Genomic DNA, 57,671 nt, shown 5'->3' with positions numbered 1-57,671 from the left:
ATTCTAGAATTTTAACACTAAAAAATGATCAGAATGACCTTACTCTTGTTGCATTCATGGTCAGCAATGATAGCAATCCAAAATTAAGCTATTCTAAACGTATAAAAAGCATCCTTTTAAATCATATTCATATAAAAAAATAATTCCTCTCAATTTCATGTGAAGCTCATCACAGGAACATCTCATCCGAAATAAATAGCCATTAAATTAAATGCTTAAATTTACTGGAATTTTACGCTTTATAAATTGGCAGGTCTGCTTTTATCGACATAGGATAAGAATGTTTAATTATTGGCGAATTCACATATTTAAAAGGTGCTTTTTTTAATTTAATCTACGCAGTTAAGAGCCTTTTGCTCACTTAATAGTTCATACTTTAAGGATATCTATGGATTTCACTCTTAATCCAACATATACGCTCATGCTAGCGGTGTTGGTCCTCTATGTAGGACGCATTTTAAACAAGCACATCCCTTTTTTAACAAAATATAATATCCCAGAACCCGTTGCTGGCGGCCTAGTAGGCGCAATCATTTTTTATTTAATTCATCAATTTGCGGGTTATACAATTTCTGTAAATAAACCGATGCAAGACACTTTTATGTTGATGTTTTTCGCATCGATTGGTTTAAGTGCAAATTTTGCCAAACTTAAAGAAGGTGGCAAACCATTAATCATCTTCTTAATTGCAATTTCCTTCTTTGTCATCATTCAAAATGGCGTCGGTATGGCAATTGCGTCTGCGGTGGGTCTTGATCCATTAATGGGTGTGGTTGCAGGTTCAATTGCCCTCGTAGGCGGTCTAGGCACTGCGGGTGCTTGGGGTCCTATTTTTGAGACTAAATATGCTGTTGAAGGTGCATTGCCAATGGGTATTGCCAGTGCAACTTTTGGTATGGTTGTTGGCGGCTTAATGGGTGGACCATTAGCACGCTATTTAATTCGTAAGCACAATTTAGCGTCTCCCCTAAAAGCAGAAGTACGCGAAGAGAATAAAGATTCTCCGCTGACAGACAGTGAATATACCTTTGAAGCACCGCAAAAAGTTCGCTTGATCACTGCTGATAACGCCATTGTGACCTTAGGTATGTTTGCATTTGCTTTAGCATTTGCAGAAACCATGAAAAACCTGACGATTGGTACTGCAATTGAATTGCCTACCTTTGTATGGGCACTGGGTGGCGGTATTCTCTTACGTAATGTGTTAGAAACAGGCTTAAAACAAGAAATCTTTGATCGTTCAATTGATGTATTTGGTAACACTGCCCTCGCACTTTTCCTCGCCATGGCACTGGTATCATTAAAACTTTGGCAGTTGGCAGATCTTGCAATTCCAATGATTATCTTGTTGATTGCTCAGTCTATTGCGATGTGGGTATTTGCGGTTTATGTGTCTTTCCGTGTCATGGGAAAAAACTACGATTCGGCAGTATTAGCATCGGGTCTATGCGGTTTTGGTATGGGTGCAACACCAAACGCGATTGCAAATATGCAAGCGATTACCAATATGTATGGTCCTTCGCATAAAGCATTCTTGATTGTTCCACTTGTCGGAGCATTCTTTATCGATCTTGTGAACGTGGTTGTTATTCAAAGTATCTTACAAATCTTTGGTTAATACCTAAATCTTGAATTGACGCTTGATTGAATTTATTAAAGCCATATCTTCAAAGGATGTGGCTTTTTTATGTCTGGTTTTTAAACCTCAATCAAGCAAAAACTGCGATGTTTTATCCTTAAAATCGATTGAAAACTTATTTTTGTCCTATAAGCACATGGTGAACAATTTTACTCAATGCTAAAAATTACTTATTCAAATTCATTCGTAATTTTATATTGGGTGACAGGTATGATCACAGAAAATCATCAGCTAAAAGCAAGAAAGGTATATTTCGATTTTTCCGACTCTTCTGTTTGTTGGATGCCAAATGATCCTCTATGTTCCCACATTGCCAATGGTATCAATATGTTGTTACCTGCTGGTGAATTTTGGTTCTGCCGAGTTTTTAATAAAGCCGTCCCTTATGTCACTGATGAAACATTAAAACAAGAAGTGATCGGATTTGTGCGCCAAGAAGCAGCTCATGCGCGTGCACATGAAAAAGCACAAGATTTTCTAAGAGAAAATGGCTACGACATACAAGACCCATTAAATCGCGCTCACTTTATTTTCAATATTCTATTAGGCGATAAGCCATTGGGTCTGCCATTTTTAAAAGGCGAAAAGCTCAATGCGTATTGGTTACTGTTTCGTGTTGGCGTGATTGCTGCAATTGAGCATTTTACTGGTACGATTGGACAGTGGACACTGGATAGCAAGTCTTGGGACAAAGCAGATCCTGCGATGACCGATTTATTCCGCTGGCATCTTGCCGAGGAAGTTGAGCATCGTTGTGTGGCTTATGATTTATTTGAGCACTTACTCACCAACAAACTTGGTTTTTATGTCTCTCGACAAGTGATTATGATGGGTGTTTTCCCTTTATTTATTTTCTTCCTTGCTGATTTTGCACGAAGCCTTGGACAACAAGATCTGGAACATAAAGATATTCAAAAATTGATGCGCCGTGGATTCTTTAGCTTTATCCGTGAATTTGAAAAGACGGCAACTCAAACCGATAATCTGCCAACAATCAAATATTTGTGGAAAGCAACATTGCGCTGGACTTCTCCGAAATTTAATCCAATTGATGAAGGAGATACTGAGCAGGCATTGGCTTATATGGCTCGTTCACCAGCAGTACAATATTTTGAACAAATGACGCAAAACTCTGCAAAAGCAACTATATTAAGCTAGTCTTCAACTTTCAGTAGCAACTTGCTAGATGACTGAACACATACTGTAGCTCACATCCTTAACACGTTTAAGGATGTGTTACGTTATAGACACTCTTGAGTCTAAAAAGCTTGGTATAAATCAAAACGTCTCGAAAACCTGCCCAATCTACTGTCAATCAACATGAAAACTGGGTTTTCTTTAACTCATTTTTCAGCGCAAGATAATGTTCTTGGGCTGTATTTTGATTAAGCTTAAATTCATTTTTTGTCTGGATAATTTCATCAGTGTCTTGCATATAACGCTGATAAGCTGAATAACGATCAATAATGAGTTGATGCAAATTCATTTTGCTCTTTTCAACCAAGCACTCTTTTTGTTTTGCCTCTAATTGCTCAAGATTGGATTTTTCCTTCCCTTTCAAGCCATATTCGAATTGAATTTGATCATCTAGAGATTTGAAATAAGCATCAGACAAATTGACGTAATTTTCTCTAAAATTATTAATATTTCCTGCATGACTTATACTTAAAAAAAGCATAAATATAGCTGTAACTATTATTCTCATCACCGTTTCAATATATATTAATTTTCATCTATTATATCATCATCACGGATAAAATCCGACCCACACTTTATTTAAGATTTAAAACACAAAATATTAAGATATTCTAAATAAAATAAGATCATCTCGATATTTTCATTTCAAATTTTAAAATTCTATTCAACAGTAAGATTAAGCTACTTTATACATATTCCTTTAATTCAATTTATTTTAAATCTATTACTTCATTATTATGAATACTCCAAAAACCTTAGCTCTGCTCTAAATTAAAACACTCTTTCTACAATACTCTTGATACGCATCATTTGCTTTCTTTTGCCGTTTCTCATCTTATTTTCTGTTATCCTACAAAGGTGAGCTGAATCGTAAGACATAATCAGAGGAAATGCGGCATGCTGCAATGGTTTGAAAAATTAGTTGATCCCTATCCAACGAAAGACTTAAACAAACCATTACCGACTACTTTTTTTGCTTTCGTTTGGCAAGCAACTAAAGGTATCCGACCTTATCTATTTATCTTGATTGCATGCACCGCAGCCGCTGCAAGCTTTGAAGCATTATTTTTCTCTTATATTGGTAAATTGGTCGATTGGCTGACACAAAGTCACCCCAGTACATTTTTAGAAAATAATCAACAAAACCTCACCATCCTGATTAGCATCCTGTTTGCCAATATTTTCTTTGTCAGCCTGCAATCTGTGGTCAAACACCAAGTTTTGTTTAGTAATTTCCCAATGCGCATGCGTTGGCGCTTTCATAACTTGTTATTACAACAAAGCCTAGACTTCTTCCATACTGACTTCGCAGGGCGTCTTTCTGCCAAGGTCATGCAAACCGCTTTGGCTGTACGCGAATTCTGGATGATTTTAGGCGACATGCTGGTCTATGTACTGATCTACTTCATTACGATTAGTGTAGTATTAGGCTCTATTTCTCCTATCCTGATTATTCCTTTAATGTTGTGGCTGGTTTTTTTCATTGTGATTGCCAGCTATTTTATCCCCCGTTTAGGTAAAATCTCCAAAAAACAAGCAGATTCACGTGCGGTCATGACAGGTCGCATTACCGATGCTTATACCAATATCCAAACCGTAAAACTCTTTGCTCATGCAGGCCGTGAAAGCCAATATGCCAAAGAATCTATGCAAGAATTTATGGTGACGGTATATAAACAAATGCGTTTAGGGGTCAAATACGAAATCAGCATTCGTTTACTCAGTGCATTTCTATACATTGGTGTCATTGGTACTTCAGTTTGGTTATGGACACAAGGGCAAGCTGCTATTGGGGTGATTGCAGCTACCACGGCGATGGTATTGAAGCTTGATAGTATGGCTGAGTTTTTAATGTGGCATGTCACCATGCTATTTGAAAATGTCGGTACCATTCAGGATGGCATGACCACCTTAGGTAAACAGATCCAAATTCAAGACAAGCAAGATGCGACTACATTAAAAGTTCAGCATGGTGAAATCCGATTTGAGGACGTTAGCTTTGCTTATAACAAAAAAAATGTCATTGAACATTTTAACTTAACCATCAAACCTGGTGAAAAAATTGGCGTTGTTGGGCGTTCTGGTGCGGGTAAATCGACACTGATCCAATTACTGCTGCATTTTTACGATATCAACCAAGGTCGTATTTTGATTGATGGCCAAAATATTCATGATGTTACTCAAGATAGCTTACGCGCCAATATTGCTTTAGTAACGCAAGATACCTCTTTATTACACCGAACTGTTGCTGAAAATATTAAATATGGTCGCCCAAATGCGACTGAAGCCGAAGTCCAGCTTGCGGTTAAAAAAGCAAGAGCAGAAGAGTTTATTCCACAACTCACAGACCAAAAAGGTCGTGTTGGTTATGATGCCTATGTCGGTGAACGCGGTGTAAAACTTTCTGGTGGACAGCGTCAACGTATTGCGATATCACGTGTTTTCCTAAAAGACGCTCCAATTCTGATTCTGGATGAAGCAACCAGTGCACTTGATTCGGAAGTCGAAGCCGCGATCCAAAGTAGTTTAAATGACTTGATGGTTGGCAAAACGGTCATTGCAATTGCACACCGTTTATCTACTATTGCTCAAATGGATCGCCTTATTGTCCTTGATCAAGGTCGAATTGCTGAGCAAGGAACACATGAGGAATTGATTGCCAATGATGGCTTGTATGCACAATTATGGAAACGCCAAACTGGTGGTTTTCTAGTTGAACAGCGAGTGACTCAGGACACAGAATAATGTTGTATTTAGAAGACTTAAATGTTGGTGATCGCTTTAGTAGCCGTGAATATGAAATGACACTTGAAGAAGTGAAACAATTTGCCGGCCAATATGATCCCCAACCTTTTCATTTAGATGAACAAGCTGCGGCACAACACCCCATTTTTCAAGGTTTAGCAGCAAGTGGCTGGCATACCTCAGCTGTCACCATGCGTCTATGGACAGAATGCTTTCCAGTAGCCGGTGGGCTGTTAGGTACAGAGTCAAGTTTGCGCTGGCCACGCCCAACCCGTGCTGGCGATAAAATTCATGTTGAAGTTGAAATTACTGCAATTGTGCCATCTAAAACAAAAAATGATCGTGGTATCGTCAGCTACGTGACACAAGCTTTGAACCAACATGGTGATGTGCTATTAATATCTACAACCAAAATTCTAGTCTTTAGAAAAGCAATTTAATTGTTGAACATTCGGTGACTCTTTTGTCCAACAATTTTTATGATTGATAATTTTATTTCATGTAAAGATGTTTAAGACTTAAATGTTTAAAAGATATTGGCAAAATTGATGAGCGCCACGGAAAGCACATGAAAACAACCTCAACTCGTCAAGATCAAGGAATACCAGGCGTCTATGGCTTATTGCTATTAGATGTTGTTTCTCGCTGGGGATATAGCGATGAAACATTGTTTGCTCCATTTCATTTAACGAGTGAACAGCTGGCTGATCCAAACTATCGAATTCCAACACCGATTGCGAATGAATTGGTGAAACACGCTTTGCGTTTGACTGGTGAAAGTACACTTGGCTTTCATCTAGGTACGCAAATGCGTATTTCCATTCATGGCTTTATCGGCTATGCCATTATGACGGCGCATGACATCACGGATGCGATTGCATTGGCAAGTCGTTTCATTCAGTTACGCCTTCCCTTTTTACAGCTCTATTTTTCCACCTTCGGCCCAAAAGCCACCTTACAGCTCCAATGTGATATTGAAGTTGAGCCCTTACGCACCGAAATCATTTTAGGTTTAACCATTGGTATCATGACCATGGCCAAAGCCCTCACTGGAATTGATGATTTAAAAGGTGAAGTTGACTTAGATTTTGCTGAACCAGCAGGCTTTGACAAATACAAAGACCGTTTAACCAGTACAGTCCGCTTTAATCAGCCACATTTGATTTCCAGCTTTGATAAAAAATATCTTGGCTTAAAGATGGTCAATGCAGATGCGATTGCCAGTCAGATTGCAATTAATCAATGTGAAACTGAATTATCAGCACTGGGCGAACGTCGTCGTCTAGCCATGCGAGTCCGTGATATTCTGACCAATTCAGAACAGCATTATTTAAGTATTGAGAATGTGGCTGAACGTCTGCATATGTCAGATCGAACCTTGAAACGTCAATTGGCAGCAGAAGGAACCTCCTTCTCAACCTTAGTCGATGAAGTTCGTTACCGTCATGCAACGTCTTTACTGTCTCGAACAGATTATAGTCTAGAGCAAATTGCAGATGAGCTCGGCTATTCAGATGTTGCGAATTTTAGCCGGGCATTTAAGCGTTGGAGTGGTCGTAGTCCAAGTAACTGGCGCAAAGACCCTTATTTATAAGATTGTAAAATGTTGTGGGTTTATGCAAAGCTAAACCCTTCATTACCAAAACTTTTGTTTTGATTAAAAAACCTGTATAAAGCCAATAAAATGATGCGACAGATTGTTAAGGAGTTGTCATGAATCATCCAGCGGAATTGAAATATGCACGTACGCATGAATGGGTAAGAATTGAGGGTGACCTAGTTGTTACGGGAATTACTGACCACGCACAAGATGAGTTGGGTGATTTAGTTTATGTGGAAACGCCTGAAGTTGGCAGCCATGTAACCGCAGCTGAACAAGCCGGTATTGTTGAGTCGGTAAAAACAGCATCGGACATCCATGCACCTGTGTCAGGCACCGTAGTTGAAGTCAATACTGATCTTGAAGATGACCCTGACTTTGTCAATGATGAACCTTATGGCAAAGGCTGGATTTATAAGATCAAACCAGACAATATGGCAGATGTTGAAAAGTTACTTTCAAACAGTGACTATGAATCAGGTTTATAATTTTTAAATCTTGAATATTCAAAAAACCGAGTGATCTATTCACTCGGTTTTTTATTGCTACACCAACTATTATTTTACGAGAATCCACGCATCCTGCCAGTTCGAACCAGTGGCAGGAACATATTGATGCGCTTGGATGGTACACCAACCACTATAAGGAAATGGCTTACACTGATAAATACGTCCATCACTGCCTAATACCTTAGTCCCTGCCTTGTATGTACTGATATTCTTCGGATAAACAAAATCATAAGAACCACCACCACTGATCGGTGCACGCTCAATTTTGATTTCGACACGTTGGATGCCACTATTTAAACTACTATAAACATCATTTCTCCCACTGACTGGTACAATCTCACTATTTGTGTTTTTAACGCCTGCCCGTAACGCGCTATGTTCTCGATTAATCGCTTCTGCTAATAAGCGTGGCCAAATATTTCGACTGCCATTGGCCGTACTTGTAATCAGTAATTCTGTTTTTAAATTTGAATTTTCACCATTACGATCAAACACACGCGTCGATACCCGATCATTTTGCAATAAGTCATCAAGCGGATTGATATCGCCAATATCATTCCAACTTTGAACAGGTTTCGGGGCCTCTGGATCGACTGGTGTGGTCGGATTTCCTGATCCAACATTTACATCAATGACATTATAAAAAGCATTACTGGTATCACCGATATCCCAAATGGCTAAAATGACATGATATCCGCTCCGATCTGCTGGCACATTACAACGATGTGTGACCACACTTGCAGGTTTTTGATATTTCCCGTCCACGCTACAAAAAGGATTGAGATCAAAAGCACTACGTGCCAATGCTACGGAAGGATTCCACCCTTGCTTCGTGATAAAATAACGCCAGCCTTGGCTCACATGTTGTGCCGTAAATTGCCAAGTAAAATCATTGGGGCCAGTGGGTAAATTTGTTTTTACCCATCGTGTTGGTGATTGCGCATTCAGTTCTGAAAATTGACTCAGATTCGCATTGGCAATCTGTCCATCTGGTGGTCCAGACTGCGGAAAACCTTTAGGTGCTTCTAAGCTTTGCGGTTCCCAGACAATGCTTCCACATTGTGCATTTTTATTAAGCTTACAGGCGTAAGCACGAGATTCAGGTTTAAGTACATAACCATGCGCAAAAACCAAAGATGGCACAGCAGGTAATACCAATATTCCAAACGAGATTAAACTGCGTTTAATTAAATGTCGCATCATCATTATTCTACCTTCATTATTTCACTTATTTATTGTTGTTAAGCATTGGTGTTCTTAAGACACCTCTTAGACCATAGGTTACCCGCTTAGGTAAGACAACCACCTACTCTGTAATGATCTGTAATATGTCAGATGACTTGATCACAGGAATAAAGCGTTGTGTTGACCCGATCAAATTATTTCACAAAACCATTATTTTTCAGTGCAAGTAAAAAAGCCCAATTCGGTTTGAACTGGGCTTTAATAAAAAATTATTCGCTTAGGATTTAAGCAACATAATCGACTTGGATACCATCAACTTCAGAAACTAAGTTTTCAAAAGAGAAAATCTCATCAAGTTGAGTTTGTGTCAGTAAACCGCGCTCTAAAACAACCTCTTGAATGGTTTTGTTCTCAGCAATACATTGCTTACCAATCTCATCGCAGAGCGTATGGCCTAATAATGGATCAAGCAACGTAATAATCCCGACACTACGCATCACTGCATCATGGCAAGCCTGTTCATGTGCCTTGATACCACGTACACATTTTTCATCCAAGCTCTGAATCGCATGAGTAAGCAATTCGATTGATTCATTCAGTGAAATCGCAATCACGGGTTCCATCACATTGAGCTGTAACTGACCAGCTTCTGCCGCAAAAGTAATGGTTAAATCATTGCCAATCACTTTAAAAGCAATCTGATTGACCACTTCAGGAATGACAGGGTTTACTTTCGCAGGCATGATCGAAGAACCAGCTTGCAATTCAGGTAATTGAATTTCACCTAAACCTGTACGTGGTCCTGAACTAAGCAAACGCAAGTCATTGCTAATTTTTGAAAGTTTGCATGCAAGACGTTTCAATGTACTGGATAGGATAATAAATACACCGCAGTCACTGGTTGCTTCAACATAATCTTCGGCACCGACCAGATTCAAACCTGTAATGTCTTTTAAACATGAAACGGCTTGGACGGCATAACCTTTTGGTGTATTTACACCTGTACCGATGGCTGTCGCACCCAGATTCACTTCAAGTAACATTTCTCGAGTACGCTTAATCAAGCGCACATCTTCTTTTAATAAGGTCGCAAAAGCATGAAATTCTTGTCCGAGTGTCATCGGCACAGCATCTTGCAATTGGGTACGTCCCATTTTTAATACATAACGGAACTCAATCGCTTTATTTTCAAATGAAGTAATCAACTTATCCATTTGCGTGAATAAAACATCTAAAGAACAATAGGTTGATAAACGAATCGCGGTTGGATAAACATCATTGGTTGATTGTGACTTATTGACGTGATCATTTGGATGAATCACATCATATTGACCTTTTTGATAGCCTAATGATTCAAGTGCAATATTTGCAATGACTTCATTGGTATTCATATTAATTGAAGTGCCTGCACCGCCCTGATAAATATCAATCGGGAACGCATCTTGCCATTTTTCAGTTTCAGTCATTAAAGCATCACAAGCATGCTGAATCGCCAAACTTTGTTCTTCTGTTAATTTACCAAAACTTAAGTTCGCTTGAGCCGAAGCTTTCTTTACTTGAGCTAATGCACGAATAAAGTAGCCATTTTGTCCAACTTTTTGCGAAGAAATTTTAAAATTTTCAATTGCACGCAGTGTATGAATTCCATAATAACAATCTGCTGGAACTTCTTTTGCGCCGAGCAAATCATGCTCTATTCTTATCGTTGCCGCTTGAACCGTTTCCACTTGCATTTCTCTCAGACAATGCACCCTTATGGTGCAATAAACTAATATGAAATATTCCAACTGATTTTTCATTAGCAAAACTGCTTAACATTATATTTTTTTATAGTGAAATTTCTCTGGATTGTTGCCTTTGTAACAGTATGTGTCATAGTTTTTGTTTGATTTTTAGCTCAACAAATTTAATCTACACATGTACATTTGATGAATTGTAACTTTTAAATACATTGTGATTTATTTTTAAACAGCAAAATCTGTTTTTTTGGCGAAAAAAAATCCTATTTTTTGAATTAAAAAATTAAGATTCATACACTTAATTTAAATTACACAAAACACACAAATAATATACATAAACATAACAGTGTTTTAAAAATCATTTGTGCTTGAATCTGTGACCTTATCAATCCCAAGAATAGTAAATCATTTTTTTAGCTATTCAGGTGTGATTGCAAATTATGGATATGTAAGGACAGGCATCCATTATGAATTTTTCTAACCCCACTGTTGTTGTATTCGTGGTATATATCGCCGCCATGCTTGGCATCGGTTTATACGCCTATTTTTCTACTAAAAACCTTGACGATTATATTCTCGGAGGCCGAAGTCTAGGCAGTTTTGTAACCGCTTTATCTGCGGGTGCATCAGACATGAGTGGTTGGTTACTCATGGGCTTACCTGGCGCTATTTACTTAACTGGCTTGTCAGAATCATGGATTGCCATCGGCTTGATTATTGGCGCATGGTTAAACTGGTACTTGGTTGCAGGTCGTTTACGTGTACATACTGAAGTACAAAATAACGCTTTGACCTTGCCAGATTATTTTACCGGTCGTTTTGATGACCAGAAGAAAATCCTACGCGTCACATCTGCATTGATTATTCTTGTATTCTTTGCGATTTATTGTGCTTCTGGCATGGTCGCTGGTGCACGTTTATTTGAAACATTGTTCCATTTGCCATACTCAACAGCGTTATGGCTGGGTGCATTCGCGACAATTGGTTATGTTTGTATTGGTGGTTTCTTAGCAATTAGCTGGACAGATACTTTCCAAGCAGGCTTGATGATTTTCGCATTGTTACTGCTTCCTATCGTAACTTACATGTCTTTAGGCATTGGTATGGAAGAGTTTACTGCAGTCGTTGAATCTGTACGCCCTCATGCTTTTGATTTTGCAACCAATTTAAGTCTTGTTGCGATTCTTTCAGCTGCAGCTTGGGGTCTAGGTTATTTTGGTCAACCACATATCCTTGTCCGTTTCATGGCAGCTGATTCAGTGAAATCAATTCCAGCTGCACGCCGTATTGGTATGACATGGATGGTTCTATGCTTAGCGGGTGCAGTAGGTTCAGGCTTTATCGGTATTGCTTACTTCCAAATGCATCCTGAATTCGCTGCAGCAGTAACGGCTAACCCTGAAACTGTGTTTATGGAACTCACCAAAATTTTATTCAACCCTTGGGTTGTTGGTGTGATCCTTGCAGCCATTCTGTCTGCAGTCATGAGTACGCTAAGCTGTCAGCTTCTGGTTTGTTCTAGTGCTTTGACCGAAGATTTGTACAAAGGCTTTATCCGCAAAAATGCATCTCAAAAAGAACTGGTGTGGATTGGACGTGCGATGGTACTTGCTGTTGCAATGCTTGCCCTCTCTCTCGCTCAAAATCCAGAGAGTAAAGTTCTTGGCTTAGTTGCTTATGCATGGGCTGGTTTCGGTGCTGCTTTTGGTCCGTTGATTATTCTTTCATTGTTCTGGAAACGTATGACCTTAAACGGCGCATTGGTGGGCATGATCGTTGGTGCATTGACTGTAATCTTGTGGAAAAACTTCTTTGGCCATACTGGTGTATACGAAATTATTCCAGGCTTCGTTTTTGCTTTGATCAGTATCGTGGTGGTGAGCTTACTGGGTAAAACACCAAATGCAGCGGTAACCAGTCGTTTTGAACAAGCTGATGAAATCTATACACGTGAAATGAAATAATTCTTGAATGAAAATTTAAGGGGCTCTAGAGCCCCTTTTCTTTTGCTTAAAATTTTGTTTTTGATTTAATTTTTATTTTTGAACTGTCTTTCACGACCTGCATCACTGGGTAACTTCGAGTTTCCTTCACACCCGGTAATTGCCATAATATCTGGCCCGCAATACGACGAAACTCTTCCATCCCTGCGCTGCGCAGTTTAATCAGAAAATCAAAACCGCCACTGACCATATGGCATTCCACAATTTCTGGATATTGCGTTACTGCATCAATAAAATCATCCAAAACATGTGGGGTGGTTTTATCCAGCAGTACTTCAACAAAGACCAAAAAGCTCGCATTCAGCTTATTGGGATTGAGTTTTGCCTCATATCCCAAGATGAATTCATCCTTGGTCAGCTTCTGGACACGCGCCATCACCGCAGTCGGTGATAGGTTCACGAGTTCTGCTAATTTACTATTAGAAATTCTCCCATCTGCTTGAAGAATATCCAGAATTTTTAGATCAGTTCGATCTAACGCATAAATAGGGCCATTCAACTGAATTTTCCTCTAAAAAATAAGTAAATTATAGTGAGTTACTCGGGTTTCATTCTGTAATCATAAATTATCTAAACCTCTCTACTCAATATGTTCTAGAGATTGTTATTGGAATTTAGTATGAATACATTGGATACTCCCGCACAAATGGAAACAGCTCACATAGACGGTTATATTACCGAATTTAAAGAAAAAAGTGAGTTTGAGCAACGCATTAATACAGCTTGGCGACGTGCTGAGCCTGAAGCAGTCGCTGTACTCGCTGAAGCAGCAAACATTTCTCCTGATCTTGACCACAAAATTTATGAACTTGCTTTTAGCCTAGCGCATAATTTACGTGAGCGTAAAAGCTCGGCTGGTAAAGCAGGTATTGTTCAAGGTTTACTTCAAGAGTTCTCACTTTCTTCGCAAGAAGGTGTAGCGTTGATGTGTTTGGCAGAAGCTTTGCTTCGTATTCCAGATACAGCAACCCGTGATTTATTGATTCGTGACAAGATCAACCAAGGCAACTGGAAAGAACACGTAGGTCAAAGTAACCTGATGTTCGTCAACGCTGCTGCATGGGGTTTGATGTTAACTGGCAAGTTAATGGAAACACCTAAGCAAACCAGCTTGTCTAGCGTATTAACGGGTCTTTTGGCGCGTAGTGGTCGTGGCATCATCCGTAAAGCGGTTGACGTTGCAATGCGTATGATGGGTGAACAGTTCGTTACTGGTGAAACCATCGAAGAAGCTCTTGATCATGCAAAACCATTTGAACACAAAGGTTTCCGTTACTCATACGACATGTTGGGTGAAGCTGCACTTACTGAACATGATGCTGAGCGTTATTATAACGACTACACGCAAGCGATTCATGCCATTGGTAAAGCATCAAATGGTCGTGGTGTTTACGATGGCCCTGGTATTTCAATCAAGCTTTCTGCATTGCACCCACGTTATCAACGTGCGCAAATTGATCGTGTACATCACGAACTTTACAATAAAGTTTTTGAACTTGCGTGCTTGGCAAAACACTATGACATCGGCTTAAACATCGATGCAGAAGAATCTGAACGTTTAGAAATTTCTCTCGAATTGCTTGAGCGTTTGTGTTTCGAACCAAAGCTTGCGGATTGGAAAGGCATTGGCTTCGTTATTCAAGCTTACCAAAAACGTTGTTTCTACGTTGTTGATTATATTGTTGATCTTGCAAAACGCAGCAACAAACGCCTGATGATCCGTTTGGTGAAAGGTGCATATTGGGACAGCGAAATCAAGAAAGCGCAAATTGATGGTATGACAGACTATCCTGTGTTTACCCGTAAAGTACACACCGATTTGTCATACATTGCTTGTGCGAAAAAATTACTTGCAGCACCAGATCAAGTTTATCCGCAATTTGCGACACACAATGCGCAATCACTTGCAACGATCTACACCTTGGCGGATCCAAGCAAATACTACCCAGGTCAATACGAGTTCCAATGCTTGCATGGTATGGGCGAGCCATTGTACGAACAAGTTGTCGGTTCTAAAGAAGATGGCAAACTAGGCGTTCCATGTCGCGTTTACGCACCTGTTGGTAACCATGAAACATTATTGGCTTACTTGGTCCGTCGTTTACTTGAAAATGGTGCCAATACTTCATTCGTAAACCGTATTGCTGATAAGACCTTGAAAGTTGAAGACCTGATCCAGTCTCCAATCAAAGACATTCAAAGTTCAGCACAAGAAGAAGGTCAGCTTGGCTTAAAACACCCTGCTATCCCACTTCCGCATGATCTTTATCCATTACGTCCAAATTCAAATGGCTTCGATCTGAATAACGATCAACCATTAACAGATTTAGATGCAACTGCACAAAAACTTCGTGACCACGTGTGGAACAGTAAGCCTCTGCTTGGTTTTGAATCAACAGTTCACGATCAAAGTAATGCAATTGTAATTACAAATCCAGCACAAAATAGTGAAGTGGTTGGTCATGTCAATGAAGCAACCAGTGCAGATGTACAACTGGCACTTGAAGCTGCTGTGCAAGCACAACAAAGCTGGGCTATGACGGACAAAGCAGAACGTGCTGCTTGCTTAAAACGTGCTGCCGATTTGATGGAAACTCGCATTCAAGAGTTGATGGTATTGCTTTGTCGTGAAAGTGGTAAAACCTATGCCAACGCCATTGCAGAAGTTCGTGAAGCGGTCGATTTCCTACGTTACTACGCAACACAAATCGAAAACTTACCTGCAAATGCACAAGTAAAACCATTGGGTACAGTGCTTTGTATCAGCCCATGGAACTTCCCTCTTGCAATTTTCTCTGGTCAGATTGCAGCTGCTTTAGTTAGCGGTAACTGCGTGATTGCAAAACCCGCAGAGCAAACACCACTGATTGCAGCTCAAGCAGTTGAAATGCTTTGGGAAGCTGGCGTACCTCGCGGTGTGGTTCAGCTGCTTCCTGGTCGCGGTGAAACTGTTGGTGCTCAATTGAGTCAAGATGATCGCATCCAAGGCATCATGTTCACAGGCTCTACAGAAGTTGCAAAAATCTTGCAAAAGACTGTGGCAAAACGCTTGTCTCCAAATGGTCAACCGATTCCGTTAATCGCGGAAACAGGTGGTCAAAATGCAATGATCGTCGATTCTTCTGCCCTGACTGAACAAGTGGTACTCGATGTTGTCAGTTCTGCATTTGATAGTGCCGGTCAACGTTGTTCTGCCCTGCGTATCTTATGTGTTCAAGAAGACAGCGCTGCAACCGTCATCAAAATGTTGAAAGGTGCAATGCAGCAGTTAATCGTAGGTCATCCTGCGATCTTAAAAACTGATATTGGTCCTGTAATCGATACCGAAGCAAAACAAACGATCGATACGCACATTCAAAAGATGAAATCTAAGGGTTATCCTGTTCATCAATTGATGTTCAATGATGCTGCAAGCCAACAAGCACTTGCACAAGGTACCTTCGTTCCGCCAACGGCAATCGAACTACCAAATCTTGATGACTTAGAGCGCGAAGTATTTGGTCCTGTATTGCATATCATCACTTATAAGTACGGTGAACTTGAGCAATTGATCGATCGTATCAATGCAAAAGGTTATGGCTTGACCATGGGTCTACATACCCGTATCGATGAAACCATCAACACTGTGATTCAACGCGCGGAAGTAGGTAACTTATATATCAACCGTAACATCGTTGGTGCAGTTGTAGGTGTTCAACCATTTGGTGGTGAAGGCTTATCTGGTACTGGTCCAAAAGCTGGTGGTCCGCTTTACATGTACCGTTTGATGGAGCATTGTTCTGAGAAAGTATTAGCAACACCATTTGCGGTGAAAGCTGAAATCTCTAGCTTTGATGCTGTATCGAATGTTGCTTACCAAAACTTGTTGTCATGGGCAAATAAAAATATGCCTCAAGCAATTCCAACGATTCCAGCATTTGGTGTTGGTAAGTTCTACGAATTGCAAGGTCCAACAGGTGAAAGCAACCAATACATTATCTTGCCTCGCCATCGTGTACTTGCTATTGCCAATGATGAAGCTGCTCAATTGCAGCAACTCCTAGCAATCTTCGCAGTAGGTAGCACAGCAGCTGTATTAAAAGACAATGCATTCCTAGTGAAACACAAAGCATCTTTACCAAAAGATGTATTAGATGCGACCACTGTGATTTCAAGTGTTGAAGCAGATCATTTTGATGCTGCTTTACATCAAGGTTCAGTTGAACAATTAACTGACTTACAGCATAAGATTGCAAACCGCTCTGGAGCAATCGTGGGAATCACTCACCTTCAAGTGAATGAGCAAATTCCTTTAGAACGCCTAGTCATTGAACGAGCAATTAGCGTAAACACTGCAGCAGCAGGTGGTAATGCGAGTTTAATGACTTTATCTGAAGACTAATTTTCAGTCTTCTATCTCCTAACCCGAACCATGTTTACATGGTTCGGGTTTTTTATTTATACTCACATTAAGTACAATCAATTACATGCATATCTTTTAAAGACTTAGGATCAAAAATATATAATTCATTTGATTTATATTTAAACAAATATCGATCTTTATCAAAAATTTTAGCGCTCAGGTATCTATCCCTAAATTCATTGTTATTCAGAGATATATAACAATTCAACCACTTTCCTTCAGCAAAAATAGAAATCTTAAATCCATTCTTTTTATCCTTTAAAGTTAGTAAGTCATTCAACGGAACGTCTACTTTAGAGTTAGGAGATATAGATACCATCTCTCCATTATCTTTCTTAATTTTTACAGCAATATCTGTTTGATTATTTAATTGCACATATTCCATTGAATCTAAACAACCAACTAAAAAAATAGGAAAAATAAGCACTATTAGTTTCATCGTCATACTTGATAGACCTCAATTGTTGTAATTAAATAAATAAGAGCCACCAGAATCATAAATAGAATTTCATCAAAATTATTCTAATTTTATATACTTCATAGCAACAAACTAGGTCAATCCTCAAAACTTTGATACCATTCCCGTTTAGATTTCACCTGCAGTTTTCTTTTTTATGACCGTATCTTACCAACAGCAACTTCAAGAAAAAGTTGAACGCATTACCACACAATTTGCATCGTTCAATCCACCAGCTTTAGAAGTGTTTCAATCGCCTGAACAACATTTCCGTATGCGTGCAGAATTTCGTATCTGGCATACCGAAGATGATTTGTTTTATGCTATGTTTGAACGTGCTGAAGATGGTAAACAAAAAGAAGTTATCCGTGTGGATGCGTTTCCGATTGCAGATAGAAGCATTAATGATTTAATGCCGCGCTTATTAGAAGAATTAAAAGCAGTTCCTATTCTATCGCAACGTGTTTTCGAAGCAGACTTTCTCTCAACCTTAAGTGGAGAAATGTTAGTCACACTGATTTACCATCGTAAATTAGATGCTGAATGGGAAATTGCAGCCAAAGCCTTAGCAGAAAAGCTGAATATTAAAATTATAGGTCGCAGTCGCGGTCAAAAAGTGATTATTGGTGACGACTACGTCGTTGAACAGCTCAATGTTCATGGCCGTACTTTTAAATATAAACAAATCGAAAGTAGTTTTACCCAACCCAATGCGCAAGTGTGCCAACATATGTTGGAGTGGGCTTGTGATGCAGCGGAAGCTTCAGAAAAAGACCTGTTAGAATTGTACTGTGGTAATGGTAACTTCACCCTACCACTCTCATTAAAATTTAAACGTGTCCTTGCAACTGAACTTGCCAAATCCTCGGTATATGCGGCGCAATGGAACATTGAGCAGAACCAGATCGCAAATATTCAGGTTGCACGTTTATCCGCCGAAGAATTCACCCAAGCCTATCAAGGTGAACGTGAGTTTAGACGCTTACAAGAAGCTGAGATCGACATTCAAAGCTACGACTTTGACACGGTTTTTGTCGATCCTCCACGTGCAGGTATCGATGATGAAACGCTTAAACTATTACAAGGTTTTGAGCGTATTCTTTATATTTCATGCAACCCAGATACCCTGCACGACAATTTAAAAATACTCAGTCAAACACATCGAATTGTGAAGTTTGCGATGTTCGATCAGTTCCCTTTTACCCATCATGTGGAATCAGGTATTTTGCTCGAAAAGATTTAAACAAATTATTTCAACGTAACAGAAATTTATAAAGGGTTCGAGTAACCCTTTATTTTTATTCAAACTATATTTATAAAAAAGTGATAATTTTCAAAGGTCAAGTCATTCAACTGTCATAATTTCGTTAGAGATTCAAAGAATCATCGAAAAAATTGAAGTTCAACTGCTGCTTTTATCACTTAAGCTGACTTGTATTTTATTTTAAAGTGGTTATATTTCGAGCTATGTTAGGTTGTATATGAAGGCTCTATGAGTTTTTGGCAAAAACTGTTCAATGCAGATGAACAATACAATGAACACAAGAACCAAACTTCTTGCGTCGAAAATGATTGCTCTTGCAAAACCAATGAACAACTGTTGGATGCTTTAGTTAAAGCAACAGATGAAGATGTCATTAAAGGCATTAAAAAAGTACTGATTTCTCGAGGTTACAGCCGCAAAGAATTACTTGCGATGATTAACCCGCCTATCCAATAAAAATAAGCGCTCTCTAATCTCTTTGCATAAAGAGATTAGGGTATCAGCGCGACTTACACTTTTCTCTATTCACTTCTGCGACAATTGGCCCCAAATTAAAGGTTTGATCATGTCGTTTGGTTTTTGCTGAATACAAACTTGAAATCGAACCATCCAGATACAGCGCATTATCTATTTTCAATTGCTGCTTAAAAAATTGTGCAAATTGATAAAAACTGACACGTTGCTGTGAAATCACAAAATACAACTGATTATCTTTAACGCCGACCCCATTTCTAATTTTTAATGAATTCGAGTCAGCCAGAAACTGATTGTTAATTTTTCCCTTATAGATCAGCATGGGCCCTGATTGCGTTGCAAACTGTGCTTTAAATGGATCTCGCTTATAATCAGCGGTCGTTTTAATTACAGCATGATGATCATTCCAAGCAACGACACCATTGGGCTGCATAAAGAAATTCCCAACGCCCTTTGCTTCATTGAGCTTAGTCAGCTCTTTCCCATTTTCGATATACAAACCCACAGGTTGAAAATCTGCATGATACATCCCTGCATTCATTGCAAAACTGAGTTGCTCACAAGCAGGTAACATGTTCTGGATTGCAGCAAACTTCTGATAATAACGATTACTTTGAGCTTGTTTTAAGAATAGCTTCAACTGATTGAGCTGTTGTATTTTAATGACATCATATTTTTGATGATTCAATTGCAAGGTTTCATGCTGCATCGCATTCACAGTCGGAACAGCTAAAAATGCAAGTGGTAGGAAAAGCCATTTTTTCATCATAAATACAAATTTTAAGCCTCTATTTGTGTTTATTTTCCCATAGCAAGGCATAGCACTAAAGAGCAGATACAAACACCACACATAATCATGGACTTGAAATGCTAAATAGCCTCGATTGATTCACTTTTTTTCATTAAAATAAGGGTGTAAATACAATAACCTTGTATCCACATGCAGCAAAAACATCCGCGCTTTCCAATTGGCGCACATCTGATCGTAAAACACTTTGGTTATAGTCACCACGGTATCTATGCAGGACGTGGTCGAGTCATTCATTACTCTGGTTTTGCCCATATTTTTAAAAAGCATCCAATTGAAATGACCTCTATCCAATGTTTTGCGCGCAGTAAGCAAATCTACGTGCGACATTACCCATCCCCACGCTACACCGCTAAAGCCGTTGTACGGCGTATGCGCTCACGCATGCATGAAAACCACTATCATTTAATTATTAACAACTGTGAGCACTTATGCACTTGGGCAATTACAGGCGTTGAATCCAGTACTCAAGTTGAACGCATGCAACGTCGTCTTGCGACCATTGGCTATGTCAGTTCTGTCATGAGTTATATGAATGGTCTCATGCTTACGGTGGCAACCGCCTGCTTCGCGATTGTGCTTTACATCAAAATGATGCTGCGCCGACAAGCCAAGAAATCGGTCCCCGCTTATTTACATCTCAAAGAAAAACATTCTAAAAAGTAAATTGTGATCGATTCAAAATCGTGTTTTTCACTTCTTTATTGATTTTTAATCCGCCTTGTTTTAGTATCTTTGCTGATACATCTCGTATCGCTTCCATATCGAGGGTTTTATGTTGGAGATAGCAGTAATCTGGTAACTAAATTTCAATAACACATTGAAATTGGTTATCTATGCGAATTTTTTGGCTTTATGCCTAACTTTGCCTGTGATTATTACTATCTGGATAACAACATGAACTTATCTAAGTCCGAACAACGGACACTACACGTCTTAGCTAAAGGCGGAAAAATCGTAAAACTTCGCAATGACCTTGGTCAAATCATCGCTGTAGAGTGCTACAGCCGAGAAGGTTTCCTGCTGTCCGATTGTAGCCTCGACGTTTTTAACAAGCTAAGAAAGAAAAGATTGATTAAATCCATCAATGGACAACCCTATCAGATCAATTTACAAGGGCTGAGATCCGTGCGCCCACAGTTAGACAATCGTTAACAAACAACCATCGCTTTGGATGAGCTCTGGTTGTGTATAGATGATGTCTAACACAAGCTGAGAACGGGTTTGTCCAAATTACAGATGGTTTATTTATGAGAAATAAAATGGAACTAGATGTCATTCAAAACCGCTTAGCATTTTTGCGCGAAGCAGAAAAATTGAAAAATGTGATCCGCTTTTCACACACCTCTAATGGCCGTCAAGAAAGTACAGCCGAACATAGCTGGCGTTTATGCTTGATGGCGATGATTTTTGCAGATCAATTTAAACAGGTTGATTTTGAAAAGCTGCTCAAAATGTGCCTGATTCACGATCTCGGTGAAGCAATCCATGGTGATATTCCAGCCATTCTGAAAGATCAATTTCCTGATAAGCATCAACAGGAGAAACAGGATCTTTATCAACTGACGGAATCTCTGGATGAACATCCACAGACCTTGATTCGAACACTTTGGGAGGAATACGAAAATGCATCGACTCCTGAAGCAAGACTTGTCAAAGCACTGGATAAGTTGGAGACCATTTTGCAGCATAATCAAGGCATTAATCCTGCTGATTTTGATTATGCTTTTAATCTCACTTATGGTGAAAAATATACAAATGCCTCACCCTTACTCAAACAGATTCGAGGCATTTTGAATCAAGAAACACAAGAGAAAATAAAGATGAACATACATATTCGAGATGAAAATATCTCTGATATCCAGAGTATTTTTACTTTAACCCAAGCTGCCTTTGAAACTGTAGAACATTCCAGTCATACCGAACAGTTTATTGTGAATGCTTTAAGAGATTCAAACCAGCTGACCTTATCTTTAGTCGCAATACACAACCACAAACTCGTCGGACATATTGCTTTTTCACCCGTGAAAATTTCTGATGGTACAACAGGTTGGTATGGACTTGGTCCAGTTTCTGTACTACCAGAATATCAAAGTCAAGGTGTAGGTTCCAAACTGATACGTACTGGTATTGAAGCACTTAAAGACTTAGATGCAATGGGTTGTGTTTTATTGGGTGAACCAGAATATTACGGCCGATTCGGCTTTAAAGCAGATTCAAGACTACGATTAGCAGACGTTCCCGCTGAATACTTTCAGGTCTTGCCCTTCTCTGAACATGTCCCTACTGGTGAAGTTGTTTATGCTAATGCATTCCATGCCACGGCATAGGCTTCTAGGCTAAATTACATTGAGATAGAAGTTCATATCGAATGGTATGGGCTTCTATTGTTTTAATGGGATAAAGCAACTCGTTCAGAAGCATGTAAAGCTGCCTCAAAGGTCTCTGCATATCCAGCAATTAACTCAGCTTTATCAGTTCCATTAATAATTCGCCGAGCACCGATATAATCTTTGTGATTTTGATGGATGTAATTTGATAATTTTTTACCCGTAAACATGCCCTTTTTCATTCCAACAATCATGACACGGGCTGCGATATCCGCTTGTAAAGCCAGTTTTGGATTTTTGACTAGATCAACTTTGAGATAATCCCCCATGCGCTTATAGTTCGCCAACCAAGTTAACTGTACATAGCCATAGCCAATATAGGGATAATATTGCTTAGATCTTAAATATTTTTCGGAACCGTACTCAATCACAGGTTGCATGGTGTGTGCTGTTTCATGCCAAGCCGTTGCCAACATATAGGCGGCTTGGGGGCGTGTGATACCCGTGTCTTCATCTAAAACCGAAACCAAGAAATTAATCCCATCTACCTGAGACTGACTAAGTTTTCCAAATGTCTGACGCAAAATATCAAAACCCTCTTGTGTTATTTTCATGTCTTTTTCCTCTTTATAATAAAAACCGCCCGAAGGCGGCATTGGATTTTTTAGCTAAAATTTATCTTTAAATTCCTTCACCTCTTTGGCAACATCCAAGATGGTCAAGTCTTCTCTTGCATTAATATAATTAAAAGTCCAACGAATGATCGCCCATACCGGCAATCCACAAAGAAAGTACAGCCCACCTAAGGCAAATGCGCCATAAGGGTTTTGACTCCACTCTTGCAAACTAAAGTGCTGAATCACAAAAGCACCTCCTGCGATACTGCCCACTGCTGTTGAAATGAGTGAAACCACCCATTCACGTCGAGACTTAGGTAGCCGAGTCATGATCACCACCATCCAAGCCAAAAACATAAAAGTAAGTGCCATCATGACAATAAAAAATACTCCATAGGATTTAATAACGGCTGCAATCCCTGCACCCGTTGAAACAAACTCTGTCATTATTTTTCCTCCATAAATAGAAAGGCCTTAACTTATTCAAAGTTAAGGCCTAGATTGACGTTTTAAGCAAAATCACATCACATACTGCTCTCAATTCATTTTTATCAACCTCACTTATTAATTTTCTTTAAATTCATACTATTGTGGATAATGCATCATTTCACTTTGCTGATGATGAAACTGAATAAAATCGCCTGCATTCACTTGCGAACCCAAGATTTCACCTTTACTGGTTAAGTGATAATAAACACCATCTTCGAGTTCAGATGGCATTTTATAATCCAAGCTGACATAGGCTTCTCGCAGATCAAAATCCAGCTGCTGTACATCAGCTTGAGCCACGATTTGATAATACTTTGGCAATTTCAGCGCATTCGTTGAATGCCATGTTCCAACGAGCTCGTAGTCAATAAAGACTTTCATCGATTGAACACCTGTAATTTCAAATGTCACAATCGGCTTTGCTGATGGATGCGCTTGAATGAAAGTGACATTATTTAAACTATTATATTCTCCCAAAGTCACCACAAATTTTTCATCCAAAAAATAACTATGGATCACAAAGCCATTTTCAATCTGGCTTAATGTCACTTTATATTCAGGTTGCTGATCCACACCTACGATGACCATTGAGCCTTGCGTTGCATTTGTACTGCTCAGCGAAAATTGACCTTTCTGGGCTTGGAAAAATGCAGATACAGAAGCTTCGCATGTGTCCTTTACTTTGACAGAGCCCAATTGATCATTTCCTTCAATATATGCAATCGCCTTTAGATCGGTTGTCGTCTGCATGATCGCGGGCACAATATCTGCATAAGAAAGAAGGTCTAGATGTTTGATTGAGCAAGAAGCTTGCATCATTTTATTTGTACAATTCATTTTAATCACCTTCAGTTATTTTCGGCTTTTAAGTCACTCATAATGGATAACGACTGCTAACCCGTAGATATAAAAAAACTCGGTATCCACAAGGAACCGAGTTTTCAGGTAATAAAAAAGCCCATCTATTGATGAGCTTCTTAGTTAAGGTCAAATATATATAAATCGACCATCATATTAAAACTATAACTTAATTTCCTCAAAAATGGAAATATTAAATTAGAATATCTTTGTAAATATTTCTTACTAAAATCGATTAACTAGAATAGCGATACTCACTCTTATTAATCAAAAATAAATAATCAAATAATTTTTATATTAGTCTTTATTTAGAATCAAAACGACTAACACAATATTTATAGTTTTCCTCTTTACTTACGTGCCCACCCATATGAACGCATGAGCAAAAATTTTCCATTTCATTGTATTTTATTGATTTAGGTACATCAACGCCATAGCATCTAGAATCTATCCGAACAGGTTTTGTTGGAAATAATGAGTTTGATCCATAAATTGAATAGAAAATTCCACCCAAGACAACAAAGATTAAAGTCAAAATTGATGAATTTTTTCTGAACATATTTAGCTTCCTTATCTTTGGATATTTTTTATCGTACTTACATATTAAAAGCCCACCTTAAAATGAGCTTTTAATAACAAATATTTAAACAATAAAATAAGAATAAATATAGCGCTTATAATTATAACTATAAAACATTATACCTTCATTATTTTATAAATATTTCTTCTATATTCTTCAATTGCTGCTTCAGCCTCATTAATTGCAGTTTCAAGCACATTCATCATTTGAATCTCGTAACCTTTCCATGTCTTTCTATAACAATCAACATTCATCTGATGCCGACTAATACCCGCATAGGCTAACCGCCCTTTGGCTGTATAATTTTCTTCCAAATCTGGATCTAAAACAAAATCCAACACCATGCGTGCTATCAACCAAGCCAGATGGTACATCGCAATACGTTCAGGTTCTCGTTTTCTATCTCGTACTGCTTGTTCAACAAATACGTTAGCCAAATGCTGACGAACCTCTTCATAGTCCTGTTTGCTTTTATGTTCAAACACAATCAATGCGGTAACCGACTTTGCCAATTGACTTTGCATTGAGGCAATCGCCCCTAAACGATCCTCATAACCCAACGGTCTCTCACCTGTACCACGAACAAAAGGCTCTAAGTTTGGCGAACGCATTGTGAGTCCACGCATTAACCATTCAAATTTTTCAAACTTTGCTATATTTGCATTCATATCTTCACCTCGTATTGATTTATATATTTTGTGATTTAACGATTATTCTTTTGGGCGCGTTTAGTGATACTTTTCTCTCGCTTCAACAATCGTCATGGCCTGATGAATTTCTTCAAATCGAGCTTTTGTACAGGGCCGAGTTGCACTTTTGATTTGAGAAATATAACTATGTGCACAACCTAGAATCTGCACCAATGCTTTTGCTCGTCCCTTATGCGCATCTAGCCACTGGCTGAACATTTGAATTTGAGCTGCAGTTGCTTGATTTGCGACTCGTTCAATTTTCTTTAATTCTTTTTGGGTTTTTTCTGGTGATACAAACTTAACAATATGACTTGGTCTTGCTTTCAAGCGCTGCTCATATGTATTTTGAATCTTTGTGATGACATTGCCTTGTGCCAACCATGCTTCAATTTCCGTATTGAGATTTTGCTTAATATGCATGTTGGGATTGATTGACTTGTTCATACCGCACCTCTCGCATTTAACCGAATGAATAGATCAATTATATTAGTAAACTAATATTAATTCAATAAGAATACTAATTTGACTTCACATTAGCTTACTAATATTCTTAATTTATTGATTTAAGGTGTATTAAAATGCTTAAAGACCGGCTCAAAGAAGCAAGAAAAAATGCCAGGAAGTCGCAAAAAGATGTGGTTGCTGCGGTTGGTATTACACAATCTGCGCTCAGCCAGCTTGAAACAGGACTGGTCAGTTCATCATCACATTTAGCTTCGATTGCTAATTTTTTGGGTGTAGATGCCTATTGGCTGCAAACAGGTCAAGGACATGCCACGCCGAAAGAATCGAATCATGAAGATGCTTCGAATATCTCCCCTGTAAAAGCCAATATGGCGCCAGTACTCTCCTGGGTACAAGCGGGTGTTTTCACCAATGTTGAATCGGTTGATATCACACAGGTTGAAGAATGGCTTCCACTACCAGATGATTGCGATGACTGCTTCTATCTAAAGGTACAAGGTCTGAGTAATTATCCTGTCTTTCATGAGGGCGATTACATCTTGGTTGATCCAACCGTGCAATACAGCGATATGCAGTCAGGTGATATGATTGTAGTGAGGAAGCATGAAGACGCAACGTTTAAGCGTCTAGTGATTGAAACGGATAATTCAAGATATTTGCAGGCACTCAATCCTGAATTCAAACCCAATATCATTCCACTGGATGAAGAGTGTATTTTTGTTGGTGAAGTGGTCGATTCAATTCGTTATATCTACCAATCAAAACGCAGATCCAAGATCAAACACAGCTGATGTTTATTTTTATTAGATTACTAATTTTTAACTAATATTAGAATTTTAATAAATATATATTATTGGAATCCAAAAAGCCTAGATGATGTGCTCATCTAGGCTTTTCCTTGGGATTAATATTACTTCGCAGCAGTTGCTTCGGTTGTAATATTCACAGTGATCTTGTCACCAACATTCGGGACGTAGTTACCGATACCAAATGCAGAGCGGTTAAAACTCGTTGTTGCATTGAAACCAATCGCAGGTACTTTCGCCATTGGATGCTCGCCTTGTTTATTTAGAACAGCATCTAATACCACAGGCTTGGTCACACCTTTAACCGTTAAATCCCCTGTAATTTTGAAGTGTTTTTTATCTTTGGTTTCTACTTTGGTACTTTTAAAAGTAATGTTTGGATATTTCGCAGCATTAAACCAAGCTTCTTCTTGGAATTCTTTATCTAAAGCAGCAACATTTGTATTCACACTGCTTAAAGGAATCGTCACTTCCACAGATGAATTTGCAGGTTTTGCAGTATCAACTTTAATTGTGCCTTGAATATCAGTGAAATTTGCGCTTGGCGTAGAGAAACCAAGGTGATTCCAGCTAAACACTGTCGCAGTATGTGTTGGATCAATTTTATAATCTACAGGTGCTGCCAAAGTCACTGAACTTGCTAAAGCAACTGCTAAACCGAGGCTTAATGTTTTAAATTGCATTTTTCGTATCCTTGTTTGGTATCGTCATTAGTGTATAGATCAAGTATTTTTATTCACCATTCTTTATAAAACGATATGTTTCATCCATGCAACAATAAAAGCGTTACAGTTGTTATTTAAAGCGCCTATCATAAGACCATTCGGTACTAGACAATTGAACATCGAAAGAACATGATCAATTTAGATTTAAATTCTTAAAGATAAACAACAAGGCAGAATATGACTCACACAGCACAAGCACTCAGTACATCAACACCTTATCGCGTTAGCTTGACAGATCCTGCTGGTCATACATGGTATGCAGATGAGCCAGCTGACAAAGGTGGGCAAGATACCGCGCCAAATCCAGTTCAGCTGTTACTTTCCGCTTTGGGCGCATGTACCACCATTACTTTAGAAATGTATGCCAAGCATAAAGGCATTAAGCTAGAGCACGTTCAAGTGGATTTAGCACTGAATCCTAATGGCGAGCCTGAGTCAGGTCAAAATAATATTGAACGTAAAATTATTCTCAAAGGTGAATTTAACGAGGATCAGCATAAACGTTTGTTAAAAGTCGCAGAAAGCTGTCCGATTCATAAGTTGTTAACGTCTAATATTTCGATTCAGAGTGAATTAAGTATTGGATGAATGATATAAATAGATTTGTTGTAAAATTTAGGTTTCGGCAATCCAATCTTTACAAAAAAAGCTGGGCGTACACCCAGCTGAGAATTGCTACTGATAATCAGGGTAGTTTGGAGGGTATTTATTACCTTTCAATAGTTCAATAACACCTAATGGATTAATAACTAAACCAATATAAGAGAGTCTATTTTCTCCGTCCAATCTACCAACAGAAGTGAAGTTTTCATCGTTGATATGCCACACATGCCAGTTATGAGATATATTTATTCGCTCCCCACCAACCTTATTACCATAATCATTTGTATCCCTGAAGAGAACTTTAGATATATCCCCAACTTCTGAGATATTCCCAACTTTCTCCCATAAATTCATTTTTAATCCAAATTTAGTTACACAATGAGCATAAAAATCAATCTCTCCACTGACTACTTCCAATAAGTCGGAATTGTCATTCGGGGAGTACACTTTATTGAACACCCCGATAACATCACTATTAAGTTGAGTTAAGTCAAAAGCTATCAACTGAAAGTATTTTTTACGATTCTCATCGAGCTTGACAGAAAATATATCACCTATTTTAGTACTTACTCTTACTATTATTTAATACCAAACCTTTCCCAGTATTCCTGAGCTTATTGAATTTCTTTGGTTTAATAGCATACCGCCATTCTTACCATCACATATACAGAGAACAAATGGTTATGCAATAGTAAAACACTTTCCTGCTGAAAGAAGAAAATTTATCTAAGAGATTAATTTATGTGACGAATTTTGCTCCACTTGGTAATGAAGGAGCCGGAAAATAACCATCGCGTGTTGGATGAATAATTACTACATTAATCAAAGATAAGAAATGGGTAGTGAATAACAAAGATATTGAAACCCTAAGAGCAAACACAGTGAAACGGTGAAGTAAAAAGGCTGGGATTTACCCAGCCTTGATTTGCTATTCAAATTCAGGATAAACGAAATCGTATTTGCCTGTTTTTATGCGTTCCACAATATCATTAGGGTTAACAACAATGCCTATCTCAGCTTTCCTATTCTCACCCTCTAACTTACCAACTCGAGTGAATTCATCGTCATTGATATGCCACACATACCATTTTTCAGATATCTTAATTTTGTCCTCACCAACCTTGCCACCATAATCATTCGTATCTCTGAAGAGAACTTTAGATATATCCCCAACTTCTAAGATATTCCCAACTTTCTCCCATAAATTCATTTTTAGGCCAAATTTCGTTACACAATGAGCATAAAAATCAATCTCTCCACTGACTATCTCAAATAAATTAGGATTTTCATTCTGAGAGTACACTTTATTGAACACCCTGATAACATCACTATTAAGTTGAGTTAAGTCAAAAGCTATCAATTGAAAGTATTTTTTACGATTCTCATCGAGCTTGACGGAAAATATATCGCCTATTTTAGTTTTTGCTCTAGCCATTATTTAATAACCAAATCTTTCCCAGTATTTCGGGCTTATTGAGTTTCTTTGGTTTAATAGCATACCACCATACTTGATCATGGATTTCAACACGGAAGTTTTAAAAACAAAAAAAGCGCTCTTAATCAGAGCGCTTTTTTTATACCACTTAATTCAATTAAGCAGTCAATTCTTTAACCGCAGCCACAACCGCTTCAGTGGTAATACCGAAGAATTGGAACAAGTCTTTTGCAGGAGCAGATTCGCCATAAGTGGTCATACCGATCACTTTACCGTCTAAACCAACAAACTTCCACCAGTAATCCACATGTGCCGCTTCAACCGCTACACGTGCACGAATATGTGCAGGCAATACGGCTTCACGGTAAGCAGCATCTTGCTTCATGAACTCTTCAGCACACGGCATAGACACCACACGCACACCTTCAAGTTGTGCATATGCTTCCATAGCCAATGAAACTTCTGAACCTGTTGCGATGATGATTGCTTTTAACGCACCTTTTTCTTCAGCAAGCACGTAACCACCTTTTGCAACATTTTGAATTTGAGCTTCATTACGTGCTTGGAATGGCAAGTTTTGACGAGAGAAAATTAACGCTGATGGGCCATCTTTACGTTGAAGTGCAGATTTCCAAGAAACAGCTGCTTCCACTGTGTCACATGGACGCCATGTATTTAAGTTTGGCGTACCGCGTAACGATGCAATTTGTTCGATTGGTTGGTGTGTAGGACCATCTTCACCTAAACCGATCGAGTCATGTGTATAAACATGAATCACACGTTGCTTCATCAATGCAGACATACGCACTGCATTACGTGCATATTCCATAAACATAAGGAATGTTGCAACATAAGGAACAAAGCCACCGTGTAAAGCCACACCATTCGCGATTGCAGTCATACCGAATTCGCGAACACCGTAATACACGTAGTTGCCCGCTGGGTTTTCTTGTACGCCTTGGCAACCTTTCCAAAGTGTTAAGTTAGAACCCGCTAAGTCAGCCGAACCACCTAATAATTCAGGAAGTAATGGGCCGAATGCTTGCAAAGTATTTTGGCTTGCTTTACGTGTTGCAATGGTTTCTGCTTTTGCGTTTGTTTCAGCAATAAATGCGTCAGCTTGTGCAGCAAATTCAGCAGGTAAATCGCCATTGATACGACGTAATAATTCAGCTGCTTCCGTTGGATATTTTGCTTGATATTGAGCAAATAATTCATTCCAAGCTGCTTCAGAGGTTTGACCTTTCGCTTTTGCATCCCAAGCTGCATATACATCTTCTGGGATAACAAAAGAATCTTCTTTCCAGCCTAATGCTTCACGCGTTAAAACGATTTCGTCTTTACCCAGTGGCGCACCGTGGCAATCTTCTTTACCTTGTTTGTTTGGTGAACCTAAACCAATAATCGTTTTACAGATAATGATGGTTGGTTTATTGCTTTCAGCTTTCGCTTCGACAGTTGCTTGACGAATTGCAGCAGCATCATGACCGTCTACACGAAGGACTTGCCAACCGTAAGCTTTGAAACGTTGTTCAGTATCATCACTGAACCAGCCTTCAACTTCACCATCAATTGAAATACCGTTGTCATCATAATAAGCAATCAGCTTACCAAGACCTAAAGTACCTGCAAGTGAACATACTTCGTGAGAAATACCTTCCATCAAACAGCCATCACCCAAGAAACAGTAAGTGAAGTGATCAACAACATTCAAACCGTCTTTGTTGAACTGAGCAGCTAAAGTTTTTTCTGCTAATGCAAAACCAACTGCATTCGCAATACCCTGACCTAATGGACCAGTTGTTGTTTCGATACCAGGTGCATAACCATATTCAGGGTGACCTGGTGTTTTAGAATGTAATTGACGGAATTGTTTTAAATCATCAATCGATAACGCATAACCCGTCAAATGCAATAACGCATATTGCAACATTGAGCCATGTCCATTCGACAATACGAAACGGTCACGGTTCGCCCATTGCGGGTTCGTTGGGTTATGATTTAAAAATTCACGCCAAACCACATCAGCGATATCTGCCATCCCCATTGGTGCACCTGGATGCCCTGAGTTTGCTTGTTGCACAGCATCCATTGCCAAGACACGAATTGCATTTGCAATACGACGTTCATTTAAAGGGGTTGTCATAAGTCAGAATCCGATTAAATCAATAATATGAGTGAAGATGAGAAATCATCTTTCAAAAACTGCGACTATTGTCTTAAAAAAACGACAGTGGGTAAAGTGCAATACACGATATTTCTTACTTTTCCCGTATTCATTTGGCATTCTGTGGGTAAATGTTCAAGTGATAAACAAAACACTGCGCAATCCAGAAAAAATTTAGACCGTCGATTACAGCTTTATTCATATAAAAAGCACTAAATATCAATTTTACTGATACACATATCAATAAAAACATAATGAAAATAGAATAAATTCCTGCTTTTTAGTCAGCTTGTGCTAGTCCTATAAGCCAAGTCGATGTAACATACTCTGTCTTTTTGAAAATACCAGTGATAGGACGTTCATGCGCGAGTATGCTGTTTTTACTTCAGAATCTGTAAGCGAAGGTCATCCAGATAAAATGGCTGACCAAATTAGCGATGCAATTTTAGATGCAATCCTAAAAGAAGACCCGTATGCGCGTGTCGCTTGTGAAACATTAGTAAAAACAGGTGCGGTTGTTCTTGCTGGTGAAATTACAACGACAGCAAACGTTGATTTTGAAGCAATTGTACGCCAAACCGTAAATGGCATTGGTTATCATCATTCTGATTTAGGTTTCGATGGTTCAACTTGTGCCGTGATCAATATGATCGGTAAACAATCTCCTGAGATTGCGCAAGGTGTTGACCGCCAGAAACCTGAAGATCAAGGTGCGGGCGACCAAGGTCTAATGTTTGGTTACGCAAGCCGTGAAACTGATGTGCTGATGCCTGCACCAATTTCTTATGCGCACCGTCTGATGGAGCGTCAAGCAGAGTTACGCCGTTCGGGTGCATTACCGTGGTTACGCCCAGATGCGAAGAGCCAAGTAACATTTGCTTATGAAAACGGCAAACCAGTACGTTTAGATGCAGTTGTATTATCAACTCAACACGACCCTGAAATTTCTCAAATTCAGCTGAAAGAAGCGATTATTGAAGAAATCGTGAAGCCGATCATCCCTGCTGAAATGTTTCATGCGGGCACCAAATTCCACATCAACCCAACAGGTATGTTTGTGATTGGCGGCCCTGTAGGTGACTGTGGTTTAACTGGTCGTAAAATTATTGTCGATACTTACGGCGGTATGGCGCGTCACGGTGGCGGTGCTTTCTCTGGTAAAGATCCATCGAAAGTTGACCGTTCTGCTGCTTACGCTGGTCGTTACGTTGCAAAAAACATTGTTGCTGCTGGGTTAGCAGATAAATGTGAAATCCAAGTCAGCTATGCAATTGGTGTTGCTGAACCAACTTCGATTTCAATCAATACATTCAATACAGGTAAAGTATCTGACGAGTTGATTATTCAACTTGTTCGTGAACACTTCGACTTACGCCCATATGGCATCACACGTATGCTGAACCTGATTCAACCGATGTACAAGCAAACTGCAGCTTATGGTCACTTTGGCCGTGAAGGTTCAGACTCTGCCTTTACTTGGGAAAAAACAGATAAAGTTGAAACGCTTAAGGATGCAGCTGGATTGTAATCCGCACTGCTCTTCTGTGAAAAAGCTCGCAATTGCGAGCTTTTTTATTGCCCCGACATTATTTATTCGAATTGGTATTATCTTGCTTAAACATTTCAAACAAGGAATTGCTTTGCACTGGCTGATCTTCTTGATGATGCTGAGTATATAAATGTGCAAGTTTAATCACGACAACAACTGCAAGACAGGCCGCTACACAAAACATCCACATTCCATACGGACTACGGATATGATGAGAACCACAATATGGGCACTCTTTATCGGTTGATGCGACGACCTTGTCACAACATGCACAATGATATTGATATAACATCATTTATTCCTCCTACCGCTTATTTTTTATTTTCTTTTTACAACATTTTCAAATGTCACACTTTTATCCTATGAGAAAAAAAACGAGAATTCAATCTAGTTTTCTGACCTATTCATTCAAATTAACAAATTTTTATGACAATTTGATTAGATTCCACATCCAAAGAAAATCTTTAAGTTATTAATATTATTTTGATCTTTCACATAATTTGATAAAATAATCTTTTCAAACATGTGGAATACATCATGACTGAATTAATTAATAAAGGTGGATTTCGCGAGCGAGCAAATCGTAGTCGCAAATACAAACAATCTGAAAATGAAATTACTACGCTCCGATCAAGCCAATATCAGCCCCAAAACAAAGAAGCAGATAAACAAACGCCCAATTCAGAGCAAATAGCGAATCAGCAAGAACAGAATGATCAGACATAAAAAAAGCACACTATAAAGTGTGCTTTTTTAAACGCATTAGATTAGTTTACATCTTTAAATTCAATTTTCTTTTGATCAGGCTTCACTTCACGCGCCTCACCATCAATAATGGTTGAATCACGATATTGACCACCACCTTGTTGGTTCTGCATATCCTGCATTTGACGCATCAGATCAGCAAATGGATTTGGTCCAGCAGCACCTGCACCGCCGCCCATACCCCCCATCATTTTATCCATCATCGCTTGCTGGCGTTTCGCCATGGTTTTCATCAGTGCATTACGAAATGCGGTTTGAACGGATGGAATCAGTACCAATACCGCCAACACATCAGAAATCAAACCAGGAACCATTAACAAGAAACCAGCCATCGCAAGTGCAAGTTTTTTGGTTACCGCTGGATCACCGCCCAATTGTCCGGTCATCTGCATTTGTTGTAACTGCGGCATAATACCCGAGGTACTTGAACGCACAAGGTTTAGACCAATAAAGAATGCGAGAATGAACCAGAAAAAGACATACCACATACTTCCAACGAGGTCACCCACGCCAATCCAAACTAAAACTTCAGCAATTGTGCCAAATACCACGATAAGAAGTAGATTCATGTCAAATCTCAAAAAATTAAAACTTTGTGCAATATTGATGAAACAATCCTGACACAACAAATAAAATAAACTCAATACATTAATTGATGGGTACATTTCTTAATTTATCAAGTCTTATACGATAGCTTGTACAAAAAAGCTCCCAATTAAATTAAATCCAATTGAGAGCCGAGCAGACCTGCTTTGAAGATTAGCCACAACTTGCTTGAGTAATCTTTTTAGACTGAGGGTCAATGGTTACCGTAACGCGGTTTTCACGATAGTCCATGGTTACAGGCTGGTTTGGTCCAACACTGCGCACAATCTCAGACTTGGTTTTTTGCTTGATTTGCGATTCTGTTAAACCAGACTGTCCAACCAACTTAGCTGCTTCATCAGCGATACATTTAGGTTGGTTCGCGCGGAAAAGCTCCCACTCTTCAACCACTTGACCATTTGGTAATTTACAGTAACCTACCTGACCATTGGTTTCATTTCGAATCTCTAACTGACCCCCTTGCTCAACACAATATTTACTAGCAGGATTCGCCATACCAATTTTAGGTGGTGTAGTGTCTTTATTCGGTGTTGCTGAACACGCTGCAAGTGAGGTAAGAACCGCAGCTAAAACTAAGATCTTTTTCATAATTTGAATTCTGATAAAGTGAAAAGGCAAAGATAGCAAAAAAATTCAAAGATTATGTCTATGATTTGAAACAAAAACATAGATTAGCGTACGTCTTGCATAGAAATACAGCAGAGAGATTCCCAATCGATACTAACGTGGAACGTCGATGCAAACTGAATAAATTGGAGCAGCTCACATAAAACTATTGGATAATGAAATATTCCAGTCGAATTGCTTCATCAACTAAGTAATGTTCTTTGATCACATAAAAATGAGGACGGGTCGCAACCCACTCATCCATCTCCAGGATCGCTTGTGTATACCCTGTCACCGCAGAAAAATCTTTGACTTGTATAATATCCATGGACTTCATCCTTTTACCTCACTGCATACATAATACTTATCCATATATAGAAAAAAATCAAATTAATCGGCTCATTCAATTTCTATCTGTCATGATCACTCATCACGAAACAACATAAAAAATGCCTCACATTTAAGAGGCATTTTTATATTACTTGATGATAAATAGATGGTTAAAACGAAACCATTTTGCCCGGATTGAGCATCCCTGTTACACCATACCAACCTTTTGACATTGGAATCGCCAATGGTGCCAACAAACGCCCAAACAGGATATCGCTATGCTGAATTTTGGTTAACATCGCATAATCCTGATTCAAACCCGCAAAATCATCCGCAATAGCCTTACCAATACGCACCGTTTGCGCTACACCATGCCCACTCCAGCCATGTACCGCATAAATTGGAAATTTATTTCCAAACTTACGACTATCAGTCGCGCCATTCATGGTCAGATCACTGACGCCACTCCAACAGAAATCCATCTCAACATTTTTTAGCTGTGGAAACACTTTATTCACTCGGCCTAGTAAATATTGATTAATGTGCCCTACACTCCAGCTTGTACCTGTTCCTTGTCCGCCGAAAAGCAATCTATTCTTCGAGACACCACGGTAATAATCAATCTGTAATTGCGTATCGTAAACAGGATGATCCTGAGGTAATAATTCAGTTAGTGGCACTCCCAATGGCGCCGTCACTGCGATATAAGTATGGAATGGAATCGCGGTTTGTTTCTTTTCAGGGAGCAACTTAAACGCGTTATGGTGCACAGCAATCACCACACTTTTACGTGCTTTTATCACACCAGTCGCTGTTTGAACATAAATACCATCTGCTTGCTCAGAAATTGAAGTGACTTCAGTTTGTTCAAAAACTTTCCCAGCATTTTTACAAAAGCCATGTACCAAAGCACGGTTTAAAGCCAAAGGATGAATATGTCCACCCAAGTCATCCACCAAACCACCTTTATATAGGTCAGATTTGATTAACTCTTTTAATTCATACTCACCCACAACTTTCGTATGATCTTCGCCCAAATATTTCCGAGCATCTGCACCTTGAGTCAAAGCAATCAAATGACCCTCATGCACTGCAGCGGTAATATGTCCACGCTTACGCGCTAAATTTACAGCATACTTTTCTGCAATCTGATCAATTAAGCTCATCGCTTCTGTAGAGGTAAAATGCCACAGTTTTTTAGCATCTTCATAACTAAAGCGCTTAATCATTTCTTCAGCTTCCCATCGTGCCAGACCAGGCGTAAGCTGCCCGCCATTTCGACCTGAAGCGGCAGAGCCAATTCGATTCTTTTCAACCAAAATCGTATCTACACCTTGTTCAGCCAGATGCAAGGCTGTTGAAGCACCCAACAGCCCTCCGCCAATAACGACTACATCGCATTCTTGATCGGCAGTTAGAGCGTCAAAACAAGACCAATCTTCCAAAGCGCTTTCATAGTAATTTGCAGGATGGTCAAACTCACCATGCTTTGGATTGACCCAACTCCACTCATTAGAATTTTTATATGCTTTGCTTTCTTTAAATACAACATCATCTAAATGCGTTGGTTTTTTTATATCGCGATACATTTGAAATTCACCTAAAAACAATTTCTTACTCAATAATGTACAAAGCTTATCCCAACAAGAATGAACAATAAAACTAGAATCTTTCAATAATTTTGATAGGTCAATAACGCTGAGAAACCGTTAATGATTGATCCGCAATACATATTATTTTTAAATCTTGAATATAATTTTTTGAATTAAGAAATTTACGAAACAGAAAATGGACCCGAATTTAAAAAAGCACCCGAAGGTGCTTTTTTCTCTCATAAGCTCGTTGCAATCAATACGACAAAGCTGAATAACAACGTACCTAAAGATCTTTTACAATGTACATGAACTTCTTGCTCAAACCCTTGAGCATACGGCTCCAAGTTTTCCATAACTCTCACGCTCATCAAATGTACTACACTGATTAATTTGCCTAACAAATTAATAGAAATAAATTAGCAAAAAGTCGTATATCTCGCTAGTGCAATTTTTCAACCAAATGGTGAATTTATGACAAAAATCGACACTTAATACAAAATAATTAAAAAAAGAGCCTGCCTTAAGAAAACAAACATGAAGACCTAAAAAAAGCCCACCAAAGTGAGCTTTCTTTAAATATCGTACTTCGTTTTAAGCAACGACTGTAATACCACTTGCTTGAGGGCCTTTTTTACCTTCAGTAATTGTAAAAGACACGCGTTGACCTTCGTGTAGAACTTTGAAACCACTGCTTTGGATTTCGCTGAAATGAGCAAAAACGTCTTGTCCAGAGTCTGCATGAATAAAGCCAAAACCCTTAGTTTCGTTGAACCACTTAACTGTACCAGTCACAGTATTAGACATATATTTAAACCTATTTTAAAAAATTTGGGGCGCTGAACAGCGAGCAACTTGGAATCATAAACTCTGAGAGGAAATCTGATAAAACGAAAGGTTTATCTACAACTATGAGATGCAAGATTTTCTGAATCAACAGCGTTATTCTTCTAGTTAGCTTTTACTATACACGACTTTACATTTTTCACGCAATCTCAATCTCTATTTAAACCTTTTATTCCAATACAAGGCTAGACCTTAAAGACGACTAAATATTTTATTTTTACTTTAATTTTCATATATTTAAAATTATAGACTTTCTTTTAAATTATAAAATCTGATGCTTATATAAAATTTTAACATATTATTTCATGCCATTTTGACCTCAAATAGCAAACCATATTCCCATAATCCAGCTTCGTTTTATACTTTTTACACGTATTTTTAGGCACAAAAAAAGCCCACATGTTGTGAGCTTTTTTTTCACTGGTCTAAAGTACTTAGATAACAGTAATAAGAGTTGCTTGTGGTCCTTTTTTACCTTGACCAAGAACAAACGAAACGCGTTGGCCTTCATTCAAAACTTTGAAGCCTTTGCTTTGGATTTCACTGAAATGAGCGAAAACATCTTCACCAGAATCAGCTTGAATGAAACCAAAACCTTTAGTTTCGTTGAACCACTTAACAGTACCAGTAACTGTATCAGACATACTTTTAAACCTTTTAAACTTTGTTCATTTATGAGTTAGATCAAAATTTTTCAATAATGATCTAACACAATCTATCGTTATTAGATAGATACTACAAGTGCAAGAACTGTTTATGTTAATCGATAAAGCTGATTAACATCCGTATAGAAGCTTTTCCCGTCCAAATTAAAGTCAATTTCTTGACCTGATTCCAACAGTACTTTCTTTCCAACCTCTACCCATTTAGAACCGTTCAACGTATTTTGCTGACGTTTCAATGGGATGATTCTCACACAAATTTCGTTGCCATTGCTGGCTTTGGCTACACGCCATTCATTAATAATTTTTAACACAAAATCACTCATTCCTGAGCTCAAGTGATCGATTTTGTTTACTATAACGCTAGACAGATGAGAGATAACAACTACATTTCTAGAATCTAATAATTTTTAGCTTTATTTAGGGTTATTTCAGCTAACTTCATTACTGCCTATTCTTTTTAGACAGTAACTTTAAATACATCACAGAGCATAACTAATTTAATTCGGTTGGTAGCGGGAGCTGGATTTGAACCAACGACCTTCGGGTTATGAGCCCGACGAGCTACCAGACTGCTCCATCCCGCACCGACGAGTTAGCTTTATACGCACATCTAACCCACAATGCAAATTATTTTTATAAAAATCGCTTAATTTAGCAATTAACGCCTAAATTACACACAAATCGATCAAAACTCACGCTCACCCAATGTATCTGAGTTACGCTTGTAGCAGAGCGCTAAATACTTAGATATTGAACTAATCACGCAAGATTCGTTCAATAAAACAACTATTTCTTTATAATTCAAAATTCTACAAAAATATTATGCAGTGAAAAGCCCATTATGTAACAATATCAGCACCCTTTCTTTCATATAGCACTTCATGTCATTAATTATTGGTATTGACCCCGGTTCACGCATAACGGGTTACGGAATTATCGAAAAAGATGGCAATAAGTTACGTTTTGTCGATGCTGGGACGATTCGTACTGAAACACAGGAAATGCCTGAACGTTTGAAGCGTATTTTTGCCGGCGTCGAACGTATCGTTAAATTTCATGGCCCGACTGAAGCTGCTGTAGAGCAAGTGTTTATGGCGCAAAACCCCGATTCAGCTTTAAAGCTCGGTCAGGCCCGTGGTGCGGCAATTGCTGCACTGGTCAATCTGGATTTACAGGTTGCAGAGTACACCGCACGCCAGATCAAGCAGTCTGTTGTGGGTTATGGTGCTGCAGAAAAAGAACAAGTACAGCTAATGGTAATGCGTTTGCTCAATTTAACCATACAACCGCAAGCAGATGCGGCCGATGCCCTTGCGGCAGCAATTTGCCATGCCCATGCTTCAGGCAGTATGAGCAAAATGGCAGTACTCAATGCACTAGGTGGTATGGCACGTGGGCGAAGTCGTTCAAGTAGCAGACGCCGTTAGTCCTCTTGATTCACCACTCGATAAATCATTTTTCCCATGTCATGCGCTTGCAAGCCTCTCTCTCCATTCCTAGCTAAAAGATCGCCTGCCCGCGCATGTAAACTCACGATTTCATGCAATGCAACTTGCTGATGAAATTGGGCTTTTAAACTGGCGATCATCCCCGCCAATACATCTCCCATTCCACCTGTACCCATGCCTGCATTCCCCTGTGTACAGATAAATAATTTATCTTCTAAAATTAAACTCCCTGCACCTTTCAATACCCATTGCCCTGCATACTTTTCTTGCAGTTGCTGAATCGCAGCAATTCGATCTTGCTCAATGTCAGCAGCAGTACATCCCAATAAGGTTGCGGCTTCACCTGAATGCGGGGTGACGTAGATATGAGCACCCAGTTGTTCCGAATTCTTTGCTAAAAACCAAAGTGCATCGGCATCCAGCACAACTTCTAAATGTGAATTCTGATTGAGCAAATTAAACCATTGCAGATAAATTGCTTCTGCCCATTCGTCCCGCCCTAAGCCCATACCAAAACATACGGCATCGACTGCTGTTAATAGTTGTTGGATGGCTGCTTGGTCTAAGCCAAGAATATCACGCACCATAATATTAGGTGCGCGCGCCAAGATGGCTTGATGATGTTTTGCATGACAAACTACGCTGACTTTACCAGCCCCTGCATGGAAAGCAGCTTCAGCCGACATAATGACCGCGCCGCCCATATCGGCATGTCCACCAACAACCAATACATGCCCATAACTGCCTTTATGCCCAAAAGCCTGACGTTTCGGCAAAACGATTTTTTCAGGCGATAAATGAGCTAGTGGTTTTAATTCAACGTCTGCTGGAATCAAACTGACGAGATGTAATTGCCCGACATATTGCTTCGCCTGCCCAGTAAATAGCCCTGCTTTATAGCCGAGAATCGTAAAGGTATGCTGAGCTTGTATGGCACATGGTATGGCTTGTCCAGTATTGGCTTGCAGACCACTTGGAATATCAATTGATACTTTTAAACCTGTTTGTGCATTGAAGAGTTGAATAATACCTTGCCAGTTTTGATCAAGTACTCGGTTTAATCCGATGCCAAACAAAGCATCAATATGGCAATCAAAAATGGGGAGTTCCTGATGGACATCATTTTCAGACAATAGGTAATCAACACTTTGAATATTCACTTGATGCTGTTGCGCATAATCTGCTGCTTGTTTTAAATCTAAAGATTGACCGAGTTCAGTTGCATAAACTGTGATGCGAAATCCCTGTTGCTTCAGAAAAGCTGCAATATAGTATCCATCACCTGCATTATTGCCTTGCCCGCACCAAATCGCGATCTTTTGAATTTGGTTTTGCTTAAATTGCTCGACCAGTTGCTGTGATATTGTCCATGCTGCCTGCTGCATTAACCCTAAAGATGAATTTTGCTGAGCAAACCAACGTTGCTCCCATGCTTGAATACTTTGGCTATGGTAAACTAGGCCTTGCATGTTTTTCCCCTTTATTATCGGTTTATGGCTTCCAGCACCCTATCTCAAACACAGTCTCAAAAAATCGAGCTACAACAGCTTGATCCTGAGGCGCTTAAAGCATGGATAAAAACTCAGGCTTTAGACTTGGGCTTTTCTGATTGTGTCATTGCCAAACCAGATGCTCAAGATCAAATGCCTCGTTTCAAAGAATATTTAGAACGGGGTTATCATGCAGATATGCACTATTTAGAGGAAAACCTAGAAAAACGTGCTGATCCAACATTGCTGGTGCCTGGGACTAAAAGCATTATTTGTGTGCGGATGAACTATCTTGTGGCATCGCCCAAGCCCCGTTATGTACCATTTGAACCAAATTCGGCCATTATTGCGCGCTATGCACGTGGACGTGACTATCATAAAGTCATGCGTGGGCGGTTAAAGACTTTAGCGAGTCGTATCAAAGAAAAAGTCGGTGATTTTGAATCACGTCCTTTTGCCGACTCGGCACCTATTTTTGAAAAGTCTCTGGCTGAAAGTGCAGGTATGGGCTGGACGGGTAAACATACCTTATTGATCCATAAAAAATCAGGCTCTTTTTTTGTTTTAGGTGAACTGTTTACTTCTCTAGAACTACCTTTTGACCAACCTGCGACTGCACATTGCGGTTCATGCACTGCCTGTATCGACATTTGTCCGACACAGGCAATTGTGGAACCGTATATGTTAGATGCAAGAAAATGTATTGCATACTTAACCATTGAATATAAAGGGATCATTCCTGAAGAATTACGCTCTGGCATCGGCAATCGTATTTTTGGCTGTGATGATTGTCAGTTGATTTGCCCATGGAACGGTTTTGCCAAAACTGCGTCAATTCCTGACTTTGACCCAAGACATGGTCTAGATAACATTCGATTACTGGATATCTGGCAATGGGATGAAGCGACATTCTTAGCCAATACTGAAGGCAGCCCAATTCGCCGTACAGGTTATCAGTCCTTTAAACGCAATATTGCAATCGGCCTTGGAAATGCTCCATACTCAGCTGAAATCGTCACTCAATTGCAAGATGCGAAAACGTTGCACGATGAGATCGTCAATGTACATATTGATTGGGCAATTCAACAGCAATTGCAGCAAATAAACGTACACTGAATAGAAAAATGGTGTTTTTTGCCCTTTGGCTTTGGCACGATTTCTGTATGATGAATCTCAATGTCTGTAATCAATCATCATGGATATAACAATGACTTTACGTAATGACTGGACTCGTGATGAAATCCAAGCTTTATATGACCAACCTTTTTTAGACTTAGTATTTCAAGCACAAGGTGTTCATCGTCAACACTTCCAAGCAAATGCGATTCAGGTCAGTACCCTACTTTCGATTAAAACGGGTAAATGTCCAGAAGACTGTAAGTATTGTTCGCAATCAGCTCGTTACGATTCTAAATTAGAAGCAGAAAAGCGTATCGCAGTCGATAAAGTCATCCGTGAAGCACTCTCAGCGAAAGAGTCTGGTTCATCACGCTTTTGTATGGGAGCCGCTTGGCGTAACCCACATGAACGTGATATGCCTTACGTGCTTGAAATGGTACGTGAAGTTAAAGCACTAGGCCTAGAAACCTGTATGACTTTAGGTATGCTGAACCAATCGCAAGCTGAACGTTTAAAAGATGCAGGCCTGGATTATTACAACCATAACTTAGATACCTCTCGTGAATACTATTCACATATCATCAGTACCCGTACTTTTGATGATCGTCTTGATACGCTAGATCATGTACGTCAAGCAGGTATGAAAGTATGTAGTGGCGGTATTGTAGGCCTAGGTGAAAGTCGTAATGACCGTATTGGCTTGTTACATGAACTTTCGACCATGCCAGTACACCCTGAGTCTGTACCAATCAATATGTTGGTTCCAATTGAAGGTACACCGTTGGCGAATGTTGAAAAGCTTGATGTGACTGAATGGATCCGTACCATTGCTGTTGCACGTATTATCATGCCACACAGCTATGTTCGCCTCTCTGCTGGCCGTGAATCATTGAGTGATTCTGACCAAGCCCTTGCGTTTATGGCGGGTGCAAACTCACTCTTCTCAGGTGATAAACTACTTACCACGCCAAATGCGGGTGAAGGTAAAGATCAAGTTCTATTTGCCAAATTAGGTTTAACCGCAGAAAAACCAAAGCCGACCGTTGCTGAACTTTCCGTAGATGCCATGAGTGCATAAACCAAAAAGCCTTGTCACATGACAAGGCTTTTTCTTTAGAGATGATTAAATTGATGTCACCAAAATGCCATATTCAGCATTTAAAAACATTCCTATACGGATGATATCAACGCCTGCTGCATGTGTGACTGACAGTTCTTGGCTATGCACATCAAAATGAAATGAATCAAAAATATCCTGATGATGCATCAACCATAACACTGTATCGGCAATATTTTCATCTACCGTATAGGTTTCCGACTTAAAATCTTTATCCATAACACGATGTATATCTTCATTGGATCTATACATCATAACGGATCAAAGGCTTTAACGCAGCTTGTAAAAAACACTTAGTAAAGGACATTACTCACTAAGTGTGTAAAACGAGAATACACCTTTAAATATTTAAGCCGCTTGCGGACTCACAATCGTTTGGCCTGCCTTTAAACTTTCAACAGCCTTTGTATTAAATGCCAAGGTCAGCACATGGTTATCTAAATGTACATGATAAGACTGGATCAATGACTGCTGCCCTTCATCTGTTTCAAGCACGTATTCATCTGCAATATTTAAGATACCCTCTAAATTGGTCGTACTAGAGGCACGATCATGGCTGAATAAATCATAGATCGTCTGTAAGTTGAAGCTAGTCTGCTGTTCCGTAGGATGACTTTTTAAATAACTTTCTAGGAATAAAACAAACTTATGTGCAAAGAAATAGTAGTTTGGTTTGTGGGTATAAAGCATGTTCATTGAAAGCTCCTCTCGGCGTTTTTTTCATCTAATCATGACTAAAAAACTAAGGATTGAACCTTAAAACATTCTTAAAAGAACTTTGAGCTTTTTGTAAACACACTTAATAATCATTCTAAAAATTTGATTATTCATCTAAATTATTTTTTCAGTTTTGTTAAGCAAATCACATAAAAATACAATTTCCGCCAATTATTGATCAAAAAATAATCAAATAGTCCATTTTTTATGAAAGGAAAAAACAATCAGTCTTAAGCAATTTTAAACAAACCAGTTGGTAAAATAAGTTCCACATAAAGTAAAAACTTTTTATATCAACAACTTATAAACAATCGGAAAATTAGATTAAAAACCATCATAAAAATGTGACGTGGTTTGCATTTTTAAAACCTATTGATATATATTTCGCACATTACTTGTTCAGCGCAAAAATCCAACTGAGAAGTAATTTTAATTCAAACTTTTAGCCGATGTGTTCGAGAAATTATTATGAAAAAACTTGCTTTGATCGCTACTCTTTCAGTTGTTGGTATTGCTAACGCTCAAGCTGCAGATGGAACGATTACAATTAATGGTCTAGTAACAGACAAAACTTGTGACATCGTGACTCCAGCGGGTAAAGACTTTACTGTTACGCTTCCTACTGTTTCTAAGCAAACTCTTGCTAACGCAGGTGCTGTTGCTGGTCGTACACCATTCCAAATCAACTTAGGTAACTGTTCAGAAGGCAAAGTTGCAACTTACTTCGAACCAGGTGCAACTGTTGATTTCAATACTGGCCGTTTACTTAACCAAAATGCTGCTGGCGCGAAAAACGTTGATGTTCAATTACTAGGTAACAACAACCAAGTAATCCCAGTTCTTGCTGCTGGTAGCAACGGTGCTCAAGCGAACTCACAATGGGTTGACGTTGTAGAAGGCGGTACTGCTGACCTTAACTACTATGCTGAATACTATGCAACTGGCGCATCTACTGCTGGTGAAGTAAACACTTCAGTTCAGTACACTATTATTTATCAATAATCTTTGATAAATGGTGCGAATTTCTAGGTTTCTAGAAATTCGCAGTTGTACACTTCACGCAATCATAGAGTAAATTTAAATGGCACTGAACGGTTACAATTTTTTGCTTGGTTTAACGATGTCATCGGCTTTAATCGCAAGTCAAACACATGCAGAAATTATTTTGCATGGTACTCGCGTTATTTATCCATCAGATGCTCGTGAAGTGACTTTGCAAGTCAGTAACAATGGTTCTAAGCCATCGCTTGTTCAGGCATGGATTGATGAAGGTGATGCTAAAAGTACACCCGATCAGTCTAAAGTTCCATTTATGATTACGCCCCCTATTTCACGTGTTGATCCAACGAAGAGTCAATCTCTTCGTATTACTGCATTACCAAATGCAGCTCAATTAAATCAAAAACAAGAAACAGTTTTTTGGCTGAATGTTTTGGATATTCCACCAAGACCAACAGCGAACAGTAAAGATGCTGTTCCTGATAATTTTTTACAGCTTGCGATCCGTTCACGCATTAAATTTTTCTATCGTCCAGCAAGCATTAAAGCTGATGCCAATCTTGCTGGTGAAAAATTGCAGTGGGCTAAAAGCGGTCAAACATTGATTGTAAAAAATCCAACGCCGTTTCACGTCACCATGACTGCGGTGTACCAGCAAAATGCAGGAAAACCTGTTGACTTGCTGCCTAAAGGTTTGATGTTACCACCTTTTTCAGAGGACAAGATCCAATTGAAAACTGGTAGTACCGAAAAGCTCAGCTACGTGAATATCAATGATTACGGTGGTCGTATCGAACACCAGATCAAGCTTCAATAACAAACAAATTTATTTCCACTCAATAAGTGATTTTGTACCTATCCTTGAATAGGCGAACGGATTATGTCAAAGAAAAATGCAACAGCTAAATTCTTGAAGCGTCGTATTTGTTATTACCTTACTTCTGGGGTAGTCACAGTTACGATGCCTATGGCTGTTTATGCAGTAGAACAGACAGCAGAACAAGCACCACCAATGGAAGCAGAATTTGACTCTGTCTTCTTGATCGGTGATGCACAGAAAGTCGATATTTCTCGTTTTAAATACGGGAACCCAGTTTTGCCTGGTGAATATAACGTTGACGTTTATATCAATGGCAACTGGTTTGGCAAAAGAAGAATGATGTTCCGTTCAACTGAACAAAATAAAAATGCCTTTACCTGTTTCACTTCTAGCTCATTGCTTGAATATGGCGTAAAACAAGACGTTCTTGTCAATCGTACTGAAACTGCTGCGTCGAATGCCTGCTACAAAATCGAAGAGTGGATCGAAAACGCCTATTACGATTTCGACACGTCACGTTTGCGTGTCGATATTTCGATTCCACAAATCGCCTTACAAAAAAATGCACAAGGCTATGTTGATCCGAGTATTTGGGATCGTGGTGTCAATGCTGGATTTTTATCGTATAGCGGTAGTGCCTATAAAACGTTTAATCGCTTAAATGAAAATAAAGAAACCACCAATGCCTTCATGGCAATTACTGCGGGCGCCAATATTGCAGGTTGGCAACTTCGCCACAATGGTCAGTGGCAATGGCAAGATGGTGCTCAAAGTGAATTAGATTCAACAACTAAAAAGAAATCAAACTACGAATCGACAAGCACCTATTTACAGCGTGCTTTCCCTCAGTATCGAGGAGTCGTTACCTTAGGTGATAGCTTTACCAATGGTGAGTTATTTGACTCATTTGGTTATCGCGGTTTAGATTTTTCAAGCGATGACCGTATGCTACCGAATAGTATGCTTGGATATGCGCCACGTATTCGCGGTAACGCAAAAACCAACGCCAAAGTAGAAGTTCGCCAACAAGGTCAGTTGATTTATCAAACCACGGTTGCGCCGGGTAGCTTTGAAATTAATGACCTCTACCCTACAGGTTTTGGTGGTGAACTCGAAGTTTCGATTATTGAATCAAATGGCGAAATACAAAAACTTGCTGTTCCTTATGCATCTGTTGTGCAAATGCTACGTCCAGGCCTAAGCCGCTACTCAGTCACTGCGGGTGAGTTTCGCGACCGTGATATTGATTTAACGCCGTGGGTAACACAAGGTAAATACCAACGCGGTATTAATAACTATTTGACGGGCTATACAGGTTTTCAATTAGCGGAAGACTATAGTGCTTTATTATTAGGTGCGGCAGTTGCAACACCAATTGGTGCAGTATCATTCGATATTACCCAGTCCAATACTGACTTTGACAAGCAAGGTTCTCAATCCGGACAAAGCTTCCGTCTAAGTTATAGTAAGCTCATTTCACCGACCAACACCAACTTAACTTTGGCAGCGTATCGTTACTCGACTGAGAACTATTACAAGTTACGTGATGCCCTACTCATTCGCGATCTTGAAGATAAAGGCGTGAATACCTTTGCTGTGGGTAAACAGCGTAGTGAGTTCCAAATCACCCTAAACCAAGGTTTACCTGAAGGTTGGGGTAATATTTACATGGTTGGTTCTTGGAATGATTACTGGAACCGTAATGAGACCAGTCGCCAATATCAAATTGGTTATAGCAACAATTATCATGGCTTAACCTATGGTCTTTCTGCAACCAATCGTCAGATCGAATACGGTTCAAGCAGTACGCAAACACGTGATACAGAATATTTGATGACACTTTCTTTCCCAATCAATTTCAGAAAGAATTCGGTCAACGTCAATGCAAACGCATCTGAAAACAACCGCACAGTCGGTATGAGCGGTATGGTTGGCGATCGTTTCAACTACGGTGCATCTGTATCTCATCAAGACAGACAGAACCCGAGTTTCAACGTTAACAGTCGTTATCGTACAAACTTTGCGACGGTTGGTGGTTCTTATAGTATTGCTGATTCATATCAACAAGCGATGCTTAGTGTTAGTGGTAGCGTTGTTGCTCATTCGGATGGCATCCTGTTTGGTCCTGAACAAGGTCAAACTATGGTACTTGTGTATGCGCCAGATGCTGCAGGTGCCAAAGTCAACAACACCGTTGGCCTCAGTGTGAATAAATCTGGTTATGCTGTTATCCCGTATGTAACACCGTACCGTTTAAATGACATCACACTTGATCCTCAAGAAATGTCGACCAATGTTGAACTAGAAGAAACCAGTCAGCGTATCGCGCCTTTTGCTGGTGCGATCGCAAAAGTTGATTTTTCAACCAAGAAAGGTTATGCCATTTACATCAATACCAAAACAGCAACGGGTGAAAGCTTACCATTCGCTGCACAAGTCTTTAATACTAAAGATGAATCTGTAGGTATCGTGGCACAAGGCAGTATGGTGTATTTACGTACGCAAGAGCCAAAAGGTGATTTGTACGTGAAATGGGGCGATGAAGCCAATGAGCAGTGCCATTTCAGTTATGATGTTACAGCACAACTTTCTAACGACCAGCAAAGCATGATCATGTCTGAGGCCGTATGCAAATGAAAAAATTACTCTTAAGCAGTGCCTTAGTTGCTGCAGGTTTTGGTGTGAATACAGCAGCTCAAGCTGCTTGTTCAACTAGCGCAGGCTTCACCACTATTGATGTTTCTATGCAGGTTGGACGTGTTGTTGTTCGACCAAGTGACCCTGTAGGTAAAATCTTGGTAAAATCTCTTTTCGAGATTCGTCCCAACGATAAAACAACATATAGTTGTAGTCGTAGCGATATGATGGTCGCACGATTATTACAAAATTATGCAATTAGCCCACTCGGCGATAATATTTATTCGACCAATATCCCAGGAATTGGAATTCGTCTTTACCGAGAAGCTTTTAATGCAACGAATTTTTCAGGATATTATCCTTACACTCGATCTGTACCAAGTACTAGTATTAAGCTTGCCGAAGGCTATTTCGTTGTTGAAATTGTGAAGACGGCAGAAAATACAGGCTCAGGAACATTAGTGCCCGGTGTTTATAGTACCTATTACGCGGGAAACAGAAATGACCGTCCATTTTTAACCAGTACTGTTTACGGTAATGCAATTACCATTGCTTCTTCCTCTTGCGAATGGAGAGGTGATATTAATAAAGCAGTACAGCTTCCAACTGTGATGAAATCGGGCTTTAAAGGTATCGGCTCAACTCAAGGCGAGCAATCTTTTGACTTAAATATTCTTTGCAATGGTGGTGAAAATCCAACAGGTTATGAAGAAAAAAACCTCATTAGTTTAACCTTTGATTACCAACAAGAAGGCAATAACACTCAGGTTTTAAAGAATCTTGAGCCAAACTCGACCAAAGCAAATGGTGTTGGCGTACAGCTTGTATGGAATTATCAAAATAAAAATCAAGTGATTGGTTTAGGTAATAAATTAGAGCTAGGAACAGTGAAATCGAACCAAACTGTTCAATACAATGTTCCACTAACAGCTCGCTACTATCAAACTGCAGCCAATGTCACTGCGGGTAAAGTCCGCGCTATGGCTACTGTGACCATTCAATACGATTAACCTTTTATAAGACCTCTTCCCAAACGAGAGGTCTTTTTTTATAAAAACTCAAAAAATAGAATTAAGTTATTAATTTTTAAAATCAATAACTCAAGAAATACTCACATTTAATTTTTGATAAAAAACGTAAATAACACACCAGAGGAATAATCCATGAAAAAACTGAGCATATTTGCACTTAGCCTAGCCTTACTCGGCTGTGGCGAAAATCAAAATGGTTCACAACAAAATGCTACTTCTACTCAATCAACAGCAACAACATCCACAAGCTTTAGTTTACGTAGTTCTAGCCAACCACAAACTTGTCAGTATAACTTTGATGCCACACAACAAGATTATGATACTTGGAACAGTCTGAATCCCAACTATCTGATGGGTGTATTCCCTACAATCAATGGGCAAAAGTTTAGTTTAACTGTCGCCCCTCCATATTTTACAGACCATTACCCTGAAGAAAATATCACTCTTAATTATTTTGACTTCTTGGCAGCAAGTAAGAAAAGATTGCAAACATCGGGCGGCAATGACGGATTTCTCCCTCCATTTCTCGATAGTTCAGGTGATCTACCTTTACCGAATACAGGGATTCTTGCTTTAGAAATGCAAATAGACATTCCTGCAGCTCCACTTAACGGTGGTTACTATGGCGAACCTAGTTCATCATATTTAACTGATATCAACTTCAGTGGTGAAACTGATAATGGCTATATCGTAAAATCACTCTATTCATTTGCAGCTGGCAGTGCTGATCCAGATTTTGGTGAGAATCCGCCATTTGTATTATTCAACCTCGGTTACCAAAATAGCGATAATACTGAGTATAGCTCAACCGCTTATTACTACAATAAATTAACTGAGTATCAAAGCAAATATCATCGCGTAGGTATCTATATCAACCAAAATACCAAACAGGTTGGCTTTATTGTCAATGGCGTTGATCAGGGGTATCAAGGAATACTCCCTGCCCCATTGAAAAATATAGGTTTTGATATCCGTAGCTGGGTTGGTTCAGATAAAGACGGTAAATTCTCAGACAAACTCGCAGGACTAGAGTTCTCATCTGAGTTGATCACGGACCGAAATGCCTTACAGTTCAGCTATCCACAAGGCGCAACAGACATCTGCGGTAACACAATTTAGTTCATTTAAAGCTGTCAAAGCCTAATCATTTGATTAGGCTTTTTATTTTTAAAAAATGGAAATAGCATAATTTTCCAGTAGCAACTGTATAGCTAAGTTCCATATTTGAATTTCAAAAACATGCGACAAAAACTATATAATGTATATCAGACAGGTCAGGTTATAAATTCCCATTAAGATAAAAATATGTGACTTAATTAACAAAATAAAATAAACATACTATTTATCAATTTTAAAATAAAATTTTAAACAAATCACACTTTAAAAAACTATTTTAATAATATTTAATATTAATGTTGCCTTAATAATAAAACTCATGTTAATTAATGCTTAATACATTTATAAAAGGCAATAAACATGTATAAAAAAATTTATAAATCTGCCCTACTTTTATCATTAATGGCGTTTGCTTCGGTAAGTTATTCAGCAAGCACCATCCAATTGAATGGAAGTATTGTAGAAGATACCTGTTCGCAGCAGCATCAAAACAATGACTGTCAGCAGCTGAACGTTATACGCGATAAGATCGACACACAATCTATTTCAATCAATGACTTAAATATCCAAACACAAAAAAATACGACTACAGATATTAGCTTCGAGCAGCTTTCTGATCAAAAAAGTGCTGTCATTACTGCAAACTACTACTAGTTATTATTTTATTATCCTGTATGTGAACTAATTTACACTTAAATTAGATTAGTTCACATAATCAACTTAAATTATTTACAAATCAAATCAATTGCTAAAACCACCAAATTTCGATTAATGGATCACATTTTATTTAAAATTTAATTAAAATAAAGTTAAGATAATTTTATTATAAATAATATTATTTAAGAAAAGATAAAACAAAAATTAGAAAAACTAAAACTATATTTAAATTATTTCCCAATTAAACATGGCTATATATTGACCAGCCGAATCATTTTCTATAGTTTTTAATTGATGAAAATAAAAACACTTTAAAATAATAAGGAATAAAAATGGATCACTTGAAATCCGATTCACAAAACAATAGCACCTGCGTTGATTGCACAAAAGATCCAATTGAATCTTTGAAAGCAATGTTTGTCGACATGGTTCAAGCTGGCAGAATTGGTAAAGGCCAATGCCCTGCTATGCGGCCAGTTTTTCTCAAACCTCACGGGATTGCCGCTGCCGAGTTCATTGTCCGTGATGATTTGCCTGAAAAGTTACGTGTCGGGCTATTTGCAAATATTGGCAAAAGTTACCCGACGTGGATTCGCTTCTCATCAGATACAACGCCCACAAATACAGATTTCAAATCTACGTTGGGTATTGGCATTAAATTATTTGATGTCGCTGGTGAGAAAATACTAGGGAATCCTGATGCTGATACCTTTGATTTTATCCTACAAAACTTCGATTCCTTTTTCGTTGACACGGCCAAAGACATGTGTGAATTTACCAAAGCAGGTGTTGTCGATGGTAATTACGATCCTTATTTAAAAGCACATCCCAAAACTTCAGAATTGTTGGATGTGATGGCAAAACCCGTTGCCAGTGTTTTGGCTTCGACTTATTGGAGCGGTTTACCATTTCAATTTGGTCAAAATGAATATGTAAAATATAAATTAGAACCTGACTTTTATCTTGATCCACCTCAGCACTCGCCCAATGACCCTTCTTATTTAGCTACAGATTTAATCACGCGCCTAAAAAAGTCAGAAGCACGTTTCCGCTTCATGATCCAACTCAGAACCAACCCTGAAACAATGCCGCTAGATGAAGCAACTGTGGTCTGGCCAGAAGATCTAAGTCCACCAATACATATCGCTGATATTATTATTCCTATTCAAGATATCTCTGCTCGTGGACAAGCCCAATACGGTGAAAACTTATCCATGAATATTTGGCGAGTCACCGCCGAACATGCTCCAGTAGGTTCGATTGCAGACGCACGACGTGTTGTTTACGCTGCATCTGCTGAATTACGCCGTAATGTAAATGGTGTTCCCTTAGGTGAACCAGACACTCCTCGTCCGCTTATTTCACCTGCTGCTTGCATTGATACCCAAATTGTACGTGCAGCAATTCATCCAGCGATTGGTATTGCACGTGTAGGTGATAGTGAAAATGAGTTCTTTATTGGTCCAGAAGTTGTAGATGCGCCTGCGGACCTAAATCAACAGCCTAATAGTTATAGAGATGCAACGGGGGCAATAAAAAGACAAGCTGCCCGATTCCGTATCTATGGTTATAACGCTGCTGGAGACGTGGTTCGAGAACTTAGCCCTGACAATGCAGATATTGTCTGGACTGTTCATGTGGCCAACCGTAAAGCTGAATGGTATCAATTTCAATATGCACTTGATATCCCAGAGGCAGTAAATGCACCAGACAATGCTTTTACATTACGCAACCCAAAAGTTAGGCCAATAAACCGTCATAAGTTAGCCATTGATCCTGGTCCACGAAGTATTTGTGGCCGCAATATTGCAGGTGGTGCTGAACATCGTTTTGATACAGGAACTTTTCAGGCAGCAGCGGATCAAGCCATCACGGTACCTTTAGGTGAAATCCAAACGGATGAAAATGGGCGTTTATTGTTTTTGGGAGGACATGGAAAATCAGCTTCACCTACCCAAGCCCCTGTCTATGATCCAGATAACCCACCAAGCTTTAATAATGCTGATGATTGGTATGACGACACATCTGATGGTCCAGTCACAGCAAGCGTATCGATAAATGGAATTGCCATTCCTGTTGAATCAGCATGGGTTGTCGTTACTCCACCTAATTATGCGCCTGATGTAGTCAGTTGGCGGACGATGTACGATCTCATGTGTGATGTCTATGTCAATGCAGGCTGGATGGTCATGCCAGAAAAGCCCTCTTTTACCAAAGATATATGGCCACTATTAAAGCGCCTAGGCGGCTTACAGTGGGTCAATAAAGGTTTTGCAGCCTATTTCGCTAAAGGTTGTCCTATGGATTTTAGCAACCCAGTATTGCTTGCCAAACTTTCTTATAAAGTCAAAGATAAAACCTTAGCTGATCCGTATAGTGAGCTACGACGTGCAATCTTCCACAATTTTAGAACATCAAAACCGATAGTCGCCGAGCCAGTACAATGGCCACATATCTGGCCTTGGATTTATGGCGATGCGTTTGGCAGTTTTTCAGAAAATGGAACTGGCAATATGCTCACCATGACAGGTTTACAAGAAGGCTTACTCCGTCATTGGGTAGAAGGAAATTTTATTGATGACTGGTCAAATGAAGAAATTAAATTACCAAGCTCATTAGATCAAGTTCCGCTACAAGAGCAACCACATACATTAGATCAAGCAGCCCTACATTATTGCTTAGCCGATACTTTCCATCCTGGTTGTGAAATGACATGGCCCATGCGTCATGCCAGTATGTATAGTTCACCTTTTCGAATCCGACTACGTTCCAACTCGGATCCTGAACCTGATTATGGTGCCACCATGACACCTGTCAAAGTTCAACAAGTAGATGGGCCTTTATATGCTCAAATACCGGGTAGCATTACCCGTTGGATGGCGATTCCATGGCAAGGTGATACAGCATTCTGTCGCTCAGGTTATGACCCTGATTTCGACCCATACCTTCCAACATTTTGGGCAGCCCGTGTTCCAAATCATGTCCTAACCGAGCAAGACTATCAAAAAGTGATTAACTTAGACCTACCACGAGAAGAACGTATTGCCGCCTTTAATCAACGTCGTAGCTGGTTACGTGCCATCCAAAATGCAGATACGGCAGAAGTGATGATGCGTATGATTGCGCATTTCAATGAGCTTGGTATTGTTGAAGTACGCGAAGGTTTAAAAGATGATCCTGATATTCCTGAATATCTTTATGTTGAAACTTTGATCGCAGGCCAATTAAAAACAGCAGCAGAATATGCAACCAACTTATTAGAAAGCAGAGTCGAGCCACTAACCGATCTTGAAAAAGCAGGCTGGGCAAGCCATGAACAATTATTAGCATTCCGTTCTGTACGTGTACAAAAACGCTAAAATGGATCAATTAACCACAGATGTGTGCATAGCAGGTCGAGGGCCTGCTGGCATTATCGCGGCAAGACAACTTGTGTTGGCTGGATTCTCCGTCATCATCATTGACAACCCGAGCCATAAAATACATAAATTCGGTGAAACACTACCTGGCTCAGCAATTCGATTATTAACGAAGCTTGGTCTTCAATCTGTGATTGAAGCTTTACAAAAGGATCAGAATCTTCATCAAGATTATTCACCACGTGTCAGTGGAAATATGTCCTTTTGGGGCAGCGAAACTGCATTATTTACGGACGCTCTGCAAGATCCCTATGGCTTTGGACTGCGTATAGATCGGCAAGTATTTGATGCGCTTTTAGCCCAACACGCACAAATTGATAAAATACCGCAATTCAGTACCAACATTTTAGATTTAAAAAAAATTGATAATAACTGGAATGTTCATTTGGAATGTGGCACTTCAATCTCAGCAAAATGGATAATCGATGCAACAGGTCGAAGTGCTAAAATAAGTCGTCTATTGGGTATTGAACGTCATCGAGGAATCCCTTTGGTTGCGTTGTATCGTAGTTGCACACCTGAAAAAAATATTTCATTCAATAAAACAATCATTTCTTCCGATAAAAATGGATGGCTATATGCAGGTAAAATTTCAGAATCCCACTGGGTTATGGGTTACCACACCACTCCTAAAACAGCATCTACATTGCATAATAATGCGCAGAACTGGAACAGTATACTTGGGAAAAATACAACAATCTCAGGTCTGTTAGGTCACTTAGAACTAAAAAAAGATATCTATGCTCATGACGTTCGCAGCGCTTGGCTAAAACAAGGATTAGGCGATGGTTGGATTGCTTGTGGTGATGCATTACTGGCATTTGACCCTATTGCAGGACAAGGCTTGTTTAATGCGATTTATACAGGTATGAAAGCAGTCGAAAACATTATTCAATCTGCAAAAGATAAGCACTCACAAGCACAGTACCTAGCAGAAATAAATCGGGTGATAAAAACTTATGAAAACCGCCGATATGCTTTATACAAACAAGAGCAAAGATGGTTAAATAGCGCCTTTTGGAAAGCGCATCAAACAACCACTGACTAATATAGACCTAACAGTCACCATAAGTATGGCAATCAATTAGATAATCGTATGACACCAACCCAAATTCTTTTCATTAGAATAAGCACTTTGCTCAACGGTTTTATGCTAAGGAGCATATAAATGTTTGATTTTATGCCATTGATGCGTTTTAGTTTATTGTGCTCGATTGCTCCAATACTCGTTGCTGTGAGTGGATGCGCTCATACTCATCAAAAAACAAATATTGTAGCCAACACACACAGTATCCCTTATCCAACCATTGATACGGAATTAGGTGAAAAGTTACAACCAAACGAAAAGATTCTGGCTGAACAAATATCTGAGCAGATTGGACAAAGTATCCGCCAGCAATACGCAGCAGGCCATGCGTTGCGAGATGCACATCCTAAAGCTCACGGCTGTGTTCGGGCAGAATTCCATGTCTCAAAATCCTTGCCATCAAATTTAGCTAAGGGAATTTTTATACCTGATAAGACCTATTCAGCATGGATTCGTTTCTCCAATGCTTCAGGAGATGCCACTAAAGCTGACTATAAGAAAGATGCCCGTGGTATGGCAATAAAAATTCTAGGAGTTCCAGGCAAAAAGATCATGGAAAATGATGATCAAGCAATGACACAAGATTTTATTATGATTAATCATCCTGTATTTTTTGTGGATAACCCTCAACGCTATTTATCTTTTATACAGGATATAAATAGTGAAAGTACGCTCAAAAAATTACAGATCCCTTTTGCTCTCGGTTTTCAGGGAACCATGAATGCTTTTAGAGCAAGTAATTCAAAAATTTCGAATCCTTTACAGACCCGATATTGGTCCATGGTTCCCTACCAATTAGGACTAGGCACTGAACGGCAAGCTGTTAAATATTCAGCAAGATCTTGTTCTCAAAATTTAACCACCATCCCAAATCAACCAAGTCATGATTTTTTAAGAGAAGCTCTTCGCAATAGTTTAGAAAAAGATGATGCATGTATGGAATTTCTTATCCAACCTAGAACATCAGATAAAATGCTCGTCGAAGACTCAATGACCGAATGGAAAGAAAGCCAAGCTCCATTTTATCAAGTTGCAACGATCTATATACCTTAACAGACCTTTGATACACCTAATCAAAATGAATTTTGTGAGAATCTTTCATTCACACCTTGGCATTCTCTACCTGAGCACAGACCTTTAGGTGCCATAAATAGATTGCGTAAAGTGATTTACGAGAATATTAGTACGATTCGACATGAAATGAATTCTGCTGAAAGAAAAGAACCTCAATGAACCATTCTATTCGTTAATCTTTTCCATTACCCA

The 57,671-nt window shown here is 39.1% G+C and carries 55 protein-coding genes, 1 tRNA gene and 1 pseudogene (1 of these 57 cut by a window edge); 29 read left to right on the top strand and 28 right to left on the bottom strand.

Going from position 1 to position 57,671, the window contains the following annotated elements:
- The first annotated feature begins 388 nt into the window (after positions 1-388).
- Together gltS and F887_RS10385 are read left to right on the top strand one after the other, a co-directional pair.
- A complete protein-coding gene (gene gltS / locus F887_RS10380; protein ID WP_005293425.1) occupies positions 389-1,618 on the top strand; it encodes a sodium/glutamate symporter in 1,230 nt (409 codons plus the stop codon).
- 231 nt (positions 1,619-1,849) lie between these two features.
- Complete coding sequence (locus tag F887_RS10385) at positions 1,850-2,797, top strand: metal-dependent hydrolase (protein WP_032863115.1); 948 nt, start codon at positions 1,850-1,852, stop codon at positions 2,795-2,797.
- Positions 2,798-2,954: 157 nt separating this feature from the next.
- Here F887_RS10385 and F887_RS10390 read toward each other — a convergent pair whose 3' ends face one another.
- Entirely contained in the window at positions 2,955-3,317 is a 363-nt protein-coding gene (locus F887_RS10390) for a hypothetical protein (RefSeq protein ID WP_005293420.1), read from the bottom strand.
- Between the two features lie 416 nt (positions 3,318-3,733).
- Here F887_RS10390 and F887_RS10395 point away from each other — a divergent pair, with 416 nt between their 5' ends.
- The 4 genes from F887_RS10395 to gcvH all read left to right on the top strand — a co-directional run bounded on the left by F887_RS10395 (position 3,734) and on the right by gcvH (position 7,669).
- Complete coding sequence (locus F887_RS10395) at positions 3,734-5,581, top strand: ABC transporter ATP-binding protein (RefSeq protein ID WP_005293418.1); 1,848 nt, start codon at positions 3,734-3,736, stop codon at positions 5,579-5,581.
- Positions 5,581-6,021 (top strand): MaoC family dehydratase, encoded by a 441-nt coding sequence (locus F887_RS10400; protein WP_005293415.1) that lies wholly within the window; start codon positions 5,581-5,583, stop codon positions 6,019-6,021. The genes F887_RS10395 and F887_RS10400 overlap by 1 nt, the downstream gene beginning before the upstream one ends.
- 128 nt (positions 6,022-6,149) lie before the next feature.
- Entirely contained in the window at positions 6,150-7,175 is a 1,026-nt protein-coding gene (locus tag F887_RS10405; protein ID WP_005293412.1) for an AraC family transcriptional regulator, read from the top strand.
- A gap of 119 nt (positions 7,176-7,294) precedes the next feature.
- On the top strand, positions 7,295-7,669 hold the full coding sequence (gcvH, locus tag F887_RS10410; protein ID WP_005293410.1) for a glycine cleavage system protein GcvH: 375 nt from the start codon (positions 7,295-7,297) through the stop codon (positions 7,667-7,669).
- A gap of 69 nt (positions 7,670-7,738) precedes the next feature.
- On the opposite strand, the gene F887_RS10415 is transcribed toward gcvH, so the two are convergent.
- Entirely contained in the window at positions 7,739-8,896 is a 1,158-nt protein-coding gene (locus tag F887_RS10415; RefSeq protein WP_005293408.1) for a lytic polysaccharide monooxygenase, read from the bottom strand.
- 263 nt (positions 8,897-9,159) lie between these two features.
- Positions 9,160-10,608 carry an aspartate ammonia-lyase gene (aspA, locus tag F887_RS10420; protein WP_050560053.1) on the bottom strand — a complete coding sequence of 483 codons (1,449 nt, stop codon included), beginning with the start codon at positions 10,606-10,608 and terminating at the stop codon, positions 9,160-9,162.
- 473 nt (positions 10,609-11,081) lie between these two features.
- On the opposite strand from aspA, the gene putP reads away from it, so the two are divergent.
- Positions 11,082-12,578 (top strand): sodium/proline symporter PutP, encoded by a 1,497-nt coding sequence (putP, locus tag F887_RS10425; protein ID WP_005293403.1) that lies wholly within the window; start codon positions 11,082-11,084, stop codon positions 12,576-12,578.
- A gap of 46 nt (positions 12,579-12,624) precedes the next feature.
- On the opposite strand, the gene F887_RS10430 is transcribed toward putP, so the two are convergent.
- Entirely contained in the window at positions 12,625-13,116 is a 492-nt protein-coding gene (locus F887_RS10430; RefSeq protein ID WP_005152404.1) for an Lrp/AsnC ligand binding domain-containing protein, read from the bottom strand.
- Between the two features lie 120 nt (positions 13,117-13,236).
- Between F887_RS10430 and putA the strand changes: the two genes are divergently transcribed.
- Positions 13,237-16,998 (top strand): trifunctional transcriptional regulator/proline dehydrogenase/L-glutamate gamma-semialdehyde dehydrogenase, encoded by a 3,762-nt coding sequence (gene putA / locus F887_RS10435; RefSeq protein ID WP_005293400.1) that lies wholly within the window; start codon positions 13,237-13,239, stop codon positions 16,996-16,998.
- Between the two features lie 67 nt (positions 16,999-17,065).
- On the opposite strand, the gene F887_RS10440 is transcribed toward putA, so the two are convergent.
- Positions 17,066-17,464, bottom strand: a complete 399-nt coding sequence (locus tag F887_RS10440) for a hypothetical protein (RefSeq protein WP_005293398.1) — start codon at positions 17,462-17,464, stop codon at positions 17,066-17,068.
- 169 nt (positions 17,465-17,633) lie between these two features.
- On the opposite strand from F887_RS10440, the gene trmA reads away from it, so the two are divergent.
- Together trmA and F887_RS10450 are read left to right on the top strand one after the other, a co-directional pair.
- A complete protein-coding gene (gene trmA / locus F887_RS10445; protein WP_005293397.1) occupies positions 17,634-18,719 on the top strand; it encodes a tRNA (uridine(54)-C5)-methyltransferase TrmA in 1,086 nt (361 codons plus the stop codon).
- Between the two features lie 249 nt (positions 18,720-18,968).
- The gene (locus F887_RS10450) at positions 18,969-19,196 is read left to right on the top strand and encodes a hypothetical protein (RefSeq protein ID WP_005152392.1); all 228 of its coding nucleotides are present in this window, start codon (positions 18,969-18,971) and stop codon (positions 19,194-19,196) included.
- Between the two features lie 43 nt (positions 19,197-19,239).
- Here F887_RS10450 and F887_RS10455 read toward each other — a convergent pair whose 3' ends face one another.
- On the bottom strand, positions 19,240-19,983 hold the full coding sequence (locus tag F887_RS10455; RefSeq protein ID WP_005293395.1) for a phosphodiester glycosidase family protein: 744 nt from the start codon (positions 19,981-19,983) through the stop codon (positions 19,240-19,242).
- Between the two features lie 171 nt (positions 19,984-20,154).
- Here F887_RS10455 and F887_RS10460 point away from each other — a divergent pair, with 171 nt between their 5' ends.
- The 3 genes from F887_RS10460 (at position 20,155) to F887_RS18290 (ending at position 22,352) form a co-directional block, all read left to right on the top strand.
- Positions 20,155-20,688 carry a lecithin retinol acyltransferase family protein gene (locus F887_RS10460; protein WP_005293393.1) on the top strand — a complete coding sequence of 178 codons (534 nt, stop codon included), beginning with the start codon at positions 20,155-20,157 and terminating at the stop codon, positions 20,686-20,688.
- Between the two features lie 231 nt (positions 20,689-20,919).
- A complete protein-coding gene (locus tag F887_RS10465; RefSeq protein WP_005293391.1) occupies positions 20,920-21,177 on the top strand; it encodes a YjhX family toxin in 258 nt (85 codons plus the stop codon).
- A gap of 107 nt (positions 21,178-21,284) precedes the next feature.
- On the top strand, positions 21,285-22,352 hold the full coding sequence (locus tag F887_RS18290; RefSeq protein ID WP_005293389.1) for a bifunctional HD family hydrolase/N-acetyltransferase: 1,068 nt from the start codon (positions 21,285-21,287) through the stop codon (positions 22,350-22,352).
- Positions 22,353-22,414: 62 nt separating this feature from the next.
- Here F887_RS18290 and F887_RS10470 read toward each other — a convergent pair whose 3' ends face one another.
- The 5 genes from F887_RS10470 to F887_RS10490 form a co-directional block, all read right to left on the bottom strand.
- The gene (locus tag F887_RS10470) at positions 22,415-22,966 is read right to left on the bottom strand and encodes a hypothetical protein (RefSeq protein WP_005293387.1); all 552 of its coding nucleotides are present in this window, start codon (positions 22,964-22,966) and stop codon (positions 22,415-22,417) included.
- A 54-nt stretch (positions 22,967-23,020) separates the two neighbouring features.
- On the bottom strand, positions 23,021-23,416 hold the full coding sequence (locus F887_RS10475) for a hypothetical protein (RefSeq protein WP_005293385.1): 396 nt from the start codon (positions 23,414-23,416) through the stop codon (positions 23,021-23,023).
- 138 nt (positions 23,417-23,554) lie between these two features.
- Positions 23,555-24,295: a hypothetical protein gene (locus tag F887_RS10480; RefSeq protein ID WP_005293384.1), complete on the bottom strand. Its 741-nt coding sequence runs from the start codon at positions 24,293-24,295 to the stop codon at positions 23,555-23,557.
- 717 nt (positions 24,296-25,012) lie between these two features.
- Positions 25,013-25,564, bottom strand: a complete 552-nt coding sequence (locus F887_RS10485; protein WP_005293378.1) for a hypothetical protein — start codon at positions 25,562-25,564, stop codon at positions 25,013-25,015.
- A 60-nt stretch (positions 25,565-25,624) separates the two neighbouring features.
- Positions 25,625-26,032: a hypothetical protein gene (locus F887_RS10490; RefSeq protein WP_005293376.1), complete on the bottom strand. Its 408-nt coding sequence runs from the start codon at positions 26,030-26,032 to the stop codon at positions 25,625-25,627.
- 134 nt (positions 26,033-26,166) lie between these two features.
- Here F887_RS10490 and F887_RS10495 point away from each other — a divergent pair, with 134 nt between their 5' ends.
- Entirely contained in the window at positions 26,167-26,844 is a 678-nt protein-coding gene (locus F887_RS10495; protein WP_005152375.1) for a LexA family protein, read from the top strand.
- 119 nt (positions 26,845-26,963) lie between these two features.
- Here F887_RS10495 and F887_RS10500 read toward each other — a convergent pair whose 3' ends face one another.
- The gene (locus tag F887_RS10500; RefSeq protein ID WP_005293373.1) at positions 26,964-27,542 is read right to left on the bottom strand and encodes a YceI family protein; all 579 of its coding nucleotides are present in this window, start codon (positions 27,540-27,542) and stop codon (positions 26,964-26,966) included.
- Between the two features lie 219 nt (positions 27,543-27,761).
- Here F887_RS10500 and F887_RS10505 point away from each other — a divergent pair, with 219 nt between their 5' ends.
- The gene (locus F887_RS10505) at positions 27,762-28,172 is read left to right on the top strand and encodes an OsmC family protein (RefSeq protein WP_005293371.1); all 411 of its coding nucleotides are present in this window, start codon (positions 27,762-27,764) and stop codon (positions 28,170-28,172) included.
- A gap of 87 nt (positions 28,173-28,259) precedes the next feature.
- On the opposite strand, the gene F887_RS0117930 is transcribed toward F887_RS10505, so the two are convergent.
- The 3 genes from F887_RS0117930 to tkt form a co-directional block, all read right to left on the bottom strand.
- Positions 28,260-28,766: an Imm26 family immunity protein gene (locus F887_RS0117930; RefSeq protein WP_032862835.1), complete on the bottom strand. Its 507-nt coding sequence runs from the start codon at positions 28,764-28,766 to the stop codon at positions 28,260-28,262.
- A 349-nt stretch (positions 28,767-29,115) separates the two neighbouring features.
- Positions 29,116-29,622, bottom strand: a complete 507-nt coding sequence (locus F887_RS10510) for an Imm26 family immunity protein (RefSeq protein WP_005293366.1) — start codon at positions 29,620-29,622, stop codon at positions 29,116-29,118.
- Between the two features lie 157 nt (positions 29,623-29,779).
- Positions 29,780-31,768: a transketolase gene (gene tkt, locus F887_RS10515; RefSeq protein WP_005293363.1), complete on the bottom strand. Its 1,989-nt coding sequence runs from the start codon at positions 31,766-31,768 to the stop codon at positions 29,780-29,782.
- Positions 31,769-32,150: 382 nt separating this feature from the next.
- Here tkt and metK point away from each other — a divergent pair, with 382 nt between their 5' ends.
- The gene (gene metK, locus F887_RS10520) at positions 32,151-33,317 is read left to right on the top strand and encodes a methionine adenosyltransferase (RefSeq protein ID WP_005293361.1); all 1,167 of its coding nucleotides are present in this window, start codon (positions 32,151-32,153) and stop codon (positions 33,315-33,317) included.
- 58 nt (positions 33,318-33,375) lie between these two features.
- Here metK and F887_RS10525 read toward each other — a convergent pair whose 3' ends face one another.
- Positions 33,376-33,633 carry a hypothetical protein gene (locus tag F887_RS10525; RefSeq protein ID WP_005152363.1) on the bottom strand — a complete coding sequence of 86 codons (258 nt, stop codon included), beginning with the start codon at positions 33,631-33,633 and terminating at the stop codon, positions 33,376-33,378.
- 242 nt (positions 33,634-33,875) lie between these two features.
- Between F887_RS10525 and F887_RS10530 the strand changes: the two genes are divergently transcribed.
- The gene (locus F887_RS10530; RefSeq protein WP_005293358.1) at positions 33,876-34,064 is read left to right on the top strand and encodes a hypothetical protein; all 189 of its coding nucleotides are present in this window, start codon (positions 33,876-33,878) and stop codon (positions 34,062-34,064) included.
- Positions 34,065-34,105: 41 nt separating this feature from the next.
- Here F887_RS10530 and F887_RS10535 read toward each other — a convergent pair whose 3' ends face one another.
- The 8 genes from F887_RS10535 to F887_RS10565 all read right to left on the bottom strand — a co-directional run bounded on the left by F887_RS10535 (position 34,106) and on the right by F887_RS10565 (position 39,332).
- Complete coding sequence (locus F887_RS10535) at positions 34,106-34,672, bottom strand: FxsA family protein (RefSeq protein ID WP_005293355.1); 567 nt, start codon at positions 34,670-34,672, stop codon at positions 34,106-34,108.
- 190 nt (positions 34,673-34,862) lie between these two features.
- Positions 34,863-35,297 (bottom strand): putative hemolysin, encoded by a 435-nt coding sequence (locus tag F887_RS10540; protein ID WP_005293351.1) that lies wholly within the window; start codon positions 35,295-35,297, stop codon positions 34,863-34,865.
- A gap of 184 nt (positions 35,298-35,481) precedes the next feature.
- The gene (locus tag F887_RS18630; RefSeq protein WP_171067394.1) at positions 35,482-35,643 is read right to left on the bottom strand and encodes a hypothetical protein; all 162 of its coding nucleotides are present in this window, start codon (positions 35,641-35,643) and stop codon (positions 35,482-35,484) included.
- Between the two features lie 172 nt (positions 35,644-35,815).
- Positions 35,816-37,234: an NAD(P)/FAD-dependent oxidoreductase gene (locus F887_RS10545; RefSeq protein WP_005293347.1), complete on the bottom strand. Its 1,419-nt coding sequence runs from the start codon at positions 37,232-37,234 to the stop codon at positions 35,816-35,818.
- Positions 37,235-37,831: 597 nt separating this feature from the next.
- Positions 37,832-38,044, bottom strand: a complete 213-nt coding sequence (locus F887_RS10550; RefSeq protein ID WP_004807774.1) for a cold-shock protein — start codon at positions 38,042-38,044, stop codon at positions 37,832-37,834.
- A gap of 473 nt (positions 38,045-38,517) precedes the next feature.
- The gene (locus tag F887_RS10555; RefSeq protein ID WP_004653101.1) at positions 38,518-38,727 is read right to left on the bottom strand and encodes a cold-shock protein; all 210 of its coding nucleotides are present in this window, start codon (positions 38,725-38,727) and stop codon (positions 38,518-38,520) included.
- Positions 38,728-38,837: 110 nt separating this feature from the next.
- Positions 38,838-39,071: a hypothetical protein gene (locus F887_RS10560; RefSeq protein ID WP_005152356.1), complete on the bottom strand. Its 234-nt coding sequence runs from the start codon at positions 39,069-39,071 to the stop codon at positions 38,838-38,840.
- Positions 39,072-39,255: 184 nt separating this feature from the next.
- A tRNA-Met gene (locus tag F887_RS10565) sits at positions 39,256-39,332 on the bottom strand.
- Between the two features lie 297 nt (positions 39,333-39,629).
- On the opposite strand from F887_RS10565, the gene ruvC reads away from it, so the two are divergent.
- A complete protein-coding gene (gene ruvC, locus F887_RS10570) occupies positions 39,630-40,175 on the top strand; it encodes a crossover junction endodeoxyribonuclease RuvC (RefSeq protein WP_005152354.1) in 546 nt (181 codons plus the stop codon).
- Here the strand turns inward: ruvC and F887_RS10575 are convergent.
- A complete protein-coding gene (locus F887_RS10575) occupies positions 40,172-41,665 on the bottom strand; it encodes a bifunctional ADP-dependent NAD(P)H-hydrate dehydratase/NAD(P)H-hydrate epimerase (protein WP_005293343.1) in 1,494 nt (497 codons plus the stop codon). The two genes, ruvC and F887_RS10575, sit on opposite strands and share 4 nt — an antisense overlap.
- A gap of 24 nt (positions 41,666-41,689) precedes the next feature.
- Here F887_RS10575 and queG point away from each other — a divergent pair, with 24 nt between their 5' ends.
- Positions 41,690-42,802: a tRNA epoxyqueuosine(34) reductase QueG gene (gene queG, locus F887_RS10580; RefSeq protein WP_005293341.1), complete on the top strand. Its 1,113-nt coding sequence runs from the start codon at positions 41,690-41,692 to the stop codon at positions 42,800-42,802.
- A 91-nt stretch (positions 42,803-42,893) separates the two neighbouring features.
- A complete protein-coding gene (bioB, locus tag F887_RS10585) occupies positions 42,894-43,883 on the top strand; it encodes a biotin synthase BioB (protein ID WP_005293339.1) in 990 nt (329 codons plus the stop codon).
- A gap of 45 nt (positions 43,884-43,928) precedes the next feature.
- On the opposite strand, the gene F887_RS10590 is transcribed toward bioB, so the two are convergent.
- Complete coding sequence (locus F887_RS10590) at positions 43,929-44,141, bottom strand: hypothetical protein (protein WP_032862832.1); 213 nt, start codon at positions 44,139-44,141, stop codon at positions 43,929-43,931.
- A 129-nt stretch (positions 44,142-44,270) separates the two neighbouring features.
- Positions 44,271-44,618: a hypothetical protein gene (locus tag F887_RS10595; protein WP_005189348.1), complete on the bottom strand. Its 348-nt coding sequence runs from the start codon at positions 44,616-44,618 to the stop codon at positions 44,271-44,273.
- A gap of 489 nt (positions 44,619-45,107) precedes the next feature.
- Between F887_RS10595 and F887_RS10600 the strand changes: the two genes are divergently transcribed.
- The 9 genes and pseudogenes from F887_RS10600 to F887_RS10640 all read left to right on the top strand — a co-directional run bounded on the left by F887_RS10600 (position 45,108) and on the right by F887_RS10640 (position 57,638).
- Positions 45,108-45,641, top strand: coding sequence for a fimbrial protein (locus F887_RS10600; RefSeq protein WP_005189351.1), 534 nt, complete (start codon positions 45,108-45,110; stop codon positions 45,639-45,641).
- 79 nt (positions 45,642-45,720) lie between these two features.
- Positions 45,721-46,455 (top strand): fimbrial biogenesis chaperone, encoded by a 735-nt coding sequence (locus F887_RS10605; protein ID WP_005293333.1) that lies wholly within the window; start codon positions 45,721-45,723, stop codon positions 46,453-46,455.
- A 63-nt stretch (positions 46,456-46,518) separates the two neighbouring features.
- The gene (locus F887_RS10610) at positions 46,519-49,095 is read left to right on the top strand and encodes a fimbria/pilus outer membrane usher protein (protein ID WP_005293330.1); all 2,577 of its coding nucleotides are present in this window, start codon (positions 46,519-46,521) and stop codon (positions 49,093-49,095) included.
- Positions 49,092-50,105 carry a fimbrial protein gene (locus tag F887_RS10615; protein WP_005293328.1) on the top strand — a complete coding sequence of 338 codons (1,014 nt, stop codon included), beginning with the start codon at positions 49,092-49,094 and terminating at the stop codon, positions 50,103-50,105. The genes F887_RS10610 and F887_RS10615 overlap by 4 nt, the downstream gene beginning before the upstream one ends.
- Positions 50,106-50,258: 153 nt before the next feature.
- The gene (locus tag F887_RS10620; RefSeq protein WP_005293324.1) at positions 50,259-51,245 is read left to right on the top strand and encodes a DUF4882 family protein; all 987 of its coding nucleotides are present in this window, start codon (positions 50,259-50,261) and stop codon (positions 51,243-51,245) included.
- Between the two features lie 357 nt (positions 51,246-51,602).
- Positions 51,603-51,896, top strand: coding sequence for a hypothetical protein (locus F887_RS10625; RefSeq protein WP_005293322.1), 294 nt, complete (start codon positions 51,603-51,605; stop codon positions 51,894-51,896).
- 335 nt (positions 51,897-52,231) lie between these two features.
- On the top strand, positions 52,232-55,258 hold the full coding sequence (locus F887_RS10630; RefSeq protein WP_005293319.1) for a LodA/GoxA family CTQ-dependent oxidase: 3,027 nt from the start codon (positions 52,232-52,234) through the stop codon (positions 55,256-55,258).
- Position 55,259: 1 nt separating this feature from the next.
- Complete coding sequence (locus tag F887_RS10635) at positions 55,260-56,366, top strand: FAD-dependent monooxygenase (RefSeq protein ID WP_005293318.1); 1,107 nt, start codon at positions 55,260-55,262, stop codon at positions 56,364-56,366.
- Between the two features lie 120 nt (positions 56,367-56,486).
- Positions 56,487-57,638 (top strand): annotated as a pseudogene (locus tag F887_RS10640) (catalase family protein).
- 26 nt (positions 57,639-57,664) lie between these two features.
- Here F887_RS10640 and F887_RS10645 read toward each other — a convergent pair.
- Positions 57,665-57,671, bottom strand: the 3' end of a protein-coding gene (locus tag F887_RS10645) for a hypothetical protein (protein WP_005293312.1). It continues 419 nt past the right edge of the window; the window shows 7 of its 426 coding nt (coding positions 420-426); its start codon lies off the right edge, out of view; its stop codon occupies positions 57,665-57,667.

Source organism: Acinetobacter sp. NIPH 2100, assembly GCF_000369805.1.
Taxonomy (GTDB): domain Bacteria; phylum Pseudomonadota; class Gammaproteobacteria; order Pseudomonadales; family Moraxellaceae; genus Acinetobacter.
The sequence above is the reverse complement of the archived record's forward strand: the minus strand, read 5'-3'. Positions and strand labels throughout refer to the sequence as shown.

Bases quoted from the DNA above. Each gene is read 5' to 3' on its own strand.
- gltS (WP_005293425.1), top strand. From the start codon at position 389: ATGGATTTCACTCTTAATCCAACATATACGCTCATGCTAGCGGTGTTG.
- F887_RS10385 (WP_032863115.1), top strand. From the start codon at position 1,850: ATGATCACAGAAAATCATCAGCTAAAAGCAAGAAAGGTATATTTCGAT.
- F887_RS10390 (WP_005293420.1), bottom strand. From the start codon at position 3,317: ATGCTTTTTTTAAGTATAAGTCATGCAGGAAATATTAATAATTTTAGA.
- F887_RS10395 (WP_005293418.1), top strand. From the start codon at position 3,734: ATGCTGCAATGGTTTGAAAAATTAGTTGATCCCTATCCAACGAAAGAC.
- F887_RS10400 (WP_005293415.1), top strand. From the start codon at position 5,581: ATGTTGTATTTAGAAGACTTAAATGTTGGTGATCGCTTTAGTAGCCGT.
- F887_RS10405 (WP_005293412.1), top strand. From the start codon at position 6,150: ATGAAAACAACCTCAACTCGTCAAGATCAAGGAATACCAGGCGTCTAT.
- gcvH (WP_005293410.1), top strand. From the start codon at position 7,295: ATGAATCATCCAGCGGAATTGAAATATGCACGTACGCATGAATGGGTA.
- F887_RS10415 (WP_005293408.1), bottom strand. From the start codon at position 8,896: ATGATGATGCGACATTTAATTAAACGCAGTTTAATCTCGTTTGGAATA.
- aspA (WP_050560053.1), bottom strand. From the start codon at position 10,608: ATGCAAGTGGAAACGGTTCAAGCGGCAACGATAAGAATAGAGCATGAT.
- putP (WP_005293403.1), top strand. From the start codon at position 11,082: ATGAATTTTTCTAACCCCACTGTTGTTGTATTCGTGGTATATATCGCC.
- putA (WP_005293400.1), top strand. From the start codon at position 13,237: ATGAATACATTGGATACTCCCGCACAAATGGAAACAGCTCACATAGAC.
- F887_RS10440 (WP_005293398.1), bottom strand. From the start codon at position 17,464: ATGACGATGAAACTAATAGTGCTTATTTTTCCTATTTTTTTAGTTGGT.
- trmA (WP_005293397.1), top strand. From the start codon at position 17,634: ATGACCGTATCTTACCAACAGCAACTTCAAGAAAAAGTTGAACGCATT.
- F887_RS10450 (WP_005152392.1), top strand. From the start codon at position 18,969: ATGAGTTTTTGGCAAAAACTGTTCAATGCAGATGAACAATACAATGAA.
- F887_RS10455 (WP_005293395.1), bottom strand. From the start codon at position 19,983: ATGATGAAAAAATGGCTTTTCCTACCACTTGCATTTTTAGCTGTTCCG.
- F887_RS10460 (WP_005293393.1), top strand. From the start codon at position 20,155: ATGCAGCAAAAACATCCGCGCTTTCCAATTGGCGCACATCTGATCGTA.
- F887_RS10465 (WP_005293391.1), top strand. From the start codon at position 20,920: ATGAACTTATCTAAGTCCGAACAACGGACACTACACGTCTTAGCTAAA.
- F887_RS18290 (WP_005293389.1), top strand. From the start codon at position 21,285: ATGGAACTAGATGTCATTCAAAACCGCTTAGCATTTTTGCGCGAAGCA.
- F887_RS10470 (WP_005293387.1), bottom strand. From the start codon at position 22,966: ATGAAAATAACACAAGAGGGTTTTGATATTTTGCGTCAGACATTTGGA.
- F887_RS10475 (WP_005293385.1), bottom strand. From the start codon at position 23,416: ATGACAGAGTTTGTTTCAACGGGTGCAGGGATTGCAGCCGTTATTAAA.
- F887_RS10480 (WP_005293384.1), bottom strand. From the start codon at position 24,295: ATGAATTGTACAAATAAAATGATGCAAGCTTCTTGCTCAATCAAACAT.
- F887_RS10485 (WP_005293378.1), bottom strand. From the start codon at position 25,564: ATGAATGCAAATATAGCAAAGTTTGAAAAATTTGAATGGTTAATGCGT.
- F887_RS10490 (WP_005293376.1), bottom strand. From the start codon at position 26,032: ATGAACAAGTCAATCAATCCCAACATGCATATTAAGCAAAATCTCAAT.
- F887_RS10495 (WP_005152375.1), top strand. From the start codon at position 26,167: ATGCTTAAAGACCGGCTCAAAGAAGCAAGAAAAAATGCCAGGAAGTCG.
- F887_RS10500 (WP_005293373.1), bottom strand. From the start codon at position 27,542: ATGCAATTTAAAACATTAAGCCTCGGTTTAGCAGTTGCTTTAGCAAGT.
- F887_RS10505 (WP_005293371.1), top strand. From the start codon at position 27,762: ATGACTCACACAGCACAAGCACTCAGTACATCAACACCTTATCGCGTT.
- F887_RS10510 (WP_005293366.1), bottom strand. From the start codon at position 29,622: ATGGCTAGAGCAAAAACTAAAATAGGCGATATATTTTCCGTCAAGCTC.
- tkt (WP_005293363.1), bottom strand. From the start codon at position 31,768: ATGACAACCCCTTTAAATGAACGTCGTATTGCAAATGCAATTCGTGTC.
- metK (WP_005293361.1), top strand. From the start codon at position 32,151: ATGCGCGAGTATGCTGTTTTTACTTCAGAATCTGTAAGCGAAGGTCAT.
- F887_RS10525 (WP_005152363.1), bottom strand. From the start codon at position 33,633: ATGATGTTATATCAATATCATTGTGCATGTTGTGACAAGGTCGTCGCA.
- F887_RS10530 (WP_005293358.1), top strand. From the start codon at position 33,876: ATGACTGAATTAATTAATAAAGGTGGATTTCGCGAGCGAGCAAATCGT.
- F887_RS10535 (WP_005293355.1), bottom strand. From the start codon at position 34,672: ATGAATCTACTTCTTATCGTGGTATTTGGCACAATTGCTGAAGTTTTA.
- F887_RS10540 (WP_005293351.1), bottom strand. From the start codon at position 35,297: ATGAAAAAGATCTTAGTTTTAGCTGCGGTTCTTACCTCACTTGCAGCG.
- F887_RS18630 (WP_171067394.1), bottom strand. From the start codon at position 35,643: ATGGATATTATACAAGTCAAAGATTTTTCTGCGGTGACAGGGTATACA.
- F887_RS10545 (WP_005293347.1), bottom strand. From the start codon at position 37,234: ATGTATCGCGATATAAAAAAACCAACGCATTTAGATGATGTTGTATTT.
- F887_RS10550 (WP_004807774.1), bottom strand. From the start codon at position 38,044: ATGTCTAATACTGTGACTGGTACAGTTAAGTGGTTCAACGAAACTAAG.
- F887_RS10555 (WP_004653101.1), bottom strand. From the start codon at position 38,727: ATGTCTGATACAGTTACTGGTACTGTTAAGTGGTTCAACGAAACTAAA.
- F887_RS10560 (WP_005152356.1), bottom strand. From the start codon at position 39,071: ATGAGTGATTTTGTGTTAAAAATTATTAATGAATGGCGTGTAGCCAAA.
- ruvC (WP_005152354.1), top strand. From the start codon at position 39,630: ATGTCATTAATTATTGGTATTGACCCCGGTTCACGCATAACGGGTTAC.
- F887_RS10575 (WP_005293343.1), bottom strand. From the start codon at position 41,665: ATGCAAGGCCTAGTTTACCATAGCCAAAGTATTCAAGCATGGGAGCAA.
- queG (WP_005293341.1), top strand. From the start codon at position 41,690: ATGGCTTCCAGCACCCTATCTCAAACACAGTCTCAAAAAATCGAGCTA.
- bioB (WP_005293339.1), top strand. From the start codon at position 42,894: ATGACTTTACGTAATGACTGGACTCGTGATGAAATCCAAGCTTTATAT.
- F887_RS10590 (WP_032862832.1), bottom strand. From the start codon at position 44,141: ATGGATAAAGATTTTAAGTCGGAAACCTATACGGTAGATGAAAATATT.
- F887_RS10595 (WP_005189348.1), bottom strand. From the start codon at position 44,618: ATGAACATGCTTTATACCCACAAACCAAACTACTATTTCTTTGCACAT.
- F887_RS10600 (WP_005189351.1), top strand. From the start codon at position 45,108: ATGAAAAAACTTGCTTTGATCGCTACTCTTTCAGTTGTTGGTATTGCT.
- F887_RS10605 (WP_005293333.1), top strand. From the start codon at position 45,721: ATGGCACTGAACGGTTACAATTTTTTGCTTGGTTTAACGATGTCATCG.
- F887_RS10610 (WP_005293330.1), top strand. From the start codon at position 46,519: ATGTCAAAGAAAAATGCAACAGCTAAATTCTTGAAGCGTCGTATTTGT.
- F887_RS10615 (WP_005293328.1), top strand. From the start codon at position 49,092: ATGAAAAAATTACTCTTAAGCAGTGCCTTAGTTGCTGCAGGTTTTGGT.
- F887_RS10620 (WP_005293324.1), top strand. From the start codon at position 50,259: ATGAAAAAACTGAGCATATTTGCACTTAGCCTAGCCTTACTCGGCTGT.
- F887_RS10625 (WP_005293322.1), top strand. From the start codon at position 51,603: ATGTATAAAAAAATTTATAAATCTGCCCTACTTTTATCATTAATGGCG.
- F887_RS10630 (WP_005293319.1), top strand. From the start codon at position 52,232: ATGGATCACTTGAAATCCGATTCACAAAACAATAGCACCTGCGTTGAT.
- F887_RS10635 (WP_005293318.1), top strand. From the start codon at position 55,260: ATGGATCAATTAACCACAGATGTGTGCATAGCAGGTCGAGGGCCTGCT.